Source organism: Streptomyces specialis (assembly GCF_001493375.1).
Lineage (GTDB): Bacteria > Actinomycetota > Actinomycetes > Streptomycetales > Streptomycetaceae > Streptomyces > Streptomyces specialis.
In genome coordinates this window covers 200299-255546 of record NZ_LN929896.1, presented here as the reverse complement: position 1 = coordinate 255546, position 55248 = coordinate 200299, and the positions used below count along the sequence as shown (strand labels likewise).

Sequence of the window (55248 nt, the reverse complement as noted above, 5' to 3'; positions counted from 1 at the left end):
CCTCTCCGGCTACCCCTCGCGCGCCGAGTCCGAGCACGACGTGATCGAGAACAGCCACGCCTCCACCGTCCTCGGCTGGGCCGACGGCCTCAGCAAGGCCATCGAGCTGCGCGGCGGCGACAGCCACGTGGTCGCCGTCACCGGCGACGGCGCGCTCACCGGCGGCATGGCCTGGGAGGCGATGAACAACATCGCCGCCGCCAAGGACCGCCCGCTTGTCATCGTCGTCAACGACAACGAGCGCTCCTACGCGCCGACCATCGGCGGCCTCGCCAACCACCTGGCCACCCTGCGCACCACCGACGGCTACGAGCGCTTCCTCGCCCGCGGCAAGCAGATGCTCAACCGCACCCCCGTCGTCGGCCGTCCCCTCTACGGCACCCTGCACGGCGCGAAGAAGGGCCTGAAGGACGTCATCGCCCCGCAGGGCATGTTCGAGGACCTGGGCCTGAAGTACCTCGGGCCCATCGACGGGCACGACATCCAGGCCCTGGAGTCGGCCCTGCTGCGCGCGAAGCGCTTCGGCGGCCCGGTCATCGTGCACTGCCTGACCGAGAAGGGCCGCGGCTACCAGCCGGCCCGCGACGACGAGGCCGACCAGTTCCACGCGGTGGGCGTCATCCACCCCGACACCGGCCTGCCGGTCTCCGCCTCCGGCGCCGACTGGACGTCCGTCTTCGGCGAGGAGATCGTCAAGATCGGCCGCGAGCGCGAGGACATCGTCGCCATCACCGCCGCCATGCTCCGGCCGGTGGGGCTCCAGGCGTTCGCCGAGGAGTTCCCCGAGCGGGTCCTCGACGTCGGCATCGCCGAGCAGCACGGCGCGGTCTCCGCCGCCGGTCTGGCCACCGGCGGCCTGCACCCCGTCTTCGCCGTCTACGCCACCTTCCTCAACCGCGCCTTCGACCAGCTCCTGATGGACTGCGCCCTGCACCGCTGCGGCGTCACCTTCGTCCTGGACCGGGCCGGTGTCACCGGCCCCGACGGCGCCTCGCACCACGGCATGTGGGACATGTCGATCCTCCAGTGCGTCCCCGGCCTGCGGATGGCCGCCCCGCGCGACGCCGAACAGCTCCGCGCCCAGCTCCGCGAGGCCGTCGCGGTCGAGGACGCGCCCACCGTCGTGCGGTACTCCAAGGGCAAGGTCGGCACCACCGTCCCGGCCGTGGACACCGTCGGCGGCATGGACCTGCTGCGCCGCCCCGGGACCGACCGCCCCGACGTGCTGATCGTGTCCGTGGGCGCGCTGGCCACCATGTGCCTGGAGGTCGCCGACCTGCTCGGCCGGCAGGGCATCACCGCGACCGTGGTCGACCCGCGCTGGGTGAAGCCGGTGGACGCCGCGCTGCCCGCCCTCGCCGCCGACCACCGGGTCGTCGTCACCGTCGAGGACAACAGCCGCGCCGGCGGCGTCGGTTCGGCCATCGCCCAGGCCCTGCGCGACGCCGACGTGGACGTCCCGCTGCGCGACTTCGGCATCCCGGAGCGCTTCCTCGGGCACGGCACCCGGGACGAGATCCTGGCCGAGGTGGGGCTGACCGCGCCCGCCGTCGCCCGCCAGGTCACCGGGCTCGTCGCCCGCCTCGACGGCCGCTACGACGCCGCCGAGGCACAGCTCGGACGCGACTGACCGGCCGGCGCGACCACCCCACCACCAGGACCGGCCCGGCGCGGGGCGCCTCAGCCCTGCACCGCGGCCGGGTCCATCCAGACGAACTCCCACTGGTGGCCGTCCGGGTCCAGGAAGCCCCGGCCGTACATGAACCCCTGGTCCTGGGTCTCCATCGCGGGCTGCCCCCCGGCGGCCAGGGCCCGGTCCACCATGTCGTCCACCTGCTCACGGCTCTCCGCGCTGAGCGCGACGATCGCCGACGTGGTCGCGGAGGTGTCCGCGATCTCCTTCTTGGTGAACGTCCTGAAGAACGGCTCGACCAGCAGCATCGCGAAGATGGTGTCGCTGATGACGAGACAGGCGGCGTTCTCGTCGCTGAACTGCGGGTTGAAGGAGTACCCCAGCTTCCCGAAGAACTCCTTCGAGCGCTCCAGGTCCTTCACCGGCAGGTTGACGAAGATCATCGTGGGCGTGGACATCAGGTCACTTCCTCTCGTGGCGCGTCCGCGTTCGCGGCCGTCACAGGGATAGACACGGGCCCCGCCCGGAACTCATCGGTCCCGCGGAGAAATCTTCTCCAGAAGTTCCCGCGGCCCCGACACCCCGGCGCCCAGCGCCGTCACCCGCTCCCGCAGCCCGCGGTCCGCCGTCACCACCACGCACGGCCGCCCGCCGCCCTCGTCCCGGACCAGCTCCACGATCCGGTCGTCCCCGCTGCCCGGCGCCGTCACCACCCGCACGCCCGGCACCGACGCGACACCGCGCGCCGCGCCCTCCACCACCAGCACCACCTCGGCCGGCCCCGGATGGCCCGTCAGCCGGTCGCGCAGCCGCTCCGCCGCGCCGCGCCGGTCCCGCCACCAGCCGTCCGGCACCGAGCCCACCACGTTGGCGCCGTCCACCACGACGAGCGGCGCCCGGCCCGCCACCGGCGAGCCGGGCGCCGCGCGCCCCGTACGGTCCGACGTCACTCGGGAACGCTGGCCGTGCCCACCGGCAGGAAACGCCGGCCGACGACCCGCTCGCTGATCCCCTCGCGGTCCAGGTAGGGGGTGATGCCGCCCAGGTGGAACGGCCAGCCCGCGCCGGTGATCAGGCACAGGTCGATGTCCTGCGCCTCGGCCACCACGCCCTCGTCCAGCATCAGGCCGATCTCCTCGGCGATCGCCGTCAGCGCCCGGTCACGGACCTGCTCCTCGGTGAGGACCGTGTCGCCCACCTTGAACAGCGCCGCCACCTCGGGGTCCAGCTCCGGCTTGCCCGAGTCGTACACGTAGAACGTGCGCTTCCCGGCCTCCACCACCCGGCCGAGGTTCTCCGAGGTGCGGAACCGGTCCGGGTACGCGCTGTGCAGCGTGCCCGCCACGTGGTGGGCGACCGCCGGGCCGACCAGGTCGAGCAGCACGACCGGGGACATCGGCAGCCCCAGCGGCGCCAGCGCCCGGTCCGCCACCTCGACCGGGGTGCCGTCGTCGATGGAGCCCAGCACCGCGCCCATGAAACGGGTCAGGATGCGGTTCACGACGAACGCCGGGGCGTCCTTCACCAGCACCGCCGACTTCTTCAGCGTCTTGGCCACCGAGAACGCCGTCGCCAGCGAGGCGTCGTCGGTCTGCTCGGCCCGCACGATCTCCAGCAGCGGCAGCACGGCCACCGGGTTGAAGAAGTGGAAACCGACGACCCGCTCCGGGTGCTTCAGCTTCGACGCCATCTCGGTCACCGACAGCGAGGAGGTGTTGGTCGCCAGGATCGCGTGCTCCGGGACGACGGCCTCCAGCTCGGCGAACACCTGCTGCTTGACGCCCATCTCCTCGAAGACGGCCTCGATCACGAAGTCCGCGTCGGAGAACGCCTCGGCCTTGTCCAGCGACCCGGTCACCGCGGCCTTGAGCCGGTTGGCCTTGTCCTGGTTGATCCGGCCCTTCAGGAGCTGCATGTCGATCTGCTCGTGGACCCAGCCCACGCCCTTGTCGACCCGCGCCTGGTCGATGTCGGTGAGCACCACCGGCACCTCAAGACGGCGCACGAACAGCAGCGCGAGCTGCGAGGCCATCAGGCCCGCGCCCACGATGCCGACCTTCGACACCTTCCGTGCCAGCGACTTGTCCGGGGCACCCGCCGGCCGCTTCGCCCGGCGCTGCACCAGGTTGAAGGCGTACAGGCCGCTGCGCAGCTCGTCACCCATGATCAGGTCGGCCAGCGCCTCGTCCTCGGCCGCGAAGCCCTCGCGCAGGTCGCCGTTGCGGACCTGGGAGATGATGTCCAGCGCCCGGTAGGCGGCCGGGGCCGCGCCGTGCACCTTCTCGTCCGCGATACTCCGGCCGCGCGCCACGGCCTGGTCCCACGCCTCGCCGCGGTCGGGGTCCTGCCGGGCGACCTCGATCTCGCCGCGCAGCACGGCCGACGTCCACAGCAGCGACTGCTCCAGGAAGTCGGCGCCCTCGAAGATCGCGTCGGCGATGCCGAACTCGTAGACCTTCTGCCCGGAGAGCATCCGGTTCTGGTTGAGCGCGTTCTCGATGATGACGGTGACCGCGCGGTCGGCGCCGATCAGGTTCGGCAGCAGCGTGCAGCCGCCCCAGCCCGGCACCAGCCCGAGGAACACCTCGGGCAGCGCGAACGCCGCGATCGACTGCGACACCGTGCGGTAGGTGCAGTGCAGGCCGACCTCGACCCCGCCGCCCATGGCCGCGCCGTTGTAGTAGGCGAACGTCGGCACGGGCAGCGCGGCCAGACGCTTGAACACCTCGTGGCCGCCGACGCCGATGGTCAGCGCGTCCTCGCGCTTCTTCAGCACCTCGACGCCCTTGAGGTCGGCGCCCACGGCGAAGATGAACGGCTTGCCGGTCAGGCCGACACCCACGATCTCGCCGGCCTCGGCCTCAGCGGCGACCTGATCGATGGCCGCGTCGAGGTTCGTCAGCGACTGCGGGCCGAAGGTGGTCGGCTTGGTGTGGTCGAACCCGTTGTCGAGCGTGATCAGCGCGAACCGCCCGGCACCCCCGGGCAGTTCGAGGTGACGGACGGCGGCGGTGGTGACCACCTCGTCCGGGAACACCTCCGCGGCACCCTTCAACAGCTCAGCGGTCGCGCTCACTGTGTCTCCCTGTCAGCTTCTCCGCCCACGCGGCGTGAGGTGGCGGGCATCGTGGTCTTGCGGGGGCCGGAGGCCGCGTGTGCGGCGCTCACTGTGTCTCCCTCATCTCCCCCAGGCTTCGCCCGGGGGTGCCCCCACCGCCCACGCGGCGTGAGGTGGCGGGCATCGTGGTCATGCTGGGGCCGGAGGCCGCGTGTGCGGCGCTCACTTGCCCTCCCAGTGCGGGTTTTCCCAGATCACCGTCGCGCCCATGCCGAAGCCGACGCACATGGTCGTCAGGCCGTACCTGACGTGCGGGCTGTCCTCGAACTGCCGGGCGAGCTGCGTCATCAGCCGGACACCGGAGGAGGCCAGCGGGTGGCCGAACGCGATCGCGCCGCCGTACTGGTTCACCCGCGGGTCGTCGTCGGCGATGCCGTACGCGTCCAGCAGCGCCAGCACCTGGACGGCGAACGCCTCGTTGATCTCCAGCAGACCGATGTCGTCCATCGTCAGCCCGGCCTTCTGGAGCGCCTTGCGCGTGGCCGGCACCGGGCCGAAGCCCATGACCTCGGGCTCGACACCCGCGAACGCGAACGACACCAGCCGCATCTTCACCGGCAGGCCCAGCTCGCGCGCGACCTCCTCGGCGGCGATGACCGACGCGGTCGCGCCGTCGTTGAGGCCCGCCGCGTTGCCCGCGGTGACCCGGCCGTGCGCCCGGAACGGGGTCTTCAGGCCGGTCAGCGCGTCCAGCGTGGTGCCCGGGCGCATCGGCTCGTCCACCGTGGCCAGGCCCCAGCCGACCTCGCCGGCCTCCTCGTTGGTGCGCCGGACGGCGATCGGCACCAGATCGGGCTGGATCTTCCCGTCGGCGTACGCCTTGGCGGCCTTCTCCTGGCTGCGCACCGCGTACTCGTCGGCGCGGGCCTTGGTCAGGTGGGGGAAGCGGTCGTGCAGGTTCTCCGCCGTCATGCCCATGAACAGGGCCGACTCGTCGACGAGCTTCTCGGCGACGAAACGGGGGTTGGGGTCGACGGACTCGCCCATCGGGTGCCGGCCCATGTGCTCGACACCGCCCGCGATGGCGATGTCGGCCGCGCCGAAGGCCACCGCGCCCGCGGTGGTGGTGACGGCCGTCAGCGCGCCCGCGCACATGCGGTCGATGGCGTAGCCGGGGACGCTCTTCGGCAGCCCCGCGAGGATCGCGGCGGTCCGGCCGATGGTGAGGCCCTGGTCACCGATCTGGGTGGTGGCGGCGACGGCGACGTCGTCGACACGCTCCGGCGGAAGCTGGGGATTGCGCCGCAGCAGCTCACGGATGCACTTGATCACGAGGTCATCGGCGCGGGTCTCGTGGTAGATCCCCTTGGGACCCGCCTTGCCGAACGGGGTACGGACGCCGTCGACAAAGACGACATCCCTGACGGTACGCGGCACGATGGCTTCTCCTCCACGCCGAAGATGAGCGTTCCACCGCCCATGCTACTTGCCAGTAACCCTGTGGCAAGGCCGGACGGAGGCCAGCGTCGTACGTCACATCGCGATCCGGGCCGATCCGGGCCGATACGGTCCCGGGCCGGGGCCCCGCCGGGTCGCCCGCGCCCTACGAGCCCGCCGTGAGGGCCTCGGCGAGCAGATCCGCGGTCTGGCCGATCTGCCACTCGCGCGCGCCGAGCATCCGCAGCGCCTGGGCGACGTGCTCCGGCGCGAGATCGGCCGGGGGCTCCCAGCACAGGCGGCGGACCACATCCGGCGCCAGCAGGTTCTCCTGCGGCAGGTTCAACGCCTCGGCGTGCGCCGTCACGGCGGCCCGCGCCGCCGTCAGCCGGGCCGCGGCGACCGGGTCCTTCTCGGCCCAGGCCCTCGGCGGCGGCGGCCCCGGGGTCGGCTGGCCCGGCTGCGGCAGCTCCGACTCCTCCAGCTCCCGGGCCCGGTCGATCGCCGCCTGCCACTGCTGGAGCTGGCGGCGGCCCATCCGGTGCCCGAAGCCCTGGAGCGCGGCCAGCGCCCGCACATCCGGGGGCATCGCCTGGGCGGCGGCGACGATCGCCGCGTCCGACAGCACCTTCCCCGGCGACAGATCCCGCCGCTGGGCGATCTGGTCCCGCGCCGTCCACAGCTCCCGGACCACGGCGAGCTGCCGTCGCCTGCGCACCTTGTGCACGCCGGAGGTGCGGCGCCACGGATCCTTGCGGGGCGGCGGCGGAGGAGCCGCGGCGATGGCGGCGAACTCCTCCAGCGCCCACTCCAGCTTCTCCTGCCGTGTCAGCTCCTCCTCCAGCGCGTCCCGCAGGTCGATCAGCAGCTCGACGTCGAGCGCCGCGTACCGCAGCCAGGGCTCGGGGAGCGGGCGGTTGGACCAGTCGACGGCGGAGTGGCCCTTCTCCAGGCTGTAGCCGAGGACGGTCTCCACCATCACGCCCAGGCCGACGCGGGCGAAGCCCGCCAGCCGGCCGGCCAGCTCGGTGTCGAACAGCCGGGCCGGCGCCATGCCTATGTCCCGCAGGCACGGCAGGTCCTGGGTGGCCGCGTGCAGCACCCACTCGCCGCCGAGCAGCACCGAGCCGAGCCCGGAGAGGTCGGGACAGGCGATGGGATCGATGAGCGCGGTGCCCGCGCCCTCTCGGCGCAACTGGACGAGATACGCCCGCTGGCCGTAGCGGTACCCGGAGGCCCGCTCGGCGTCGACGGCGACCGGGCCGGTGCCCGCCGCGAACGCGGCGACGGCCTCGGCGAGCGCGCTCTCGTCGGCGATGACCGGGGGAACGCCCTCGCGGGGGGCCAGCAGAGGGACCGGCGCCGGTCCCGAAGGCTCAGGGGTGGAGAGTCCGGAGGCTGCTTCGGCGGTCTGCTGGGCGTCGGTCACCTGTCAAGGGTAACTGTGTGCGCATGGTGCACGACGTCTCCGCGCGCCCCCGGCGCCCGCCCTGCGGCAAGGGGCCGGGGGTGACGGTTGCGTGCCTTGTCAGTGAATGATTCCGGTACGAAGGGCGACGGCCACCATCCCGGCACGGTCGCCCGTGCCGAGCTTGCGGGCGATACGGGCGAGGTGGCTCTTGACGGTCAGGGCGGAGAGCCCCATCGAGACACCGATGGCCTTGTTCGACTGGCCCTCCGCCACCAGCCGCAGGACCTCGACCTCGCGTCCGGAGAGCTCCCGGTACCCGCCCTGGTGGGCCGGGGCGCCGGGCTGGCGGCGGTGCATCCTGGCGGCGCCGCCCAGGTGGGCCGCCCCGTGCCGGGACGGCGGGCCGAGATTGTTGCGGGTGCCGGTGACGACGTAGCCCTTGACGCCACCGGCCAGGGCGTTGCGGACGGCGCCGATGTCGTCGGCGGCGGAGAGAGCCAGACCGTTGGGCCAGCCCGCGGCCCTGGTCTCGGACAGGAGGGTCAGCCCCGATCCGTCGGGGAGATGGACGTCGGCTACACAGATGTCGCGCGGATTGGCGACGCGCGGACGGGCCTCGGCGATGGACGACGCCTCGATCACGTCCCGGACGCCGAGAGCCCACAGGTGGCGGGTCACGGTCGAACGGACGCGAGGGTCGGCCACGACGACCATGGCCGTCGGCTTGTTGGGGCGGTAGGCGACGAGGCTTGTGGGGTGCTCAAGAAGAACAGACACCGGGCTCTTATAAACAACTGACGCTGCCGGCGAACAGGGAAGTGGGAGATATCGGGGAGCACACGTGGCGACGCGCCTTGGTACAGGTATCTGTTTTGTTTTTTTTGCAGCGCCCCGACGCCCCCCGCATTCTCCACTATCCTCTTCGTCGGAGGCGTCAGATGTGTATAAGGGACGGGATGGAAGGGTCACTGAACCTCTTCGGCACGAATCTCCGGCGGCTTTAGGGAATGATCACGAACCGGTGATTGATCGTTCCGGACGACCCGCCTCACCCGTTCCGGTCACACCGGTCGTGGTCCCCGGCGGCGGGGGAGTGCCGTCACCGCCGGGCCGGTCGCCTCCGGCGGCAGGCCCGCGCACTGCGCCAGCAGGCCGCACCACGCCAGCAGGTGTCCGGCGGCCTCCGCCGGGTCCGCGGGCGTCCACGACGCGCGCAACTCCAGCTCGGCGCGCGCGGGACGTTCGGCCAGGCCGCCGAAGTAGCTCGAACCGGCCCGCGTCACCGTCCCGTTGGCCGCCCGGTACGTCAGGGCGCGCAGGTCCAGCGACTCCGTCAGCCACGACCACGCCACCTCCGGGAGCAACGGGTCGGCCGCCAGCTCGAGTTCGAGATCGGCGCGGGCCAGCGTCACGACCCGGAACTCCCCCTGCCACGACTCCTCGCCGGCCGGGTCGTGCAGCAGGACGAAACGGCCGTCGGCCAGCTCCTCCCGGTCCGCGACCACCGCCGCCTCCAGCGCGTGGGCGAACGGCGCCAGCCGTCGCGGCGCCGGCAGCGGGGAGAGCCGCACCTCCGCCCTCGGCCTGGCCGCCTCCAGCGCGGCCACCGCCTCCCGGAACGCGAACGGACCCGCCACACCAGGGTCGTTCATATCTCCGGACTCCTCCGCCTGGTGGGTTCGAGACGCTGCCATGGCCGGTAACCCTAGGCGCCCACGCGTCGCCCCGGCGGTAGCCACACCCGTGCGCCCGGCCATTCCGCGGGACATGGGAGACTTCCTCCTGTGACAGTGACCGAGTCCGCGTTCCTGCGTGCGTGCCGCCGCGAGCCCGTGCCGCACACCCCCGTCTGGTTCATGCGTCAGGCCGGGCGTTCCCTCCCCGAGTACCGCAAGCTCCGCGAGGGCATCGCCATGCTCGACTCGTGCATGCGCCCGGACCTGGTCACCGAGATCACGCTCCAGCCGGTCCGCCGGCACGACGTGGACGCCGCGATCCTCTTCAGCGACATCGTCGTGCCGCTCAAGGCCATCGGCGTCGACCTCGACATCAGGCCCGGCGTCGGGCCGGTCGTCGCCCGGCCCATCCGCACCCGCGCCGACCTCGACCAGCTCAGGCCGCTGGAGCCGGACGACGTCAGGTATGTGACCGAGGCCGTGGGCATGCTCACCGGCGAGCTGGGCGACACCCCGCTCATCGGCTTCGCGGGCGCGCCCTTCACGCTCGCCAGCTACCTCGTCGAGGGCGGCCCCTCCCGCAACCACGAGCACACCAAGGCCCTGATGTACGGGGACCCCGCGCTGTGGGCCGAGCTGCTCGACCGGCTCGCCGGGATCACCGCCGCCTTCCTCACCGTGCAGATCGACGCCGGTGTCTCCGCCGTCCAGCTCTTCGACTCCTGGGCCGGCGCCCTCGCCCCGGCCGACTACCGCGCCTCGGTGCTGCCGGCCTCCCGGAAGGTCTTCGACGCCGTCGCCGGGCGCGGGGTGCCGCGTATCCACTTCGGCGTCGGCACCGGCGAGCTGCTCGGCCCGCTCGGCGAGGCGGGCGCGGACGTGGTCGGCGTGGACTGGCGGGTCCCGCTGGACGAGGCGGCCCGCCGGGTCGGGCCGGGCAAGGCCCTCCAGGGGAACCTGGACCCGGCCGTCCTCTTCGCGCCGCGCGAGGCCGTGGAGGCGCAGGCCAGGCGGGTGCTGGACAGCGCCGCCGGACTGCCGGGCCACATCTTCAACCTCGGCCACGGTGTGCTCCCCGACACCGACCCCGACGCCCTCACCCACCTGGTGGCCTACGTGCACGAGCAGACCGCCCGCTGACACGGCAACGCCGGGCGCCGCGCCTCACCCACCGAATCGCCGGACGAAGCGCGGCACCGGCCCCGGCACGGCCGCGCCCGACGGGCGGATACGGGCGGTTGTGTCCCGCTTGAGCCGTCGTCAACTCCCTGCGGTGGCAACGCTGTTGTCGCTCCCGGTGAGGTCTCGCGCCGGGTCCGCCCGCGCGTCTGCGACAGTGGAGCCATGCATGTGATCGTCGTCGGTGGCGGGATTTCCGGTCTCGCCGCCGCTCACCGGCTGCTCGGCGCCGGGGTCCGGGTCACCCTCCTGGAGTCCTCGGGGCACCTCGGCGGCAAGCTCCGCACCGGGCAGGTCGGCGGGGTCCGCGTGGACCTGGGCGCCGAATCGATTCTGGCCCGCCGCCCCGAGGGCGTGGACCTGGCCCGCGCCGTGGGTCTCGGCGACGCGCTGCGCCCGCCCTCCGTGACCAGCGCCGCGATCTGGACCAGAGGCGCCCTCCGCCCGATGCCGCAGGGACACGTGATGGGCGTCCCCGCGACCGCCGCGTCCCTGGCCGGAGTCCTCTCCGACGCCGGTCTCGCCCAGATCGCCCGCGACGCCGAGCTGCCCCCGCCCGACATCGGCGAGGACGTGGCCGTCGGCGCCCTGGTCGCCGAGCGGATGGGCAACGAGGTCGTGGACCGGCTCGTCGATCCCCACCCCGGCGGCGGGTACGCGGGCGACGCGTACCGCATCTCGCTGCGCTCCGCCATACCGCGCCTGTACGACGCCGCCCGGGAGCACGACTCGCTGCTCGCCGCCGTCCGTTCCGTCCAGCGCGAGGCGCCCGGGAGCGGGCCCGGCCGGCCGGTGTTCACCGGGATCGAGGGCGGCATCGGCACGCTCGCCGAGGCGGTCGCGCGGGCCTGCCGCGAGCAGGGCGCCGCGCTGGAGACCGGCGTCGCCGTCACCGGTCTGCGCCGCACCGCCCGGGGCTGGGCGGCGGCGCTGGACGACGGCCGCTCGCTCGCCGCCGACGGCGTGATCCTCGCCGTCCCGGCCGGGGCCGCCGCGCGGCTGCTGGCCGCCGAGGCGCCCGCCGCGGCCGGGGAGCTGGCCGCCGTCGAGTACGCGTCGATGGCCATCGTGACGCTCGCCTTCCGCCGCGCCGACCTGGCCCGGCTGCCGCGCGGCAGCGGCTTCCTGGTGCCCGCCGTGGACGGCCGCGTCATCAAGGCGGCCACGTTCACCAGCGGCAAGTGGGACTGGGCCGCCGCCGCCGACCCCGATCTGTTCCTGCTGCGCGTCTCCATCGGGCGGTACGGCGAGCAGGAGGTCCTCGGCCGGGACGACGGCGAGCTGGTGCGGGCCGCGCTGGAGGACCTGGGCGACGCCACGGGCCTGGGCGTCAAGCCGGTCGACTCCCTGGTGACCCGCTGGACCGACGGGCTGCCGCAGTACACGGTGGGCCACTTCGCCCGCGTCGCCCGCGTCCGCAGCTATCTCGACGCGCTGCCCGGGGTGCGGCTGTGCGGCGCCGCCTACGACGGCGTCGGCATCCCGGCGTGCGTGGCCGACGCCCACCGGGCCGCGGGCGACCTCCTGCGCACCGTGCCGCCGGGACCCCGGGACGAGCCGGGGGACGGGAAGGGGAGAATGGCCGTATGACTGCTGCACCCGACAGGCCCGTGGGCAAGCGCGCCAAGGAGCTCAACGACGTCATCCGCTACACCCTGTGGTCCGTCTTCCGGCTGCGCGAGGCGCTGCCCGCGGACCGCGCCGGCTTCGCGGACGAGGTGACCGAGCTGTTCGAGCAGCTCGCCGCCAAGGACGTGACCGTGCGCGGCACTTACGACGTGTCGGGGCTGCGCGCCGACGCGGACGTGCTGATCTGGTGGCACGCCGGGACGGCGGACGCCCTCCAGGAGGCGTACAACCTCTTCCGCCGGACGCGGCTGGGCCGGTCGCTGGAGCCGGTGTGGTCGAACATGGCGCTGCACCGCCCGGCCGAGTTCAACAAGTCGCACATCCCGGCGTTCCTCGCCGACGAGGAGCCCCGCGCCTACGTGAGCGTCTACCCGTTCGTCCGGTCCTACGAGTGGTACCTGCTGCCCGACGAGGACCGCCGCCGCATGCTGGCCGACCACGGCAAGATGGCGCGGGACTACCCCGACGTGCGGGCCAACACCGTCGCCTCCTTCTCGCTGGGCGACTACGAGTGGATCCTCGCCTTCGAGGCGGACGAGCTGCACCGCATCGTGGACCTGATGCGGCACCTGCGCGCTTCCGAGGCCAGGCGCCACGTCCGTGAGGAGATCCCCTTCTACACCGGCCGTCGCAAGCCGGTCGCCGAGCTGATCGCCGGCCTGGCCTGACGAGGGCCGGGCCGCACAACGCACGAGGAGAACGCCGTGACTCTGCTGGACACGCCCATCGCCCGGCTCGACGGGACCCCGGCCACCCTGGGCGAGCTGACCGGGGGCAAGGTGACCCTGGTGGTCAACGTCGCGTCCCGGTGCGGCCTGACGCCCCAGTACGCCGGGCTGGAAACCCTCCAGAAGGAGCTGGGGGACGCCGGCTTCACCGTTCTGGGCGTCCCCTGCAACCAGTTCGGCGGGCAGGAGCCCGGCACGGCCGGGGAGATCCAGGAGTTCTGCTCGGCGACCTACGGCGTGACCTTCCCGCTGACCGAGAAGGTCGAGGTCAACGGCGACGGCCGGCACCCGCTGTACCGGGAGCTGACCGCCGTTCCCGACCCGGCCGGGCAGGCGGGGGACATCCAGTGGAACTTCGAGAAGTTCCTCCTCGGCCGGGACGGCGCGGTCGTCGCCCGTTTCCGCCCGGCGACCGCCCCCGCCCACCCGGCCCCGCGCCCGCCTCTTATACACATCTGACGCCGCCGACGAAGAGGATAGGATGAGGTTCCGGCGTTGCTGTGTGACTGTAAAAACACATCAGACGGCAGCCACGCCGCCACAGCCGCTGGAGCTTCCGCCGCCGCAGCTCGAACCGCCCCCGCAGCTCGAACCGCCGCTGCCGCCGCAGCCCGACCAGGCGCTGTTCGAGGAGCTGCCGCTGCCTCCGCCGGTGGTGGCGCCGGGGCGGGCGGCGGCGGTGAGCTGCGTGCGCAGGGCGTGGTCGGTCAGCGCTCGGGGGCCGGAGACGGCCAGCAGCGCGTGGCGGCCCAGCGGCGCGAACCAGTTGGCGCGTCGCAGGTCCCGCAGGGCGATCTTCCCCGGGCCGGTGAGGCGGCTGCGGCCCGGCCCCAGGACGAGCCCGGCGACCAGGCCGGCCACCGCCACCCCGGCGAGCACCGGCGTCCCGGCGATGACGGCCGGCGGCAACAGGCAGAGTGCCAGCAGGATGGTGAGCTGCCGCACGAGCCGGCGGCGCGCGTACCGTCCCGGGCTGGACAGCAGGCCGCGGGCCATGAGCCCGTCGCCGATCTCCTGCACCGGGGCGCTGCCCGCCAGATCCGCGCGGATCCGGCGCAGGGACTCCTCCCAACTCGGGCAGCGGGCCAGCAGTTCCCGTTCCAGATCGTCGTACGGGACGGGGCTGACGACGCGGACCCGGCCTCCTTCGATGCCCAGCCGGCCGCTGTCGTGCATCGCGCACAGGACGGTGTCGGCGACCCGGCCCGGGCCACCGCTGAGGAACGCCGCCTCGTACACGGTGGCGACCGTGTTGCCGGTGGCGTGGGCGGCCTCGCGGCGGGCCCGGGCGTCGGAGACGGCGAGCCGGACCAGGCAGAGCGCGAGCGCGCAGGTGACCAGGACGATGAACACGGTCATGGCCGTCACCTCTCCTTCCGCGGGACGCGGATCGTTCGTACGGTCCGGGTGATCCGGCCGGGGGCCCGGCCGGTTCCGGTGGTTCGCAGCCACTCGGCCAGGCGGTGGCGGGCGGGTCCTTCGGGGACCGCGCCGGTCGTCAGGGCGTGCCGGGCCAGGGCGGCGGCGTCCTCGCGGTATCCGCCGGTCATCGGGCGGGAGCGGGCCCAGGCCAGCGCGGCGGGCCGGTACCCTGCGCCCAGCGCGCGCGGCAGCTCGGGCGCCACCTTCGCGAGGACATCGGCCCGCTTGGCGGCCAGCGCCTCCCGCTGGATCCGCAGCCGGGCCCGGTCGAAGCCCTCCGGCACCGGACCGCCCGCGACGAGCGCGGACAGCAGCGCGGACTGCGCGATGGCGAGCCGGTGGCGGGCCGCCTCGGTGGGGTCAGCCACGGCGCGCCCCCTCGGCCACCGCGCGGATCGCCGCCAGCTCGGCGGCCAGCTCGTCGCGCGGCGGGAACGCGTCGTCCCGTTCGAGCAGCACCCCGGGCGGGGTCGTCCGCGCGCACAGCTCGTCCAGGACCGCCAGCACCCGTGGCGGAACGGGATGGGCGTGGCTGTCGTGCCAGACGCCGTCCCGTTCGACGCCGCCCGCGACGTGCACGTAGGCGATGGCGTCCAGCGGCAGCGCGTCGAGCGCGGCGGCCGGGTCCTCGCCCCGGTTGACGTGGTTGGTGTGCAGGTTCGCGACGTCGATCAGCAGTCCGACGCCGGTCCGTTCCACCAGCTCGGTGAGGAACTGCCCCTCCGTCAGCTCCTCTTCCGGCCAGGAGAACAGCGCCGCGATGTTCTCCAGGGCCAGCGGAACGGGCAGCGCCGCCTGGGCGATCCGCACGTTCGCGCACAGGACGTCCAGGGCGTCCCAGGTGCGCGGCACGGGCAGCAGGCGCCCGGCCTCCAGACACGGGGTGCCGGTCAGCGGCCCGCCCGCCCGGACGAACGCGATGTGCTCCGTCACCGGCGGCGCGCCGGGCGCCTCCGCCGCCCCGGCCGGCGCCATCAGCCCGCCGGGCGAGGGCCGTTCGGCCCCGCCGAGCCCCAGGGACACGCCGTGCGGCACCACCGTGGTGCCGCGTCGGCGCAACTCCGCCGGGGACTCGGGCAGATGGCCGGAGCAAACGTTCTCCGCGACCACCTCGACCCAGTCGATCCCCGGCAGCCCGGCTATCTCGTCGGCGATGTCGGGTCTCCACCCGATCCCCATCCCCAGCCGCCTCATGTCCGCCTCCCCGAATGGACAAGCCCCACCGGCACCGTGTGTGCGTGAAGGACGTGTGCGTGAGGGAGTTGTCTCCCGCGCCGCGCGCCCGGAATCCTGGACGGGGAGTTTCAGAGCCAGACTTGAGGTTTCGCGGGAGCGAACTACTGCCCGGCCTGCTCGGCCAGCAGCCGTTCGCGGATCGCGGCCACGTCGAAGTCGCCGCGCGGGTACTGGGGATCGAGCGCGCGCAGGTGCTCCAGGAGCAGCCGGCTGACCGCCCAGTTGCGGTACCACTTGCGGTCGGCGGGGACGACGTACCAGGGCGCGGCGTCGGTGGAGCAGCGCTCCAGGACGGTGGCGTAGGCCCGCTGGTAGTCCGGCCACCGCTCGCGTTCCGCGATGTCGTTCGCGTCGAACTTCCAGTGCTTGTGCGGCGTGTCGAGGCGGGCCAGCAGCCGTTCGCGCTGCTCCGCGTGGCCGATGTGCAGGAAGACCTTGACGAACGTGACGCCGTCGTCGGCCAGCGCCCGTTCCCAGTCGTTGATCTCGTCGTAGCGCCGCGTCCAGACCCGCTCGGGGACCAGGCCGTGGACCCGGGGCACCAGCACGTCCTCGTAGTGGGAGCGGTCGAAGATACCGATCTCGCCCGCCCTGGGCAGGACGCCGGTGACCCGCCACAGGAAGTGGTGGGCGCGTTCCTCCTCGGTGGGTGCCTTGAAGGCGCGGATGCGGCAGCCGGACGGGTTGAAGTGCCCGACGACGTGCTTGACCGTGCCGCCCTTGCCGGAGGTGTCCATGCCCTGGAGGACCAGCAGCATCCTGCGCCGGTCGCCGCCCACCGCCGCCGCGTACAACCGCTCCTGGAGAACGGCCAGTTCCTCGCCCATGGCGGTGGTCTCCGCGCGGCCGGCGGCCTTGTCCCCGGTGAAGCCGGGGGTGGCGTCCGAGGGGATGGCGGCCAGGTCGGCGGGCCCGCCGGGCGGGACGCGCGTCAGCGCGCGCAGGGACGTCGCGGCGTCCGTTCCCGTGTCTGTCGCCCGTGCCGTTTCGCCGGTCTCGTCACCGGACTTCTGGTGAGATGCCATGAAGACGATGATCTCAGCGGTGCGCGGAATCCGCTCCCGCGTCGCGGGCCAGCGCGGTCAGGCGGGAGATCGCCCGGAAGTACTTCTTGCGGTAGCCGCCGTCGAGCATCTCCGCGCTGAACAGCGCGTCGAACGGGACGCCCGAGGCGAGCACCGGTATCTCGCGGTCGTAGAGCCGGTCGGCGAGGACGACCAGCCGCAGCGCCGTCGCCTGGTCGGGGACGGGCCGCACACCGGTCAGGCAGACCAGCGTCACCCCGTCGCACAGGGCGCCGTAACGGCTGGGGTGCACGCGGGCGAGGTGGTCGAGCAGGGCGCCGAAGTCGTCCAGCGAGGCGCCGGGCACGGACCGCGCCGCCGAGGCGACCTCGTCGTCCGGGCGGGGCGCGGGGGCGGCGGGCAGGCCGCGGTGACGGTAGTCCTCGCCGTCGATGCGCAGCGCCCGGAAGTGCGCGGCCAGGCCCTGGATCTCGCGCAGGAAGTCGGCGGCGGCGAACCGGCCCTCACCCAGCTTCCCGGGCAGGGTGTTGGAGGTGGCGGCCAGCGCGACGCCCTCCGCGACCAGCCGGGCCAGCAGGGACGAGACGAGCACGGTGTCGCCCGGGTCGTCCAGCTCGAACTCGTCGATGCACAGCAGCCGGTGGCCGGACAGCGTGCGGACGGTCTCCTGGAAGCCCAGGGCACCGACCAGGTTGGTCAGCTCGACGAACGTGCCGAACGCCTTGAACTCCGGCGCGGCCGGGGTGGCGTGCCACAACGAGGCCAGCAGGTGGGTCTTGCCGACGCCGAACCCGCCGTCGAGGTAGATCCCGCGCGGCTCCGGCTCGGCCGGCCGCCGCGCGCGCCGGGGCCACAGCCCGCGCCGGCCGGCGCCCGACGCGTGCGCGCCGCCGAGCCCGGCGGCGAAGTCGGCCAGCGCCTTGACGGCCGCGCTCTGGCTGGGCTGCCGGGCGTCGGGGATGTAGGTGTCGAACCGGACCGCGTCGAAGCGCGGCGGCGGAACCATCTCGGCGACGAGCCGCTCGGCGGGGACCCGCGGCTCGCGGGTGCTGAGGGCCGTGGGAGCCGCTGGGGACGCGGCGGGGCTCGTGCTGCTGCTGTCCGACACAATCTCCCACTCTACGTGGGGGAAGGAGGCGAACGCCGTGCGCCCCGGGAGAGGCCGGGCCGCCGCCGGGGCGGGTGTGCCACACTGCCGCCCATGCGACGCTTGTTCCCCCCGCCCGCCGGCGGCGACGATCACGAATGGGACCTGTCCGAGCTGGCCGCCGCCTACGCGGACCCGGAAGGCCCCCTGCCCGGGGACGGCTGGCTGCGCGCGAACATGGTCTCCACGGCGGACGGCGCCGCCTACCACGGCGGGCGGACACAGCCGATCTCCAACGCCGTGGACATGCGGATCTTCGGGGTGCTGCGCGCGCTGGCGGACGTGGTGATCGTCGGCGCTGAGACGGTCCGCGAGGAGCGCTACCGGCCCGCGCGCCGGCGCGAAGAGTTCGTCGCGCGCCGGATCGCCGCCGGGCAGACGCCCGTTCCGGCCATCGCCGTCATCAGCGCCGGGCTGCACCTGGACTTCTCGCTGCCGCTGTTCACCGAGGCGGAGGTGCCGACGATGATCATCACGGGCGCCAAGGCACCCCGCACCGCCCTGGCCGCCGCCGAGGAGGCGGGCGTCGAGGTGATCACGGCGGGTGACGAGGCGCGGGTCGATCCGCTGCGCGTCAAGCCGGAGCTGGTCAGGCGCGGTCACACCCGGCTGCTCACCGAGGGCGGCCCCCGGCTGCTCGGGCAGTTCGCGGCGGCGGCGGCGTTCGACGAGCTGTGCCTGACGATCTCGCCCCGGTTCACGGCCGGGACCGCCCCGCGCGTGATGAGCGGGCCCGAGCTGACCGAGCCCGCGGAGCTGGAACTGACCGATCTGCTGGAGGACGCCGGCTTCCTCTTCAGCCGCTACCGCAGGGTCTGACAATCTGCGGAACGGCACGTTCCGCTTATCCTGGTCCGGGCAGGAGGAAAAGCGCGCTGTCCCGTGCGGTGGTGGTGAAGGATGGTTTCTGCCGGGATGCTCGGGACCCGGCCCGACGAAGGGCGCTTACCGTGATCACGACCGTTCTGATGATCGAGAAGCCCATGGTGCCCACCGACGTCGAGCTGGTCACCACCCTGCATACCGACGAGGACCAGTCCTTCGTCGTGCTGATGCAGCCGCGCGGCGACCAGGACCGGCTGCTCCGCGCGCTGGACGACGTGGCGCTCGGCGAGTTCGGCGACGCGGTGCGCGAGAACGAGGAGCCGGAGGGCCCCGACGCGCTCCCGGCGGCCGAGCGGGGGCTGCGCCACTCGCTGGACGCGCTGCGGGCGGCGGGCGCCGAGGCCGTCGGCCAGGTCATCGAGGACCATCCGCTGGATCTGCTGTCCTCCGTGGTCCGGCAGACCCACGCCGACGAGGTGGTCGTGCTGACCGCGCCGCACTACGTCGAGGAGCTGTTCCACCGGGACTGGGCCTCCCGCGCCCGGCACAAGGTCGGGGTCCCGGTCCTGCGGCTGTTCGCGCACGGAGAATGAGCCCGGCTCCCGCCCGGGTGCGACAATCGTGGGGCACGCCTCGACCAGGGACGACAGCCAGGGACACCAGGGAGACACACGCATGACACCGGCGATCCCGCCCGCCATGGAACAGCCCCACTTCATCGGCATCGGCGGCGCGGGCATGTCGGGCATCGCCAAGATCCTCGCCCGGCGCGGCGCCCGGGTCGCGGGCAGCGACGCGCGCGACTCGGAGACCGCCGCCGCCCTGCGCGCCCTCGGCGTGACCGTGAGCATCGGCCACGACGCGGCGCACCTGGCGCCCGGCGCGACCTGTGTCGTCGTCTCCAGCGCCATCCGGCAGGACAACCCCGAGCTGGCCGAGGCGGCGCGGCGCGGCATCCCGGCCGTCCACCGTTCGGAGGCGCTCGCCGGGCTGATGGCGGGGCGGCGGGCCATCGCCGTGGCCGGCACGCACGGCAAGACGACCACCACCTCGATGCTCGCGGTCGCCCTCACCGCCCTGGGCCTCGGCCCGTCCTACGCCATCGGCGGCGACCTCGACGCCCCCGGGTCGAACGCGGAGCACGGCGAGGGCGAGCTGTTCGTCGCCGAGGCCGACGAGAGCGACCGCAGCTTCCACCGGTACCGGCCCGAGGTCGCGATCATCCTCAACGTGGAGCTGGACCACCACGCCAACTACGCCTCCATGGACGAGATCCATGAGTCGTTCGCGACGTTCGCCGACCGGATCGTCCCCGGCGGCACCCTGGTCGTCAACGCCGACCAGGAGGGGGCGCGCGAGCTGACCGCCCGCCTCGCCGGGCGCGCGGACCCGCGGATCGTCACCTACGGCGAGTCGCCCGACGCCGACGTGCGGGTCATCGACGTCCGGCAGGCCCGGCTGACCAGCGAGGTCACCGTCGTCCTCGGCGGCGAGGAGCTGACGTTCGGCGTCTCCGTGCCGGGCCGCCACTACGCGCACAACGCCGTCGCCGCGCTCGCCGCGGGCGTGGCCGCCGGCGTGCCGGCGCCCGAGCTGGCGCGCGCCCTGGGGACGTACACCGGCGTGCGCCGCCGCCTCCAGCTCAAGGGCGAGGCGCGCGGCGTCCAGATCATCGACTCCTACGCCCACCACCCCACGGAGATGGCCGCCGACCTGGACGCGATCCGCGGCGGCGGCGACGGCCGGGTGTTCGTCGTCTTCCAGCCGCACCTGTTCAGCCGGACCAGGGAGCTGGCCGCCGAGATGGGCGAGGCCCTGGCCGCGGCCGACGGCTGCGTGGTGCTGGACATCTATCCCGCCCGGGAGGACCCCATCCCCGGCGTGACCAGCGCGCTGATCGTCGACGCGGCCCGCGCGCATGGCGCGGACGTCCGCGCGGGGTACGGCAAGGACGCCGTGCCCGACGTGGTCGCCGGAATGGCCGGCCCCGGTGATGTGGTTCTCACCATGGGAGCCGGCGACGTCACCGAGCTGGGACCGAAGATCCTCGCCCGGCTCTCCGGCTGAGAATCAGGAGGCATCCCATGGGTTACCGGGTGAACAAGACCGACGAGGAGTGGCGCGGCGAGCTGACCGCCGAGGAGTACCGGGTGCTGCGCCAGGCCGGCACCGAGGCGCCGTTCGTCGGTGAGTACACCGACACCAAGACGGTCGGCGTCTACCACTGCCGGGCCTGCGGTGCCGAGCTGTTCCGCTCGGAGACCAAGTTCGACTCGCACTGCGGCTGGCCGTCGTTCTACGACCCGGCCGACTCCGACGCCGTCGAGACCCTGCCCGACCACTCGCTGCCCGGCCGGCCCCGCACCGAGGTCCGGTGCGCCACCTGCGGCTCGCACCTCGGGCACGTCTTCGAGGGCGAGGGCTACGGCACGCCGACCGACCTGCGGTACTGCATCAACTCCATCTCCATCCGGCTCGATCCGCAGGATCAGGAGTCCTGAGCGCGCGCACCGCCGCGGCCAGCTCCGCGGCGGTGATGTGCCGTTCGTGCGTGCCGTGCACGGTGCAGGCGAACGCGCCGGACACCAGGCCGGCCAGCACGGACCGGTCGAGGAGGTCGGGGCCGCCCCCGAGCCAGGTGTGCAGGAAGGCCGTGACGAACGCGTCGCCCGCGCCGTTGCTGTCCACCACCGGGTCGGGCGGCGTCACGGCCCGGTAGCGCCGCACTCCCGCCTCGTCGCCGCGCGCCAGCACGTGGCAGCCGTCCGCGCCGTCGGTGGCCACGGCCAGCCGTGCCCTGCCACCGGCCAGGATCGTCCGCAGCACCTCGTCCACCCGGCCCCGGACGGCCGCGGCGCTGAGGAACACGTAGTCCGCGCCGAACGCCCACGGCCGCGTGTCGGGGTTCTCGCCGTCCCAGGCGTGCAGATCGGTGGACACGGGTACGTCGCGCCGGGCCAGCTCGGCGAGGAGCGCGCGGTTGACGCGGGCGCGGGAGACGTGGACGTGGCGGGCCCGCGCGGCGCGCGGCGGCGCGAAGTCGGGCGGCATCAGCAGCCCGTCCGGGTGCCGTCCGTCGTAGAACGAGAACCGCCGCCCCTCGGCGTCCACCAGATTGACGCTGCGCGGCGTCCCGTTGGGGGCCGGGAGCGTCTCGAAGTCCAGCCCCGCGCCCCGGAACCGCGCCCGGACCACGTCGCCCTGCGGGTCGTCGCCGAGGAAGTCGATGAACTTCACGCGCCGCCCCAGCGCGTGGAACCCGAGCGCCGCCCCGGTGCCGGTGTGGGCCGCGTAGTCCCGGATGGGCGGCACGTGCAGCACGTCCAGGTCCGGCACCTCCAGCCGCTCGACACGGACGATGGTGTCCACGCCCGCCCCGCCGACCACCAGCACGTCGTAGTCCATGCCCGCCATCGTAGGGGCGGCGAAGCCGCGTGGGACGGCGGTGAAAAGCAGTGGAGCGCGGGGGCGCGCACGCCCCAGGATGACCGCATGTGGAGCACTCTCCCGGCGTTTCTCGGCGCCTGCCTGCTCATCGCCGCTTCCCCCGGGCCGAGTTCGGTGCTGATCATCCGCAACTCCCTGCGCGGTCGCCGGGCGGGGATGATGACCGTGCTGGGCAACGAGAGCGGCGTCTTCCTGTGGGGCGTCTTCGCCGCCCTCGGTCTCACCGCGGTGCTGGACGCCTCCGAGGTCGCCTACGACGTGATGCGCCTGGCCGGCGGGGTCATCCTGGTCGGCTTCGGCGTCCAGGCCCTGCGCGCCGCGCGCCGGACGGGCGACACGGGTCTGGAGGCGGCCCCGGAGAACCTGTCGGACCTGCGCAGCTACCGGTCGGGCCTGCTGCTGAACCTCGCCAACCCCAAGGCGGGCATCTTCGCGATGGCGTTCCTGCCGCAGTTCGTGCCCTCCGGCGCCCCGCACCTGGCGACGATGCTGCTGCTGGCCGCGATCTGGTCGCTGTTCGAGGTGGGCTACTACACCTGCTACGTGTGGGGCGTCCACCGGATGCGCCGCTTCCTGTCCCGCGCCGGGGCCCGCCGCCGCCTGGAGCAGGTCTCCGGCGGCGTGATGATCGCCCTCGGCATCCGCCTGGCCGTGGAGAGCTAGCGCCTGCCCCCCCGGGGTGGGGTCAGAGTTCCTCCAGGAGCGTGCCGTACCGGTCGTGCAGTTCGTCCCAGCCGTGGGCGCGGGCGGCGTCGCCGGTGACCTTGGGGAGTTCCAGGCCGGCGAGCGTGCCGTCGAGGGCGGCCAGGCACAGGTGCCAGCCCGCCGCGTAGGCGGGTGCCCGCGAGCGGTCGGTGAAGGTGTGGGTGAGGCGGAGCAGGGTCCCGGTCACGTCCGGGGTCAGCTCGAAGCGCAGCTCGTCGCGGTCCCGGGTGAGGACCAGCAGGCGGTCGCGGTCCGCGCGGCGGACCTCCGCCGGGGCGCCCGGCTCGGCGTCGGGCGTCTCGGGCAGCCCGACGGGGCCCGGGGAGTCGAGGTCGCGGGTGGGCGCGAACGGGGCCCACGCCGGGACCTGCTCGGCGCGGGTGAGCGCGGCCCACACCGCCTCGACGGGGTGGGGGAGCACGCGGTCCAGCGACAGCGCCCAGCGGTCGTCGGTGGTCACCAGCTCGGCCTGCTCGTCGTGCAGCGGCAGTGCGTCGGTCATGGGCTGATCCTCCCTCCCGGCCGGTCCCCGGACCGACGTCACCGCGCCGACGTCACCGCGCCGACGTCACGCCGCGGGCGCGTGCCGCAGCAGGACCGCGGCCGACTCCGGCGGCAGGGACACGCGGCCCTCGCCGGGCGGGGGGCAGCGGTGGGTCGTGGCCAGGGCCTCGAACCGGCCGGGAGGCGGCGGCGCGGTGGCCGCGGCGGCGGGGGAGAGGTTCGCCGCGACCGTCAGGGGCCCGCTGGTCAGCACCAGCCAGCTCGCCGCCTCGTCGTGGTCGGCCGTCACGTCCGCCAGGCGCAGGTCGGTCGGCATGTGGTCGCGGCGGATCGCGATCAGCCGGCGGTGCCAGTCCCAGCGCGGGTCCGCCGCCGGGTCGTCCGGCCAGCGCAGGCAGGAACGGTCCCGCGTCGCCGGGTCCTGCGGGTCGGGGATCTCCTCCGCCGCCCAGCCGTGCGCCGCGAACTCCCGGCGGCGGCCCACCCGTACGGCCTCGGCGAGGTCGGGGTCCGGGTGGTCGGTGAAGTACTGCCAGGGCGTGGTGGCGCCCCACTCCTCGCCCATGAAGAGCATCGGCGTGAACGGCCCGCACAGCACCAGCGCGGCGGCCACCGCCGCCCGGCGCTCCCCGGCCAGGGCGGTCAGCCGGTCGCCCAGGGCGCGGTTGCCGATCTGGTCGTGGGTCTGGGCGTACCCGACGAGCCGGTGGGCCAAGGTCGCCTCCCGGTCCAGCGGGCGGCCGTGGCGGCGACCGCGGAACGACGAGTACCCGCCGTCGTGGAAGAAGCCGCGGGTCGTGGTCCTGGCCAGGGCGGCGAGCGGGGCCCGTGCGAAGTCCGCGTAGTAGCCCCGCGACTCGCCGGTCAGCGCGGTGTGCAGGGCGTGGTGGAAGTCGTCGTTCCACTGGCCGTGCAGCCCGTGGCCGTTCGCCTCGCGGGGGGCCGTGGTGCGCGGGTCGTTCCGGTCGGACTCGGCGATCAGGAACAGCGGCCGGCCGGTCTCCTCCGCCAGCGCGTCCACGGCCGCCGACAGTTCGGCCAGCATGTGCTCGGCCCGGTCGTCGGCCAGCGCGTGCACCGCGTCCAGCCGCAGCCCGTCCAGCCGGTAGTCGCGCAGGAACGCCACCGCGCTGCCCACGAAGTACGCCCGGACCTCGTCGGAGCCGGGGGCGTCGAGGTTGACCGCCGCGCCCCAGGGGGTGTGGTGCCGGTCGGTGAAGTACGGGCCGAACTCGGGCAGCCGGTTGCCCGAGGGGCCCAGGTGGTTGTGGACGACGTCCAGCACGACGCCCAGGCCGTGCCCGTGGGCCGCGTCCACGAAGCGCAGCAGCCCGTCGGGCCCGCCGTACGGCTCGTGCACCGCCCACGGCGCCACCCCGTCGTACCCCCAGCCGTGGCGGCCGGGGAAGGAGCAGACCGGCATCAGCTCCACATGGGTGATGCCCAGCGCGGCCAGGTGCCCCAGCCGTGTGGCCGCCGCGTCGAAGGTGCCCTCGTGGGTGAACGTGCCGACGTGCAGCTCGTACAGCACCGCGCCCGGCAGTCCGCGTCCCGGCCACGGGTGCCGCCACGCGTGGGCCGCGAGGTCCACGACCGCGCCCGGCGCCTCCGGCCCGTCCGGCAGGCGGCGGGCGCGCGGGTCGGGCAGGACGGGTCCGTCGTCGAGCGCGAAGCCGTACCGGGTGCCGGGCGCGGCGTCGGCCTGGGCCCGCCACCACCCGTCCCGCCCGGGATCCGGCTCCATGGCGGAGCTGTCGTCGGACAGGTGCAGTGTGACGCGCCGGGCGTGTGGTGCCCATACCTCGAAGAGCATGGGACCCATGCTCCGTGCCGGGGCGGTCATATGGCCAGCCCGCCGCCCCGGCACGGATCACGCACGGGTCATGCCGGGGGCGGCGGGGTCATGCAGAACCGGTGCTGGGTCACCGGGTAGCCCGCGCGGGCGAAGGCCGCCGCCATCGGCGCGTTCTTCAGGTCGGTGGCCGCCGCGATCTCCGTGGCGCCCCCGTCCGCGAGGTGCCGCGTGCACTCGACCAGCAGGTCGTAGCCGTAGCCGTGGCCGCGCTGTTCGGGCAGCACGCCGATGAACCCGACGACCGGCTTGGCGTGGTTGCGGGCGGGGACGTGGAGGCCGACCGGCTCGCCGCCGGGGGTGAAGGCGAGCTGCCACCAGGAGCGTGGCGACGGGCACCAGCGGAAGAAGTCCAGCTCCTCCCGGGCCGCCAGCTCGACGCCGCCCGTCTCGATCGCCCGCCGGGCGTGCGAGTCGAGGGTCGCGGTGTGCACGCGGCGCAGCACGTCGAGGATGACGTCGTCGTCCGGCTCGGGCCGGAACACCAGGCGTCCCGGCCGTTCGGGCAGCCCGGCCGCGGGCGTCCACAGGTAGCGGAACCGCTCGACCAGCGGCCGGTACCCGGCCTCGGCCGCCGCCTCGACGCGGCGCTCGGCCGCCGCGCGGACGGCCGGATCGTCCCGCCAGGCGGGCGGCAGGATCAGCTCGTACTCGGCGCGCAGCGGGGTGGTGCGGAGCAGTGCGACGGCGGCGGCACGGTCGGTGTAGTCGAACCAGTCGAGCGCGACGGGCTGCTCGTCGTCGGGGCCGCCCCAGAAGGCGGCCCTGGCCACGACCGTGTCGCCGCGCAGGGCGACCCAGGTCCACTCGGGCCGGTACTGGCCGCCGGCGGCGACCGTCTCGTAGCCGTCGAGCGGCGGGTCGAGCAGCGCCCGGCCGAGCAGGGTGGCGTCGGACAGGCCGGGCATGGAGGTGAACAGCTCGCGCGCCTCGCCCTCGGCGAGCGCGCGGATGACCAGTCGGTCGGTCATGAAGGTCCTTCCGGAAAGCGGTGGCGCTTCCGGTCAGCCCGGGGAACGCCCGGTGGAGGGGCGGCGGAAGCGCGCGTCGGTGATGGTCCCGATCTCGGACATGGCGCGCCTCCTTCCCTCGACTCGTGGGCGTATCCGCACAGTAGTGGAGCGTTCCGGGACCGTCCAGCCCTCGCCGCACCTGGACAGGCCCGCTCGCCGTCGCGGACAATTCCCGTATGACGTCGGTCGAGTTCAGCGCCTATCCGTCCCGCGTGTCGGACGCGGACCGGGAGCGCGCGCTCGACGTGCTCCGCGAGGGCGTGGTGGAGGGCCGGGTCTCGCAGGACACGTTCCTGCGCCGTGTCGAGCTGGTCATGACCGCGCGGCTGTCCGACGAACTGTTCGCGGTGCTGTACGACCTGCCGGGGCGGCGGCCGTCGCCGCCGCCGAGCCCCGGCTGGGTGGTCGGGTCGGTCACCCGGTTCGCCGCGTTCCGCCGGCGGGTGGGCGCGGCCTGGCGGGCGGAGCGGCTGCCGCAGCTCCTGCTGCCCGCGCCGGCCCGGGAGGCGCTGTCCATCGGTCGCGCGCCGGGCTGCGGGCTGCGGCTGAGCGACGCCAGCGTGTCGCGCCACCACGCCAGGCTGCGCGGCACGGGCACCGGCTGGCTGCTGAGCGACCTCGGCTCGGCGAACGGCACCTGGGTCAACGGGCGGCGGATCGTGGGCACCGTGCCGGTCGGGCCCGGTGACCAGATCCGGTTCGGCGGGGTGGCGTTCCGGCTGGCCGTGGCCGGTGCCGGGGAGCGCTGAGCCCGTCGTCCCGCGCGGCGTTCAGTCCGGCGTGCCGTCGTCCCGGACCAGCAGGGCCACCGGGCTCCCGGCGAGGAGCCGGTCCAGGCGCGCCTTCCCGGTCGCGGTCCGCCCGCTCAGCAGGTCCCGCCAGGTGCCCGGCGGCAGCGGCAGGAGCGTCCCGTCCCAGCCGCCGTTCCTGGCCAGGCGGCGGCCGAGGCGGGTGACGGCGGTGACGACCCGGCCGCTGCGGGCGAACGCCAGGCAGTGGTCGGCGGCCGGGCCCTCGGCGGCCAGCGGCTCGTAGGTGGCCGCCTCGCCGAACCAGTCGGGATGCGCGCGGCGCAGCCGCAGCGCGGCGGCGGTCAGCCGCAGCTTCTCGGTGGCGAGGACGTAGCCGGGGGCCAGGGCGTCGTCCAGGGCGGCGAGTTGCGCGATGGGGAGCTGCGGCAGACGGCGGTTGTCCGGGTCCACCAGGGCCAGGTAGTGGCGCTCGCTGCCCCGGTAGACGTCGGGGACGCCCGGCATCGTCAGGTGCAGCAGGGCGGTGCCCAGGATGGTGGCCCGGATCTGCGGGGCCAGCTCGCGGGCGAACTCGGCCAGCGCGTAGTGCGGCGGCCCGCACGGTCCGGCCAGCACGAACCGTTCCAGCGCCGCCTCGTACGCCGGCTCCTGCTCGGTCCAGCTCGTGTGCAGCCCGGCCTCCCGCACCGTCTTCAGCATCGTCGCCAGCAGCCGCTCCTTGTCCGGGAAGCCCAGGGCGAACGCGGTCTGCCACGTCGTCCACGCCACGTGCGGATCGGGTGCCCGTACCCCGTCGCGGGCCGTCTCGGCGGTCAGCCGGGCGACCAGATCCGCCCAGCCGCGCGGGTGTTCGCTCAGGGTGGCGATGGTGGCCCGGACGTCGGCGCTGCGCTTGGTGTCGTGGGTGGACAGCACCGTGCCGGTCAGCGGCCAGTCGCGCTGGAGGCGGGCGCAGAACGTGTGGAACGCCTCCGGCGGCAGCGCCGGCCGGCCCGGGTCACCGCCCACCTCGGCGGCGGACAGCAGTGGCGAGAACCGGTAACCGGCGGTGTCCTCCACCGACTTGGCCCGCAGCGCGGACGACACCTGGGCGAACCGCACGCGGAACGCGGTGAGGTCGGTGCCCTCCCCGAACCGGCCGAGCGCCAGCTCCCGCACGGTGTCCACCGCCGCCGCCTCGGCCGGCACGGCGAACGCGGTACGGGCCGCGTCGGCGGCCGTCACCAGCATCGCCTCGTCCACCGGGGACGGCGGCGCGTCGCCCGTGACGTACGGCCGGTACACCGGCAGCCGCACCAGGAGTTCGACCAGCGCCGTGCGCAGCGCCCACGCCGCGTGGTCGCGCAGCCGCAACTCCGGTACGGCGGCGCAGATCCGGCCGGCCAGCCGGGTCAGCGTGTCCCGCTCGGCCGCCAGTTCCTGGTTGATCATGCGGTACGCCGCGCGTCGCACCGTGGCCGCCCACTCGCCGCCCTGGTCCGGCGGGGCGCCTGTGAACACCCGGTAGTGCTCGGTGAGTTCGGCGCAGCCCTCGGGGTCGGTGAACATCGCGTCGATGTGCCGCAGCGCGTCGTACCCCGTGGTGCCCGCGATGGGCCAGCTCACCGGGAGCTGCTCGTCGGCGCCGAGGATCTTCTCCGCCACGATCCAGGCGCCGCCCGTGCGCTGGTACAGGCGTTGCAGGTAGCCGCCCGGGTCGGCCAGGCCGTCCGGGTGGTCGACGCGGAGCCCGTCGATCAGCCCCTCCGCCATCAGCCGGAAGATCACCGCGTGCGTCGCCTCGAAGACCGCCGGGTCCTCCACCCGGACCCCGATCAGCTCGGAAACGGTGAAGAAGCGGCGGTAGTTGAGGTCGGTGCGGCCCAGCCGCCACCACGCCAGCCGGTAGTGCTGGGCGTCCAGCACCTCCGGCAGCGGCAGGTGCTCGGTGCCGGGCCGCAGCGGGAGGCGGCGGTCCCCGTACCGCAGTTCGCCGCCGGCCTGCGTCAGCGCGTCCAGCTCCTCGCCCAGCGGCCCGCCCAGCACCGGCAGCAGCACCCGGCCGCCGCCCGCCTCCCAGTCGATGTCGAACCAGCCCGCGCGCTCCGCCTCCGGGCCGTCCCGCAGCACCTCCCACAGCGGCGCGTTGACACCGGTGTCGGACGGCACGGCCATGTGGTTGGGCACGATGTCCACCACGATGCCGAGGCCGTGCGCGTGGGCGGTCGCCGCCAGCTCGCGCAGCCCCTCCTCACCGCCGAGTTCGGCCCTGATCCGGCCGTGGTCGGTGACGTCGTAGCCGTGCTGGGAACCGGGAACGGCCTCCAGCACGGGGGACAGGTGGAGATGGGAGACGCCGAGGGAAGCGACATAGGGGACAATTCCGGCGGCGGCGGCGAACGGGAAGTCCGGCTGGAGCTGCACCCGGTAGGTTGACGTGGGCGTACGTCGCGCTGGCGTCATGGGAACCCTCTGCCCCGACGGCCCCGGGGGCAAGCGCAGTTGATTCCGGACTGTGCTGCACGGGCGGGGGCTGCCGCAGTAGGCTTCCTTGATCCATCGGCAGGGCGGAAGGCGGTGCAGGCGGTGAGCTCCTCCGGGCTGGAACTGCCCTCGGGAAACGGGGGCGATACCGCGGAGGCCCAGGCCGGGGCGGCGCCCGTGCCGCGCCCGATGGAGATCGGCGGCGCCGACCTGGAGTGGTCCGCCGAGGACTGGTCCGAGGTGCGCGTCCGCGTGGAACGAGCCGGCCGCGCGTACGTCTGGCTCAACCTGGTCGAGCAGCGGCTGCGGTCCGTGGTGGCCGCCGTGCTGCGCCCGGTGTACGAGCCGGTGCACGGCGCCGAGTGGGAGACGGCCGCCGCGGGGCCGACCGGGCAGGAGTGGGTGCAGCGGGCGGCGGCCCTCCGCGAGGTCAGCCGCCGCAAGGGGCATCTGATCGATCCTGCCGATGACACGGTGCTCGCCTTCCTGACCCTTCCGCAACTGCGTGAACTCATGGTGCAGCACTGGCCCTGCTTCGCGCCGTATTTGGAGAACCGGCGCGAGGTGGAGCTGACGCTCGACGAGCTGGAGGTGGCCCGCAGCGCCGTCAGCCGTAATCGTGGCATGAGCCGGGCCGTGCTGGAGCAGGCGGAGCGCGGTTGCGCCCGGCTGCTGCGCCTGCTGGACTCCGGGGCGCCGCCGACCGCCGGACGGCTGCCGGCCGACGCCGTGGAACGGCTGGTGGGGGACCGGTTCACCGATGTGGCGGGCGTCCACCCGGACCGGGTCCGCCTCCAGCGGCAGCTTCCCGCCGAGGAACTGTTCGCGGGCGCCGGGCGGCTGGACGCGATCGGCATAGGTCTCGGCCTCCTCGTGCAGAACTACCCGGGCCGGCGGCTGGTCCGGCTCGCCGAGACCGGCTGCCGGGTGCGGCTGCTCTTCCTCAACCCGGCCAGCGGCGCGATGCGGCGCCGGGAACGGGAACTCGGCCTGAAACGCGGCGAGCTGGGCCGGTCCGTGGAGACGAGCATCCTGCACGTGCGCCGGGTCCGCGGCCGGGTCCGCGACCCGGAGGCGTTCGAGATCCACGTCTTCGACGAGACGCCGCGCTTCAGCGCCTACTTCGTGGACGCCGACGCCCCCGACGGGGTCGCCGTCGTCCAGTCCTACCGGCGGCGCGCCCGCGGCATGGAGACGCCCGCGCTCGTGCTGCGCCGCGGCGGGCGGGAGATCGTGGCGCGCGACGACCCGGCGGCCGACGGCGAGCTGAGCCTGTTCGAGACGTACCGCGAGGAGTTCGAGTGGACGTGGGAGCAGTCGCGCCCCGTCTCGTGACGTAAGGGCCGGTGACCGGCCGCGGTCGCGTTCGCTCCGCGCGATTCTGCCGAGAGCAGGGGCGCCTTCCCCGGGGCGCGTCCGGCGGTCAGGCTGGCGGCATGAGACTGCTGGTGCTCGGAGGGACGGCCTTCGTCGGCCGCGCGATCGTCGCAGAGGGCCTGGCCAGGGGCTGGTCGGTCACCACGTTCAACCGGGGCAGCGTTCCGGCGCCGCCGGGCGTGACCGCGCTGCGCGGTGACCGCCTGGCGGACGGCGGCCCGGTGGCCCTCGCGGCGGCCGGGGACACGTGGGATCTCGTCGTGGACACCTGGAGCCACGCGCCGACCGCCGTCCGCGACGCGGCGGCGCTGCTGGCCGGGCGGGCCCGCCACTACACGTACATCTCCAGCCGCTCGGTGTACGCGTGGCCGATGCCCGCCGGCCTGGCCGAGGACGGACCGGTCGTGGACGGGTCGCCCGACGCGGGAGCCACGGAGTACGCCCGCGACAAGCGCGGCGGCGAACTGGCCGCCGTCGCGGCCTTCGGCGAGGACCGCGCGCTGCTGGTCCGCTGCGGCCTCATCCTCGGCCCGCACGAGGACGTCGGGCGGCTGCCGTGGTGGCTGGCCCGGATCGCGCGCGGCGGCCCCGTCCTGGCGCCCGGCCCGCGCGGACTGCCGCTCCAGTACATCGACGTCCGCGACCTGGCGGCCTGGACCCTCGACGCGGCCGGACGCGGCCTGGCCGGGCCGTACGACCTGGTCAGCCCGTCGGGCCACACCACGATGGGCGAACTCCTCGACCTCTGCGTCCGGGTGACCGGCTCCGGCGCCGAACTCCGCTGGGCGGCGCCGGAGGAGGTCCTCGCGGCGGGCATCGAGCCCTGGACCGAGCTGCCCGTCTGGATGCCGCCGGGCGAACCCCACGACGCGATGTACCGGTCCGACGTCTCCCGGGCCGTGGCGGCGGGACTGCGGTGCCGCCCGGCGGCCGGGACGGTCGCCGACACCTGGGCCTGGGTGAAGTCGTCCGGAACGCCGATCCCGGCCCGCCCGACGCGCTCCCCGGTGGGCCTGCCCCCGGGGAAGGAGGCGGCGCTGCTGACGCGCCTGGCCTGACGGCGCCGGAACCGTCAGACGGGCAGCCAGTCGCCGCCGGGGATCGCCGTCCCCGAGGCGCGCAGGCGGGCGGCGAGCGGCTCGGCGGCCAGGGACACCCAGGCGCGGGCCGTGGAGCCGGCCGCCCGCAGCACCTCGACGGCCACGCGCTCGTAGACGTTGTCCGGCGCGCCCGGCGCGTACTCCCCCAGCCGGTCCAGCACCGCCAGCACCTCGTCGTAGTGCTCCGGCAGCGGATGGATCAGCTCACCGCTGACCGCGGGCATCCCGGTGGTCCCGGCGTCCCGGGGCGCGGGGATCGCGTACGGGTAGCCGGGGCCGTCGTAGAGGACGGCGCCCGGCAGCCGGGCCGGCTCCTCCGCCGCCGTCCGGCCGCGCAGGGCCCAGGCGTGGTTGACCTGCCCGGGGCGCAGGGTGCCGTAGACGAAGAACGGCAGGCGTTCCGCTCCCATGGCAGGAGCGTAGAGCCCCCGGTGTCAGGCGCCGGACGGCGGGGTCACCGGCAGTCCGGCGCGGCGCCACGCCTGGAAGCCGCCGTCCAGATCCGTCGCGCGGGGCAGGCCGATGGCCCGCAGCGAGGCGGCGGCCAGGGAGGAGGCGTACCCCTCGTCGCAGAACACGATCCACCGCACGTCCCGGCCGGTCGCCTCGGGGACCGAGGCGCCGCTGGCCGGGTCGCAGCGCCACTCCAGGTGGTTGCGCTCGATGATCAGCGCGCCGGGGACGGTGCCGGAGGCGTCGCGCTGGAACGCGGGCCGGGTGTCCACGAGAACGGCTCCCTCCCGCACGGCGGCGTGCGCCTCCCGCGGGCCGAGCCGTTCGAACGTCTCGCGGACGGCGGCCAGATGGGCGTCGATGGTCATGGCGGGATCCTCCCCTGCCGGTGGGCTGTCAGTGGGTGATGGGCTCGGTGCGGTCGAGGGTCAGCACCCCGTCCGCGTCCCGGCGGTAGAACGACTGGCTGCTGAGGGCCGGGCCGTAGACGTGGATGCTGACGGCCGGCCGCGTGCCCTCGTTGCGCACCTCGTGGATGTACCGGGGGCCGAACGAGCGCAGCCCGCCCATGTCCAACTGCCGGACGGGTTCGGTCCCCCGCCGCCCGGGGGCGGGGAACGCGCGCTCGGTCAGCGTGCCGTCGACGACGAGGAACGCCCCCGACGAGCCGCCGTGGTCATGGATCTCGGTGCCCTGCCCCGGCAGCCAGGACAGCAGCCACACCTCGTGGTCGGCGGCCAGCTCCAGCCGCCGGTACCAGCGGTCCGGCCGGGTGAAGCGCACATGGGGCCGCCAGGAGCGCGGGTGCGCGGCGAACCGGCGTGCCGTTTCGGCGAGTCGGGAGGGTGTCGCGACAACGGAGGCCGCGAAGGGCGCGGGGAGCGCGGAGGAAAGCGCGGACATGATTCCTCGGAAACGGTGTGAGACGCGGAAGTGGGGAACGCGAAAGACCCGCACCCGCGGCGAACACCGGGCGCGGCCGTCTAGGAACGACGACCGCTGCGACACAGCGCGCTGGCCACGCGGACGAGGTCCACGTGCCATCGTGAAAAGAAGCGCTTGCTGGTCGGCATGGCGCAACAGTGACAGCGCCGCCCGGCCGAGGTCAAATTCACGCCGGACCACTCAGCGGAAATACCTTGACGCGCCCAGGTCTTCGCTGGCATGCTCACCTATCGTGAGTCAGGCTGCCTTTCTTGTAGCGCGGCTGCACGTCGATCTTCGGCGGCAGGCCAGCGCCATCTGTGCCACCGGTCGCTGAGCACCGCGCCCGCGCCCAGCCGACGTTCTCTCCCTCCCCTCCCACCGGTTCACCCGGTCATCGCGCGTGATTCCGGCATTGTTCCGGCCGCGTTATGCCATGCCCATGCCGTGAGGGACGAATTCGGCTACCTCCGTTGCGATAACGGCCCCCGCACAGAAGACAGTTTTTGCGAAAGGCATCCTCCGCATGGCCACCACCGGCTTCGACATCCGCAGGACGGGCGGCCGTATCGGCGCCGAGATCCTCGGTGTCGATCTCGCCCGCGATCTCGATTCCGCCGTCGTCTCCGAGATCAACGCGGCGCTGCTCGACCACAAGGCGCTCTTCTTCCGAGGCCAGACACTCGACGACGCCGCCCAGCTCCGTTTCGCCTCGCTCTTCGGCCAGTTGACCACCGCCCACCCCACCGTCCCGTCGGCCGAGGGCAAGCCCCACGTCCTGCCCGTCGACGGCGAGGAGGGCATCCGCGCCAACCACTGGCACACCGACGTCACCTTCGTCCGCACCCCGCCGAAGGCGACCACGCTGCGCAGCCTGGTCGTCCCGCCCTACGGCGGCAACACCCTGATCGCCAACGCCGGTTCCGCCTACCGCGACCTGCCCGAGCCGCTGCGCGCGCTGGCCGACCGGCTGTGGGCCGTGCACACCAACGACCACGACTACGCCGAGCCGCGGAACGCCAAGGCGGCCGAGCACCGCGGGCAGTCCGTCTCCCGGACGTACCGCACCGCCCACCCGGTGGTGCGCGTGCACCCGGAGACCGGCGAACGCGGCCTGTTCATCGGCGGGTTCGCCCAGCGCCTGATCGGCCTCGGCGCCGACGAGTCCCGCGATCTGCTGCGCATCCTCCAGGGATACGTGACCCGCCCGGAGAACGTCGTGCGGTGGCACTGGGCCCCGGGCGACCTGGTCCTCTTCGACAACCGCATCACCCAGCACTACGCCCCCGACGACTACGGCGACCTGCCGCGACTGCTGCACCGCGTGACCGTCGCCGGAGACGCGCCCGTCGGCGTCGACGGCAACCACAGCCGTGTCGTCGAGGGCGACGAAGCCGAGCACTACACCCCCGCCGCGGCGGCCTGACCCCTACCCCGAGGAAGGAAGCCGATCATGCGGCATCTCACCGCTCTCCCCGATCTGAGCGAACTCTCCGATGTGACCGTCACGGTCGTCCCGGACTCCCCCGCGGCGGGGGGTCAGGACAGCCCGGTGCCGCTCGTCGGCTACCTGGTGCTCGCCCCGGCCGGGACCCGGCCCGACCGGCTCACCGAGCTGCTCGCGGCGGCCGGTCCCGCCCCGGTCCCGGTCCCGGTCCCGGCCGCCCCGGAGCCCGGCATCGTCGTGGACACCGACAAACGGTCCGCCGTCGTGGACGGCGAGCCGCTGAGCCTGACCTACCTGGAGTTCGAGCTGCTGGCCCACCTGGTGCGGCACCCGCACCGCGTCTACAGCCGGGAACAACTCGTCGCCACCATCTGGGGTTACGGCCCCGTCGGCGACCAGCGCACGGTGGACGTCCACATCGCGCGGCTGCGCCGCAAGCTGGGGGAGCGCTACCGCGAGCGAATCGTGACCGTGCGCCGCGTCGGGTACAAGTACGTGCCGCAGGCCGGCTGATCACCCCGGGCCCCGCGCCGGCCGGTCAGCCCGCGAGCAGGGCCGGCCGGTGCCCCCGGGCCTGGGCCCAGCGCTGGAGCAGGAGCCGCGCCAGCTCCGGGGCGTCACCGAGGACCGGGGCGACGACATCGGCCCGCGCCTCCTCGGCGCCCGCCAGGATGCGGTCCGGCAGGCGGCCGGGCGCGATCACACAGGGCGCGACCGCCACCCTCCGGACGCCGTCCGCGCGCAGCGCGCGGACGGCGTCCGCCGTCGTGGGCGAGGCGGCCGAGGCGAACGCGGGCCGCACCGCGCACCAGCCCGCCGACCGCCGCCACGCCCGCGCGAGATCCGTGAACGCGGCGACCGCCCGCGGGTCGCCGGAACCGGCCGACGCCAGCACGACGCCGGTCCGGGCCCGGTCGCCCGGCGCGACCCCCGCGCCGGCCAGCCGCCGTTCCAGCGCGGCCGTCACCAGCGGCGAGGGGCCCAGCCCATCGGCCTGCCGGACACGCAGGCCCGGCAGCCGCGCCGCGCTCTCCGCCAGGGCGGCGGGGATGTCCGTCCTGGCGTGGAAGGCGCGGCTCAGCAGCAGCGGCACGGCCACCACCTCGCGGGTGCCGCGCGCGTGGAGCCCCGCGAGGACCTGGTCCACGCGGGGCACGGTGAAATCGAGAAATCCCGTCACCACGCGCAGCCCCGGCGCGAGCGACCGCACCCGCGTGGTCAGCGCGGACACGGTCGCCGCGTGCCGCGGATCGCGGCTGCCGTGGGCGACGACGAGCAGGACGGGCGCGGAGCCCGGTGGGACCCGGATCATGAGCGGCGGACCACGGCCCTTGTCACGAGACCCGGGACAGCAGGCCGCGGCTGCGCAGCACGCGCCGCTCCAGCGGGGAGAAGAACAGCAGGTCGATGGCGACGCCCACGATCAGGATCAGGATGATCGTGCCGAGCACACCGGCCATGTTCTGGAGCGTCCGGTAGGTCTCCATCAACTGCCCGAGCCCGGTGCCCAGACTCGGCGACTGGACGATCAGCTCGGCCGCCATCAGCGACCGCCAGGAGAACGCCCAGCCCTGCTTCAGACCCGCCAGGTAGCCCGGCAGCGCGGCCGGGAGCAGCACGTGCCGCACACTGGTCAGCCCCCGGGCACCGAGCATCCGCCCGGCCCGCAGGTACAGCGGCGGGATCTGGTCCACGCCCGCCACGATCCCGTTGGCGATGGACGGCACCGCGCCCAGCAGCACCACGGCGTAGATCGCGCTGTTGTTCAGCCCGAACCAGATGATGGCCGCCGGCACCCACGCGATGGACGGCAGCGACTGGAGGCCGGTCAGGATCGGCCCGATCGCGGCCCGTACCAGCTTCACCCGGGCCACCAGCAGGCCCAGTGGCGTGCCGATGGCGACGGCGATCATGAAGCCGAGGATGCCGCGCGAGACGCTGGTCCAGATGAACTCGAAAAGCGTCCCCTCCCGCCACATCTCCTCGTACTCGGCCCAGACGTCCCCGGGGCTGGGCAGCAGGTAGTCCTTCTGGAGGTCGGCCCAGTACGCGAGCTGCCAGACCAGCAGCACCAGCGCCACCGCGACCAGCGGCGGCAGGACCTTGGTCAGCAGGACCCGGCCGGCGTTCGGCCGCTCGTCGCCGCCGCCGGACTCCAGCGCGTCGAGCCCGGCCTCCAGACCCGCGAGATCGGGCTGCTCGTCCTTCGTCGTCGTCTCACTGCTGCCCATGGCGGCGGATCTCCTCCCGGAGGCGTTCGGTGATCTCCACGGAGAGCGCGGAGACGGCGGCGTCCTCGATACGGCGCGGCTGCTCGATGTCGACGCGCCACTCGTGCGCGATCCGGCCCGGCCGGGACGACAGCAGGATGACGCGCTGCGCCAGGCGCACCGCCTCGCGCACGTTGTGCGTGACGAACAGGACGGAGACGCCGGTCTCCGTCCAGATCCGCGTCAGCTCCTCGTGCAGCACGTCCCGGGTGATGGCGTCGAGCGCGGCGAACGGCTCGTCCATCAGCAGGAGCTGGCTGGCCTGGGCGAGCGCCCGGGCCAGCGCCACGCGCTGCCGCATACCGCCGGACAGCTCGTGGACGCGCTTGTCGTACGAGCCCTGGAGCCGGACCAGGCTGAGCAGCCGCTCCGCCTCGGGACGGCGCTGCGCCTTGGGGACCCCGCGCAGCCGCAGGGCCAGTTCGACGTTCTTGCCCGCGGTCAGCCACGGGAACAGCGCGTGCTCCTGGAACATCAGGGCGGGGCGCCCGCCGGGAACCGAGATGGTCCCGGCGGACGCCGCGTCGAGCCCCGCGGTCAGGTTGAGCAGCGTGGACTTGCCGCAGCCCGACGCGCCGAGCAGGGTGACGAACTCCCCGGGCGCGACGTCGAGGCTGATGTCGTCCAGCACGAGCTGCTGCTTGCCGGCACGGCCGAAGGACTTCGACACGTGGTCGAAGCGGACCGCGTATCCGGCGGTGTCGGTGGTGCCTTCACGTTCCGGCTTGTCGAGGGCGATGGCCATCGGTGTCACCTCCTGGGGAGTGGGGTCGTCCGGTGCGGTGCTACTCGACGCCCAGGCCGGCGTCGTCGGTGATCTCCGGCAGACCCTCGTCGGCCAGCACCCGGTTGAGGATCGACAGGTCGTAGATACCGGTCAGATCCGTCTCCTCCAGCAGCCCCGCGTTCACGGCGTTCTCGGCGCCCGTCGCCAGGGTCGACGCCAGCGGGTCGTTGGTGAACTCGACGTGCTCCCACGCCGGGTCGAGCACCTCGGCGGGCAGCTCGCTGCCGCCGGGGAGACGGCCCAGCTCCGCGTTGAACGTGTTCTTGGCCTCGTCCGGGTTCTCGCCGATCCAGCCGTTGGTGCCCACGACGCCGCGGATGATCGCCTCGACGACGTCCTCGTGCTCGGACAGGAACTCCTGGGAGGCGATGACGTGGGTCGTCACGTACTGCCCGTTCTCCCACAGCTCGCCCTCGTCCAGCAGCGTCTCCGCGCCGCCGGCGACCAGCTTGGAGGCGGTGGGCTCGGGGACCCAGGCGCCGTCGATGTCGCCGCCGTCGAACGCGGCGGGGATGTCCGCGTTGGCGATGCGCAGCACGGACACGTCGCCGGTGCCGGCCTCGGCGTCCACCTCGTAGCCGTTGTCGGCCAGGTAGCTGAGCAGGGCCACGTCCTGCGTGTTGCCGAGCTGCGGGGTCGCGATGTCCTTGCCGGCGAGGTCGTCGAGGCTCTGGATCTCGTCCGGGTTCACCACCAGGGACGCGCCGCCCGACGCCGCGCCGGAGACGATGCGCAAGCTCTCGCCGCCGGACTGGGCGAAGCCGTTGATGGCCGGGTTGGGGCCGATGAACGCCACGTCGATCGAGCCGGCGTTGAGCGCCTCGATCACCGCGGGGCCCGCGTTGAACGTCTGGATCGCCGGCTCGGTGCCGTGCGACTCCAGCTCCTGCCGGATCAGCCCGCCGTCCTCCCGGAGACCGACGACGGCGGTGGCGTGCGTGATGTTGGCGAAGTACCCGATCGCCACCTCGTCGGTGGAGAGGCTCTCACCGCTCACAGGCGTGTCGGCCGACGCGGACGAGCCGTCGTCGTCGGCGTCGGAGCCGTAGCCGCAGGCGGCCAGGGAACCGATCAGCAGGGGCAGCGCCGCCGCGGCTGCGATCAGGCGGCGGGCAGGTCTTATGGCATGCGGACGAGCGGCGTTCATGAAGGATGCGTTCCTCTCGGAAAGGCTGAGTCGGTGCGGGCAGGGGACGTCGGTGAGCGCTGTCGGGTCAGCGCACCGCACAGGGGCCCATGCCGCCCTCGCCACTGCCGAGGGCACCGCTGCCTATCCGTCCGCCTTCCTTGGCGAACGTCGAGAAGACGTCTTCCGTCATGGTCAGAAGTCCCACCCATCCGTTTCGTCGTCGGGTGCCTGCGCGGCGGCGCCCCCGAAGGCGTCGCCGGCCATGCCTGCCGTCAGGGTCGTGCCGTCGGCCGGGTCGATCAGCAGGAACGAACCGGTCGTCCGGGAGTCCGCGTAGGCGTCCATCGCCAGCGGCTCCGAGGTGCGGATCACCACGCGGCCGATGTCGTTGGGCAGCAACTCGCCCGGCTCGGCGTGGTGGGAGAGGTCGTCCAGCGTCAGGCGGGACGGGATCTCCTTGACGATGGCCTTGACCGTGCGGGTGGCGTGCTTCAGCAGCACCCGGGCACCCGGGGTCAGCGGCCGGTCGTGCAGGTGGCAGACGGTGGCGGTGATGTCCTGGGACGGGGTCGCGGCGCCGTCGGCGGGCGCGATCAGGTCGCCGCGGGAGATGTCCAGGTCGTCGGTGAGGGTGAGGGTGACCGACTGCGGCGCCCAGGCCGTGTCCACGGACTGGCCCAGCGCGTCGATGCGCTCGATCACACTGGTCCGGCCCGAGGGCTGGACGACCACGCGCTGACCGACGCGCAGCACACCGGAGGCGATCTGCCCGGCGTAGCCGCGGAAGTCGGGGTGCTCGGCGGTCTGGGGACGGATGACGTACTGGACCGGGAACCGGGCGGGGTCCGCGGTCGGGTCGTGCGTGACGGGCACGGTCTCCAGGTGCTCCAGCACCGTCGGGCCGCCGTACCAGTCCATGGCGGCGGAGGGGCTCACCACGTTGTCACCGGCGAGCGCCGAGATCGGGATCGCGGTGATGTCCGGGACGCCGAGGGACGCCGCGTACGCCGTGAACTCCCCGGCGATGCGGGCGAACGCGTCCTCCGCGTAGCCGACGAGGTCCATCTTGTTGACGGCGAGCACCACGTGCGGGACGCGCAGCAGCGCGGCGACGGCGGCGTGGCGGCGGGTCTGCTCGACCACGCCGTTGCGGGCGTCGACCAGGATGATGGCCAGCTCGGCGGTGGAGGCGCCGGTCACCATGTTCCGCGTGTACTGCACGTGCCCGGGGGTGTCGGCCAGGATGAACCGGCGGCGGGGCGTCGCGAAGTACCGGTAGGCGACGTCGATGGTGATGCCCTGCTCCCGCTCGGCGCGCAGGCCGTCGGTGAGCAGCGCCAGGTCCGGGGTGTCCTGACCGCGGCTGAGGGAGGCGTGGGTGACGGCCTCCAACTGGTCGGCCAGCACCGACTTCGAGTCGTGCAGCAGCCGCCCGACGAGCGTCGACTTGCCGTCGTCGACGGAGCCGGCGGTCGCGAACCGCAGCAGCGCGGTGCCGGTGACGTCGGCGGGGGTGGCGGCCTCGGTGGCGCGGGTGCTCATCAGAAATATCCCTCGCGCTTGCGGTCCTCCATGGCGGCCTCCGACAGCTTGTCGTCGGCGCGGGTCGCGCCCCGCTCGGTCAGCCGCGAGGCGGCGATCTCCGTGATGATCTGCTCGATGGTCTCGGCGTCGGAGTCCACGGCGCCCGTGCAGGACATGTCCCCGACCGTGCGGTAACGGACGAGACGCCGCTCGATCACCTCTCCGTCACGCGGGCCGCCCCACTCGCCGGGAGCCAGCCACATGCCGTCCCGGAGGAAGACCTCGCGCTCGTGGGCGTAGTAGATCTCCGGGATCTCGATCTTCTCCCGGGCGATGTACTGCCACACGTCCAGCTCGGTCCAGTTGGACAGCGGGAAGACGCGGACGTGCTCGCCGGGGGCGTGCCGCCCGTTGTAGAGCTGCCACAGCTCGGGGCGCTGGCGGCGCGGGTCCCAGCCGCCGAACTCGTCGCGCAGCGAGAACACCCGCTCCTTGGCGCGGGCCTTCTCCTCGTCGCGCCGCCCGCCGCCGAAGACGGCGTCGAAGCGGTTCTTGTCGATGGCGTCGAGCAGCGGCACGGTCTGGAGGGGGTTCCGGGTGCCGTCGGGGCGCTCGCGCAGTTCCCCGCGGTCGATGAAGTCCTGGACGGAGGCGACGTGCAGACGCAGCCCCTGCTGGGCGACGACACGGTCCCGGTAGGCGATCACCTCGGGGAAGTTGTGCCCGGTGTCGACGTGCAGCAGTGAGAACGGCAGGGGCGCGGGGGCGAACGCCTTCAGCGCCAGGTGGAGCATGACGATGGAGTCCTTGCCGCCCGAGAAGAGGATCACCGGGCGCTCGAACTCGCCGGCCACCTCACGGAAGATGTGGACGGCCTCGGACTCCAGCACGTCCAGATGCGACAGGGCGTAGGCGCTGCCGGCGCTCTCGCCCGACCTGCGCACGGTGACGGTCATGCGGCATTCCTTTCGCTCGCTTCTCCGCCCACCCGGCGAATGCTCAGGGGGCGGTTCTGCTGAGTCCCGGCGGCCGGTTGGGCGTCGCTCGCCGGTTTCCTCTCGCTCGCTTCTCCGCCCGCCCGGCGAGTGCGCGGGGGGCGGTTCTGCTGAGTCCCCGCGGCCGGTTGGGCGTCGGTCGCCGGGGTGTGTCGTGCGGTGTTCACAGCAGGCCCCGGGCGCCCAGCAGGGCGTGCAGCGCGGCGGCCGACTCCTCGACGGACTGCTCGTGGGCGGCGATCCGCAGGTCGGGGTCGACCGGCTCCTCGTACGGGTCGTCCACACCGGTGAGCCCGGACAGCTCACCGGCGGCCTGGCGGGCGTACAGGCCCTTGACGTCCCGGACCGAGCACACCTCGACGGGTGTGGCCACGTGGACCTCCACGTAGCCGGTGCCCGCCGTCTGGTGGCGCTTGCGGACCGCCTCCCGGCTGTCCGCGTAGGGGGCGATGACCGGGACCAGCACCTTCACGCCGTGGGAGGCCAGCAGTTCGGCGACGAAACCGATGCGCTGGACGTTGACGTGGCGGTCCTCGCGGGAGAAGCCGAGGCCGGCGGAGAGGAACTCCCGGATCTCGTCGCCGTCCAGCACCTCGACGCGGTGCCCCTCGCTCTCCAGCCGGTCGGCCAGCGCGCGGGCGATGGTGGTCTTGCCCGCGCTGGGCAGACCGGTGAGCCAGATGGTGGCGCCCTGCCTGTTCTCGCTCATCTCCCGCTCGCTCCCTCGTCGTTCTCGGTGGTGTGTGGGGTGGTGCCGTGTTCCGTGGTGAAGGTGTGCGTCGCGGATGTCAGGCGTGCAGTCCGCATTCGGTCTTGCCGAGCCCGGCCCAGCGTCCGGCCCGCGCGTCCTCGCCCTCGGCTATGCGCCGCGTGCAGGGGGCGCACCCTATGGAGGCGTAGCCGTCCTGGAGGAGCGGGTTGGTGAGCACCCCGTGCTCCGCCACGTAGGCTTCCACATCCGCCTGCGTCCAACGGGCAATTGGGGAAATCTTCACCTTTTCCCGCCTCGCGTCCCACCCGACGACCGGAGTATTCGCACGTGTGTAGGACTCGTCGCGGCGCAGGCCCGTCGCCCAGGCGTCGTAGGAGGCCAGGCCCGCTTCCAGCGCCTTCACCTTCCGCATGGCGCAGCACAGGTCGGGGTCGCGCTCGTACAGGCGCGGACCGTACCGGGCGTCCTGCTCGGCCACGGTCAGCTCGGGGGTGAGGGTGATGACGTTCACGTCCATCACGGCCTCGACGGCGTCGCGGGTGCCGATGGTCTCGACGAAGTGGTAGCCCGTGTCGAGGAACAGCACGTCCACGCCGGGCAGGGCGCGGGACGCGAGGTGGGCGACGACGGCGTCCTCCATCGAGGAGGTCACGCACAGCCGGGAGCCGAACGTGTCGGCCGCCCAGCGCAGGATGTCGAGCGCCGAGGCGTCCTCCAGCTCGCGGCCCGCCCGCTCGGCGAGCGCGCGCAGCTCCTGGGCTCTATGGGACTCCCTGGTCGTGGCGGTGGTCATGATGCCCCTTTTCTTCACGCTTCTTCAGCGGGCTTCGTCGCCGCGTCGGCGGCGACGGGGCGCGCGAGCCCCTTGGCGAGGAGACCGAGGAACGACAGCCGGAAGGCGCGGTTGCAGGCCGCGCACTCCCAGGCGCCGTGCCCCTCCTCGCTCGGACGGAGGTCCTCGTCCCCGCAGTACGGGCAGTAGAACGGGGCGGCCCGCTCACTCATGACGCTCACTCATGACAGAGACCCTTCGTCGGCACGCGCGGCCCACTGAGCGAAGCGCTCGCCGTCCGCTCGTTGTTCCTGGAAGGCGCGGAGAACTCGCTCGACATAGTCGGCGAGGCCCGTCGCGGTGACCTTCAGGCCGCGGACCTTGCGGCCGAAGCCGGGCTCCAGGCCGAGGGAACCGCCGAGGTGGACCTGGAAACCCTCCACCTGCTCGCCGTTGTCGTCCGTGACGAGCTGGCCCTTGAGACCGATGTCCGCGGTCTGGATACGGGCGCAGGAGTTGGGGCAGCCGTTGATGTTGATGGTGATCGGCTCGTCGAAGTCCGGCAGCCGGCGCTCCATCTCCTCGATGAGCCAGGTGCCCCGGCCCTTCGTCTCGACGATGGCGAGCTTGCAGAACTCGATGCCGGTGCAGGCCATCGTGCCGCGCCGGAACGTCGAGGGCGTGACCGTGAGGTCCAGCGCCTCCAGGCCCTCGGTGAGGCGCGCGACCTGCTCCTCCGGCACGTCCAGGATGATCATCTTCTGGTGGACGGTGGTGCGCACCCGCCGGGAGCCATGGGCCTCGGCCAGGTCCGCGATCTTGGTCAGGGTCGTGCCGTCCACCCGGCCGACGCGCGGGGCGAAGCCCACGTAGAACCGGCCGTCCTTCTGCCGGTGCACGCCCACGTGGTCGCGCCACTGGCCGACCGGCTGCGCGGGGGCGGGGCCGTCGGCCATCTTCCGCAGCAGGTACTCGTCCTCCAGGATCTGGCGGAACTTCTCCGCGCCCCAGTCCGCGACGAGGAACTTGATCCTGGCGCGGGTCCGCAGCCGCCGGTAGCCGTAGTCGCGGAAGAGGGCGACGACGCCCTCGTGGACGTCGGCCACCTCGTCCACCGGCACCCAGGCGCCGAGCCGGACGCCGAGCCTCGGGTTCGTGGACAGGCCGCCGCCGACCCAGACGTCGAAGCCCGGGCCGTGCTCGGGGTGGTCGACACCGACGAACGAGACGTCGTTGATCTCGTGCACCACGTCCAGCAGCGGCGATCCCGAGACGGCCGTCTTGAACTTGCGGGGGAGGTTCGAGTACGCCTTGTTCCCCACCACCCGGCGGTGGATCGCCTCGATGGCCGGGGTGCCGTCGATGATCTCGTCCTCGGCGATGCCCGCGACCGGGGAGCCGATGATGACGCGGGGGGTGTCGCCGCACGCCTCGGTGGTGGACAGGCCCACACCCTCCAGGCGCCGCCAGATCTCCGGCATGTCCTCGATACGGATCCAGTGGTACTGGACGTTCTGCCGGTCGGTGATGTCGGCGGTGCCGCGCGCGAACTCCTGGGAGATCTCGCCGATGACCCGCAACTGCTCGGTGGTGAGCTGTCCGCCGTCGATGCGGACCCGGAGCATGAAGAACTCGTCGTCCAGCTCCTCCGGCTCCAGGACGGCCGTCTTGCCGCCGTCGATGCCCGGCTTGCGCTGGGTGTACAGACCCCACCAGCGCATCCGGCCGCGCAGGTCGCCGCCGTCGATGGCGTCGAAGCCGCGGTGGGCGTAGACGGTCTCGATGCGCGTGCGCACGTTGAGACCGTCGTCGTCCTTCTTGACCTGCTCGTTGCCGTTGAGCGGCGTGAAGTGCCCGGCCGCCCACTGGCCTTCGCCGCGGTGGCGGCCGGCCTTGCGGCGGGTCGGGGCGGGCTTCTTCGCGGAGTCGGACATCGTCACAGATTCTTTCTGCGGGCAGCAGGACGGAAGTCGTGCGGGACGGGGGCGTTGACGCCCGCCCGCGCGGGGTGAGGCGGGGACATGAGGGGTCGGCGGTCTGCGGCTCTTCAGTGCGCCGGACAGATGGCGCTGGACATGCGGCCGAAGTCGACATCGCGCCGACTCACCAGGGCAATTCCAGCTCGCTGCATGACGGCAGCGTGGCACGCGGTGACGCGCGAGTCCACCGTTGTCCACAATGTGGACGAAGCTGTCCCATTCTGTGGGACTCGTGAGACCTCCGTCACATTCCGTTCCCGGCTCCCGGCCAGGGTCCGGGAGTGGCCAGGAGCGGCTCGTCCTCGACGGTGGTCCGGTACCCGCGGAAGCCGCGCCGCCGGTAGTTCTCCAACGCGAACGGCCCGTCCTTGCTGCACGTGTGCACCCACACCCGGCGCGTCGGCGCCCGGCCGGGCCAGCGTTCCGCCAGGTCCCAGGCGCGCGCGGTGCCGAACGACAGGAGCGGGCCGCCGATGCCCCGGCCGCGGAAGGCCGGGAGCAAACCGAAGTAACTGATCTCGACGCCGCCCTCGGCGTCCGGGTCCAGCTCCACGTAGCCCGCGGGCGTCCCGCGGTCGTAGGCGACCCAGGTCTCGACGCCTGGCCGGTCGAGAAATGTCCGCCACCGTCCGTAGTTCCAGCCGAGCCGGTCCGTCCAGTGGATGTCGCCGCCGACGGCCGTATACAGAAAGCGGCTGAACTCCGGGCTGGGCACCTCGGCCCTGACCGTTCTGACCGTTCCGTCGTCGTCGCCGGGAGCGGGGCCCGCGACCGGTGGGGCGTCGGCGGGGGAGGTCTGCTCCAGCCACCAGGTGGTCACGCTGACGGTGCCGGAGGCGGCGTCGGGGGAGATGCCGGCGGATATGACGGGAGAGCTGTCGGGAGAGGCGTTGTCCACCCGGACATTGTCGCCCACACGCCGCGGACGGCCCCGGGCGAGTCGCCCGGGGCCGTCCGGTGATGGGGGGACGCTGGTCTGTCCTCTTGCTCTCTCTCCGCTCTTCCCGCTTCTTTCCGTTTCTTTCCGTTTCTTTCCGCTTCTTCCCGCCGCTCCCGACGGCTCTCCCACCGTGCCGGGTCAGGCGCTGAGCAGCCGCTGCATCAGCTCCCGGTACTCCAGCAGGAGGGTCCGGTGCTCCTCGGTGCCGGTCGAGGCGTCGCCCTGCCAGCTCTCGCGCAGCCGGCCCCGCTGTTCGGCGAGCCGGTCGGCGAGGCAGGTCATCGCCTCGTCCAGCAGCGCGTCGGCCTGGGCGACGGCCCGGCCGGGGCTGTCGACAAATCCGACGACCGCGTTCTGGAGCCCGGTCCGCAGCCGGTCGGCGTCCTCCGGCGGGAAGAGCGCGGTCTCGAAGGCGTCGTACCCGATGCCCTCGTCCGCCGTCAGACCGCCCGGCGGGATCGGCCCGAGGCCCGGCTCGGCCGGGTCCCCGGCGGCCGGCGGCACCGTCTCGTGGTTCCTGTCCAGCTTCTGCGGCTTCTCCAACTGCTGTGCCATCACACGCCACCCTTCGTCGTGGTGCCCGAGTGCCGCGGGGCGCCCGGGACGCGCAGGCGCAGGGTGCGCCCGTTCGCCCGGGACCGCTCCGGCCGCTCGCCGTCCGCCCGGGGGCCGGTCGTCAGCAGAGCGCGGAACAGGTCACGTGCCCGCAGCACGGCTTCGCGCAGTTCCTCGGTGTCCCCGCCGGCCGCGTTCCCGGTCCCGTTCGCGTGGACCGTGTCGCGCGGCCCGGCCAGGGCGTGCACCCGCCGGTATCCGTCGACCAGGCGGGGGTGGTGCACCGACAGCGCGGCGATCTGTTCGTCGTGCGAGTCGGGCGGGAAGCCCCGGTCGTGGAGGAGACGGGTCAGCAGGTGGTCGGCCTCGACCACCGCCGCGCCGGGCGAGTCCACGAAACGCTCCTGGACCCGCGTCCACTTGGTCTCGTACTGTTCGCGCTCGCCGGCCGCCAGCGGGCGCTCGCGGAGCCCGCCGTGCCGGCGGAGCCGCTCGGCCAGGTCCTTCTTCGTCGCCTTGGCGTCCCCGCCGTGGTGCGCCAGGGCCCGGTCGTACTCCGGCCCGAAGCGGCGCTGGAGCCGCCCGTTGCCCACGCCGACGCGCGGCATGGCCACCAGGAGACCGACAACGGCCAGGACCGCCACGACCAGGATGATGATCGCTATCGTCATGACTTCCCTTTCGCAGAGATCCCTCGTGCGAGGTATGTCACGACATCGCGTAACCCGAGGACGCGGGGCCAAACCCCAGAGGGTTACCCGCCGTTAACGGGTGTGGCCCGCTCCACGACGGCCGCCAGGCCGGCGCGGTGCGACAGCGTTCCGAAGGCGCCGCCCCAGTCCCCGCCCAGCCGCGAGGCGCAGAACGCGTCCGCGACCGCGGGCGGCGCGAACCGCACCAGCAGCGCGCCCTGGAGCACCAGCGCCAGCCGCTCCACCAGGCGGCGGGCCCGCGTCTCCATCCCCTCCAGATCCGACAGCGCGCCCAGCAGTCCCTTGATCGCGGCGTCCAGCCGGTCGTCCCCGCCGGCCGCCTGCCCGACCTCGGTGAAGAACGCGTTCAGCGCGCCCGGTTCGCGCCGCAGCGCCCGCAGCACGTCCAGCGCCTGGACGTTGCCCGAGCCTTCCCAGATCGAGTTCACCGGCGCCTCGCGCAGCAGCCGGGGCATGCCGGACTCCTCCACGTACCCGTTGCCGCCCAGGCACTCCAGCGCCTCGGCCGCCAGCCAGGCGCAGCGCTTGGTCACCCAGTACTTCGCGGCGGGCAGCGCCAGCCGCAGCAACTGCCGCTCCGCCGCGCTGCCTTCCGCGGCCCCGTCGCTCGCCGCCGCCAGTCGCATCGCGAGCACGGTCGCCGCCTCCGACTCCAGCGCCATGTCCGCCAGCACGTTCCGCATGAGCGGCTTGTCGATCAGCCGCCCGCCGAACGCCTCGCGGGGCGCGGCGTGGTGCGTCGCCTGCGCCACGGCCTGCCGCATGATCGCGGCGGAGCCCGCCACGCAGTCCAGCCGGGTGGCGCCGACCATCTCCAGGATCGTGGCGACGCCCCGACCCTCCTCGCCCACCCGCCAGACCGTCGTCGTGCCGTCGAACTCGATCTCGGCCGACGCGTTCGACCGGTTCCCCAGCTTGTCCTTGAGCCGCTGGATCCGGAACCCGTTCCGGGCGCCGTCCGGCAGGACCCGGGGCAGCAGGAAGCAGGTGAGCCCGCCCGGCGCCTGGGCCAGCACCAGGAACACGTCCGACATCGGCGCCGAGCAGAACCACTTGTGGCCGGTCAGCGCGTACGTGCCGGGCTCCGCCAGCGGCTCGGCGCGCGTGGTGTTCGTCCGGACGTCCGAACCGCCCTGTTTCTCCGTCATCCCCATCCCGGCCAGCACGCCCGCCTTGCCGGCCGGCGGGCGCAGCCCCGGCTCGTAGATCCGCGAGGTCAGCAGCGGCTCCCACTGCCGGGCCAGCTCCGGCTGGTGGCGCAGCGCGGGCACCGCCGCGTGCGTCATCGACACCGGGCAGCCGTGCCCGGCCTCGGCCTGGCTCCACACCAGGAACCCGGCGGCCCGCCTGAGCTGCCCGTGCGGGCGCGACCAGGCGTCCGTCAGTCCGGCCGTGACGGCCCGGTCCAGCAGGTGGTGCCAGGCGGGATGGAACTCGACCTCGTCGATCCGGTGGCCGTAACGGTCGTGGGTGCGCAGCATCGGAGGGTTGGCGTTCGCCAGCGCGCCCCACTCCTGGACCCGCGCCGAGCCCGCCGCCCGGCCCAGCGCGCTCAGCTCGGCCGTCGCCTCCTCGGCGACCGCGGGCCCGATGTGCCGGGCGAACGCCTCGGAGAGGGCGGCGTCCTGGGCGAAGACGTCGTAATCGGCCAGGGGCGGGACCTGGTTGGACACCGAGTGGGTGCTGACGGTCATACGGCTACCGTAGGAGCGCGGGCGCCAGGTGACCAGCCCCGGCTCAACGGGTGTTGTCCAACCGGTTGCAGAGGGAAAGGGATCTAGTACAGTTGGGCGGTCTCAGTGGAGGCAGGGGAGCACACATGGGCCTGAATCTGAGCGTGAGCGATGCCGTCGGTTCCGGGACCAGAACCACGGGCGACATCGACCTCCAGCAGAGCGGGCCGACCGTCCCGCGCATGATCCTCGGCGCACGGCTCCGCCGGCTGCGCGAGGCGCGCGGCATCACCGGCGCCGAGGCCGGGCACCGCATCCGTGCCTCGCACTCCAAGATCAGCCGCCTCGAAATGGGCCGCACCGGCTTCAAGACCAGGGATGTCGCCGACCTCCTCACGCTGTACGGCGTCACCGACGAGTCCGAGCGCGCCACGCTCCTCGCCCTGGCCCGGCAGTCCAACACGCCCGGCTGGTGGCACGTCTACCACGACGTGGTGCCGAGCTGGCTCAACGTCTACCTGGGCCTGGAGCAGACGGCGGTCGTCATCCGGGGCTACGAGTTGCAGTTCGTCCCGGGCCTGCTCCAGACCGAGGAGTACGCCCGCGCCCTGCTGACGTTCGGCCCCGACGACACGCGCGACCGGATCGAACGCCGCGTCGCCCTGCGGATGGCGCGGCAGCGCATCCTGCACCGGCCGCAGCCGCCGCACCTGTGGGTCGTGATCGACGAGGCGGCGCTGCGGCGTTCGATGGGCGACGCGGGGCTGATGCGGCGCCAGCTCGACCACCTGCTGAACGTGTCGGAGATGCCGCACGTGACGATCCAGGTCGTGCCGTTCACGGTCGGCGGCCACGCGGCGATCTGCGGCCCGATCACGGTCCTGCGCCCGCCGGGCGGCGAGCTGCCCGACGTGGTGTACCTGGAGCAGCTCACCGGCGGCGTGTACCCGGACAAGCCGTCGGAGATCGAGCAGTACCGCCACACGATGAACCGCCTGGTCGTCGAGGCGGAGGCGCCCGCGGCCACCCGCGACTTCCTGTACCGCCTGCGCCGCGACACATAGGCCTTCCCCGGCCGCGCCCACTCCCTCCTACCCCGCCGAAGCGGGGCGCTTCGGGCTGCCCGCGACCGGGCGGGGCGCGGATTAATCGCCTCCTCCCGTGCGCTGTAGGGGGTGGGACGGTACCTGATCGCTCTGAGCGAACAGGGAAAGAGCCCGGGAACATCGGCGGCCTCTCCAGCATTGAGTCGGCATAGCTCAAGATGCCTGCCAAGGGAGAGGTCATGACTTCATCGTTCGATGTGCTCACCCTGCCGGTGCTGCCTCTCGACGGCGAGGTGGTGCTGCCGGGGATGGTGGTCCCGCTGGAACTGTCCGACTCCGAGGTGCGGGCCGCGGTCGAGGCCGCGCAGTCCGCCGCGCCCCGGGGCGAGAAGCCGCGCGTGCTGCTGGTGCCGCGGGTGGACGGGACGTACGCGGGCTTCGGCGTGGTGGGCCGCGTCGAACAGGTCGGGCGGCTGGCCGCCGGTGACCCGGGCGCTCTCGTCCGTGGTCTGCGGCGTGTCCGTATCGGCTCGGGGACCACCGGGCCCGGCGCCGCGCTGTGGGTGGAGGGGACGCCGGTCGAGGAGACCGTGCCCACCCCCCTGCCCGGCGTCGTCGCCGAGCTGGCCAAGGAGTACAAGGCCCTCACCACGAGCTGGCTCCGCAAGCGCGGCGCCTGGCAGGTCGTGGACCGGGTGCAGCAGATAGAGGAAGTCGGCGCGCTGGCGGACAACGCGGGGTACCTCCCGTTCCTGACCGCCGAGCAGCGCCTGACGCTGCTGGAGACCACGGACCCCGTGGCACGGCTGAGGTTCGCGGTGAAGCTGCTCAGCGACCACCTCGCGGAGGAGGACGTCGCCGAGACCATCGCCAAGGACGTGCAGGACGGTGTCGACAAGCAGCAGCGCGAGTTCCTGCTGCGGCGGCAGCTCGACGCCGTGCGCAAGGAGCTGGCCGAGCTGAACGGCGACGCCGCCGACGAGGGCCAGGACTACCGGGCCCGCGTCGAGGCCGCGGATCTGCCGGAGAAGGTCCGCGAGGCGGCCCTGAAGGAGGTCGACAAGCTGGAGCGGGCCTCCGACTCCGCCCCCGAGGCGAGCTGGATCCGCACCTGGCTGGACACCGTGCTCGAACTGCCGTGGAACGTCCGCACCGAGGACTCCTACGACATCCCCGGCGCCAAGGCCGTGCTGGACGGCGACCACGCCGGTCTGGAGGACGTGAAGGCCCGCATCACCGAGTACCTGGCGGTCCGCAAGCGGCGCGGCGACCGCGGTCTCGGCGTCATCGGCGGGCGGCGCGGCGGCGCCGTGCTGGCCCTCGTCGGACCGCCCGGCGTCGGCAAGACGAGCCTCGGGGAGAGCGTGGCGCGGGCCATGGGCCGCAACTTCGTGCGCGTCGCCCTCGGCGGCGTCCGGGACGAGGCCGAGATCCGCGGCCACCGGCGCACCTACGTCGGGGCGCTGCCCGGCCGTATCGTGCGGGCCGTCAAGGAGGCCGGTTCGATGAACCCGGTCGTGCTGCTGGACGAGATCGACAAGGTCGGCAGCGACTACCGGGGCGACCCGGCCGCCGCCCTCCTCGAAGTCCTGGACCCGGCGCAGAACCACACCTTCCGCGACCACTACCTGGAGGTCGAACTCGACCTGTCGGACGTGGTGTTCCTGGCCACGGCGAACGTCCTGGAGGCCATCCCGCAGCCGCTGCTGGACCGCATGGAGCTGGTGCGGCTCGACGGGTACACGGAGGACGAGAAGGTCACCATCGCGCGCGACCACCTCGTTCCCCGGCAGCTCGACCGCGCGGGTCTGAGCGGCGAGGAGGTCACGATCGAGGACGGCGTGCTGCGCAAGCTCGCCGGTGAGTACACCAGGGAGGCGGGCGTCCGGAGCCTGGAGCGGACCGTCGCGCGGCTCCTGCGGAAGGTCGCGGCGCGTGCCGAGCTGGACGAGATCACGCTGCCGTTCACGGTCACCACGGAACACCTGCGGGACCTGATCGGCCGTCCGCACCACACACCCGAGGCGGCGCACGACCCGGCCGAGCGGCGCACGGCGGTGCCGGGCGTGGCGACCGGCCTGGCGGTCACCGGCACCGGCGGCGACGTGCTGTACATCGAGGCGTCGCTCGCCGACCCGGAGACCGGCGGCGCGGGCCTGACCCTGACCGGCCAGCTCGGGGACGTGATGAAGGAGTCCGGCCAGATCGCCCTGTCCTACCTGCGCTCGCGCGGCGCGGAGCTGGAGCTGCCGGTGGGCGACCTGAAGGAGCGCGGCGTGCACCTGCACGTCCCGGCGGGCGCGGTGCCCAAGGACGGCCCGAGCGCGGGCATCACCATGACGACCGCGCTGGCGTCGCTGCTCAGCGGCCGGCAGGTCCGGCCCGACGTGGCGATGACGGGCGAGGTGTCGCTGACCGGGCGGGTCCTGCCGATCGGCGGCGTGAAGCAGAAGCTGCTCGCCGCGCACCGGGCGGGGCTGACGACCGTGATCATCCCCAAGCGGAACGAGCCCGACCTGGACGACGTCCCCAAGGAGATCCTGGACACGCTCGACGTCCACCCGGTCACCGATGTCCGGCAGGTGCTGGAGCTGGCCCTGGCCCCGGCTGTCACGGAAGCCGTCGTCGCGGCGGCCTGATCCGCGGCCGGTGAGGGCAGGCGCGGTGGCGTGACGCCACCGCGCCTGCCCTCGTCGCGCCCCACCGGGTGCCGGGCGCGCGGCGGGAGCGTAGGGTGCTGCGCCATGAGTCCTTCGATCGCGAGGACGACGGCCGTCGACCTGGACCGTCTGCTCGACTTCGTCCGCCCGCGCCACCGGGCGATCCTCCTCACCCGCCGTGCCGACGGCTCCCCGCAGGGGTCGCCCGTGACCTGCGGCGTCGACGACGCGGGACGGCTGGTCATCGCGACCTACCCGGAGCGGGCCAAGAGCCACAACGCCCGGCGCGACGCGGCGGTCAGCGTGCTCGTCCTGTCCGACGACTGGGACGGCCCGTGGGTGCGGATCGACGGTACGGCGGAGGTGCTCGACGTGCCGGACGCGCTGGAACCGCTCGTGGACTACTACCGGACGATCGCGGGTGAGCACCCGGACTGGGGCGAGTACCGGGCGGCGATGCTCCGGCAGGGCAAGTCCCTGATCCGCGTGACCCCCGTGCACTGGGGGCCCATCGCCACCGGCGGCTTCCCCGCGCGGCTCGCCGGCAAGTAGCCCGCCGGCCCGCCGCCGCCAGCGAACCGTCGCGTCCGATTTCCGCCAGTCGCCGGTCCCTCCGCCCGGCACACTGGGCAGGGTGATGGACGATGACAGCAGGTATGAGGCGGTGCGCAGCCGTGACGAACGCTTCGACGGAGTGTTCTTCACGGCCGTGGTGACCACCGGCATCTACTGCCGCCCGAGCTGCCCGGCGACCACGCCGAAACGGTCGAACGTCCGGTTCCATCCCTCGGCCGCGGCGGCCCAGGCGGCGGGTTTCCGCGCCTGCCGCCGCTGCCGCCCGGACGCGGTGCCCGGGTCGGCCGAGTGGAACACGCGGGCCGACGCCGTGGGACGGGCGATGCGGATGATCGCCGACGGGGTCGTGGACCGGGAGGGCGTCGCGGGGCTGGCCCGGCGGCTGGGCTACAGCGCCCGGCAGGTGCAGCGGCAGCTCACCGCGGAGCTGGGCGCCGGACCGGTGGCCCTGGCCCGGGCCCAGCGGACGCACACGGCCCGGATCCTGCTCCAGACGACCGACATGCCGGTGACGGAGGTCGCGTTCGCGTCCGGCTTCTCCAGCGTCCGGCAGTTCAACGACACGGTCCGGACCGGGTACGACCTGACCCCGACCGAGCTGCGGGCCGCCGCCCCGGGCCGCCGCGCCCCGGTCCCCGCGCCCGCGGGCGTTCCGCTGCGGCTCGCGTACCGGGGGCCGTACGCGGCGCGTGAGGTGTTCGACTTCCTCCAGCGCCGCGCGATCACCGGGATCGAGGAGGTGCTCGGCGCGCCGGGCGCCCGGACGTACCGCCGCTCGCTGGCCCTGCCGCACGGCACCGGCGTGGCCGAGGTGGACGAGTCCGCCGCGCCGCCCGGCGCCCGCTGGCTCGGCTGCCGGCTGGTGCTGACGGACCCGCGCGCCCTGACGACCGCCGTGCAGCGGACGCGGCGGCTGTTCGACCTGGACGCCGACCCGTGGGCGGTGGCGGAACGGCTCGGCGCCGACCCGTATCTCGGCCCGCTGGTCGCGGCCCGCCCGGGGCTGCGTTCGCCGGGCGCGGCCGACCCGGAGGAACTGGCGGTGCGGGCGGTGCTCGGCCAGCAGGTCACCGTCGCCGCCGCCCGCACCCTCGCCGGGGCGCTGGTGGCGGCGTACGGGAAGCCGCTGCCCGCGCCCGACGGCGCCCTCACCCACGTCTTTCCCGAGCCGGGCGCGCTGGCCCAGGCGCCGCTGACCGAGCTGGGCATGCCGGAGAGCCGGCGCCGGACGATCCGCGCGGTGGGCGCCGCGCTGGCCGACGGCGCCGTATCCCTCGGTCCTGGCGTGGACCGGGACGAGGCGGAGCGGGCGCTGCTGGCCCTGCGCGGTGTCGGCCCGTGGACCGCCGGCTACATCCGGATGCGGGCCCTGGGCGATCCGGACGTCTTCCTGACGGGCGACGTGGGCGTCCGGCAGGGCCTGGCCGCCGTCGGCGCCCCCGCCGACGCGGCGGAGGCGTGGCGCCCGTGGCGCTCCTACGCGCTGCACCACCTGTGGAACGCGGCAGCGCCCCCGTTGCCCCCGACGACTTCGACGACTTCGACGACCTTGGAGAGCGACTGATGCTGTACACCACGCACCCGAGTCCGCTCGGCGACCTGCTGGTCGCCGGACCCGAGCCCGGTGTCCTGTCCTATGTGACCGTTCCCGGCCAGAAGGGCGGCGTCACGGCCGGCATCGACTGGCGGCGCGACGACCGCGCCTTCGCCGTGGCGACGGGCCAGCTCGACGCGTACTTCGCGGGCGAGCTGAGGGAGTTCGACCTCGTACTGGCCCCGCGCGGCTCGGCGTTCCGCGAGCGGATCTGGGCGGCGCTGGACCACATCGCCTACGGCTCGACCGTCACCTACGGCCGGCTCGCCGCGCTGGCCGGGGTCTCCCCGAGCGCCGTCCGCGCGGTCGGCGGCGCGGTGGGGGCCAACCCGCTGACGGTGATCCGCCCCTGCCACCGCGTCATCGGCGCCGACGGCTCCCTGACGGGCTACGCGGGCGGCCTGCCGCGCAAGCGGCACCTGCTCACGCTGGAAGGCGTCCTGACCGCCTGAACGGCACCTTCCGGCCCGGCGCGAACTGACCCCGGCCCCGGGGCAGGCCGCCCGGGTTCGTGTGCGGGATTCTTCCGGGCATCGGCCGTGCGCGGGCCGTGGCCTACGGGGAACGCCCAGGCCCTCGGGGGCCTGGGCGTTCAGGGGTGTCTTTCGGGCGATGCTCCGGCGGGGGCGGTGAGGGAGCGGTCAGCCGAAGGAGCGTTCTATCCGGGCCAGCTTCTCCTCCAGGGAGTCCAGGCGGGGCGCGGCCTGGGACATGGAGGTCGGGTCCAGGGAATCCTCGCCGCGCGGGGTGCGGCCCCTGGCTCTTATACACATATGACGCTGCCGACGAAGAGGGTAGGGTAGGGAGCGGGGGGGGCGGAATCGTTGGAAAAAGAGAAGGAAGGGAGGAAGGGGAGAGAGGAGATGGACAGGCGCAGAAA

At 73.7% G+C, this 55248-nt stretch carries 55 protein-coding genes and 1 pseudogene (1 of these 56 only partly in view); 21 read left to right on the top strand and 35 right to left on the bottom strand.

The genetic code is table 11. The features are described 5' to 3' along the window. A protein-coding gene (gene dxs, locus BN2279_RS19390) for a 1-deoxy-D-xylulose-5-phosphate synthase (RefSeq protein WP_059011385.1) crosses the window boundary here: on the top strand, positions 1-1630 show its 3' portion. It extends 284 nt beyond the left edge of the window; the window shows 1630 of its 1914 coding nt (coding positions 285-1914); its start codon lies beyond the left edge, outside the window; it ends in the stop codon at positions 1628-1630. 50 nt (positions 1631-1680) lie between these two features. Here dxs and BN2279_RS19385 read toward each other — a convergent pair whose 3' ends face one another. The 7 genes from BN2279_RS19385 to BN2279_RS19355 all read right to left on the bottom strand — a co-directional run bounded on the left by BN2279_RS19385 (position 1681) and on the right by BN2279_RS19355 (position 9191). After that, on the bottom strand, positions 1681-2091 hold the full coding sequence (locus BN2279_RS19385) for a VOC family protein (RefSeq protein WP_059011383.1): 411 nt from the start codon (positions 2089-2091) through the stop codon (positions 1681-1683). A 72-nt stretch (positions 2092-2163) separates the two neighbouring features. Continuing rightward, a complete protein-coding gene (locus BN2279_RS19380; protein ID WP_234348010.1) occupies positions 2164-2583 on the bottom strand; it encodes an NYN domain-containing protein in 420 nt (139 codons plus the stop codon). After that, on the bottom strand, positions 2580-4709 hold the full coding sequence (locus tag BN2279_RS19375) for a 3-hydroxyacyl-CoA dehydrogenase NAD-binding domain-containing protein (RefSeq protein ID WP_059011381.1): 2130 nt from the start codon (positions 4707-4709) through the stop codon (positions 2580-2582). The genes BN2279_RS19380 and BN2279_RS19375 overlap by 4 nt, the downstream gene beginning before the upstream one ends. 204 nt (positions 4710-4913) lie before the next feature. Next, a complete protein-coding gene (locus BN2279_RS19370) occupies positions 4914-6128 on the bottom strand; it encodes a thiolase family protein (RefSeq protein ID WP_059011379.1) in 1215 nt (404 codons plus the stop codon). Positions 6129-6294: 166 nt separating this feature from the next. Beyond that, complete coding sequence (locus tag BN2279_RS19365; RefSeq protein ID WP_059011376.1) at positions 6295-7557, bottom strand: HRDC domain-containing protein; 1263 nt, start codon at positions 7555-7557, stop codon at positions 6295-6297. 99 nt (positions 7558-7656) lie between these two features. Next, positions 7657-8316, bottom strand: a complete 660-nt coding sequence (locus BN2279_RS19360; RefSeq protein WP_059011374.1) for a response regulator transcription factor — start codon at positions 8314-8316, stop codon at positions 7657-7659. Positions 8317-8600: 284 nt separating this feature from the next. Then, positions 8601-9191, bottom strand: coding sequence for a DUF3000 domain-containing protein (locus BN2279_RS19355; RefSeq protein WP_104531071.1), 591 nt, complete (start codon positions 9189-9191; stop codon positions 8601-8603). Positions 9192-9323: 132 nt separating this feature from the next. On the opposite strand from BN2279_RS19355, the gene hemE reads away from it, so the two are divergent. The 4 genes from hemE to BN2279_RS19335 all read left to right on the top strand — a co-directional run bounded on the left by hemE (position 9324) and on the right by BN2279_RS19335 (position 13210). After that, positions 9324-10355 carry a uroporphyrinogen decarboxylase gene (gene hemE / locus BN2279_RS19350; protein ID WP_059011370.1) on the top strand — a complete coding sequence of 344 codons (1032 nt, stop codon included), beginning with the start codon at positions 9324-9326 and terminating at the stop codon, positions 10353-10355. 204 nt (positions 10356-10559) lie between these two features. Then, complete coding sequence (gene hemG, locus BN2279_RS19345) at positions 10560-11984, top strand: protoporphyrinogen oxidase (protein WP_059011368.1); 1425 nt, start codon at positions 10560-10562, stop codon at positions 11982-11984. Beyond that, positions 11981-12691: a hydrogen peroxide-dependent heme synthase gene (gene hemQ, locus BN2279_RS19340; RefSeq protein WP_059011366.1), complete on the top strand. Its 711-nt coding sequence runs from the start codon at positions 11981-11983 to the stop codon at positions 12689-12691. The genes hemG and hemQ overlap by 4 nt, the downstream gene beginning before the upstream one ends. A gap of 36 nt (positions 12692-12727) precedes the next feature. Further along, on the top strand, positions 12728-13210 hold the full coding sequence (locus BN2279_RS19335; protein WP_059011364.1) for a glutathione peroxidase: 483 nt from the start codon (positions 12728-12730) through the stop codon (positions 13208-13210). Between the two features lie 60 nt (positions 13211-13270). On the opposite strand, the gene BN2279_RS19330 is transcribed toward BN2279_RS19335, so the two are convergent. From BN2279_RS19330 to zapE, 4 genes and pseudogenes are all read right to left on the bottom strand, one after another. Next, positions 13271-14110, bottom strand: a complete 840-nt coding sequence (locus tag BN2279_RS19330) for a TIGR04222 domain-containing membrane protein (protein ID WP_059011362.1) — start codon at positions 14108-14110, stop codon at positions 13271-13273. Positions 14111-14115: 5 nt separating this feature from the next. After that, positions 14116-15367 (bottom strand): annotated as a pseudogene (locus BN2279_RS19325) (DUF692 domain-containing protein). 143 nt (positions 15368-15510) lie between these two features. Continuing rightward, positions 15511-16434, bottom strand: a complete 924-nt coding sequence (locus BN2279_RS19320; protein ID WP_079032317.1) for a polyphosphate kinase 2 family protein — start codon at positions 16432-16434, stop codon at positions 15511-15513. A 13-nt stretch (positions 16435-16447) separates the two neighbouring features. After that, on the bottom strand, positions 16448-17542 hold the full coding sequence (gene zapE, locus BN2279_RS19315; RefSeq protein WP_059011361.1) for a cell division protein ZapE: 1095 nt from the start codon (positions 17540-17542) through the stop codon (positions 16448-16450). Positions 17543-17635: 93 nt separating this feature from the next. On the opposite strand from zapE, the gene BN2279_RS19310 reads away from it, so the two are divergent. The 4 genes from BN2279_RS19310 (at position 17636) to msrB (ending at position 20907) form a co-directional block, all read left to right on the top strand. Then, a complete protein-coding gene (locus BN2279_RS19310) occupies positions 17636-18400 on the top strand; it encodes a pyrimidine reductase family protein (RefSeq protein ID WP_059011359.1) in 765 nt (254 codons plus the stop codon). Positions 18401-18531: 131 nt separating this feature from the next. Beyond that, complete coding sequence (locus BN2279_RS19305; RefSeq protein WP_059011357.1) at positions 18532-18999, top strand: hypothetical protein; 468 nt, start codon at positions 18532-18534, stop codon at positions 18997-18999. A gap of 82 nt (positions 19000-19081) precedes the next feature. After that, positions 19082-20473, top strand: coding sequence for a UDP-N-acetylmuramate--L-alanine ligase (gene murC, locus BN2279_RS19300; protein WP_059011355.1), 1392 nt, complete (start codon positions 19082-19084; stop codon positions 20471-20473). A gap of 17 nt (positions 20474-20490) precedes the next feature. Next, on the top strand, positions 20491-20907 hold the full coding sequence (msrB, locus tag BN2279_RS19295) for a peptide-methionine (R)-S-oxide reductase MsrB (protein WP_059011353.1): 417 nt from the start codon (positions 20491-20493) through the stop codon (positions 20905-20907). Here the strand turns inward: msrB and BN2279_RS19290 are convergent. Next, positions 20861-21811 (bottom strand): carbohydrate kinase family protein, encoded by a 951-nt coding sequence (locus BN2279_RS19290; protein ID WP_324612853.1) that lies wholly within the window; start codon positions 21809-21811, stop codon positions 20861-20863. The two genes, msrB and BN2279_RS19290, sit on opposite strands and share 47 nt — an antisense overlap. Positions 21812-21898: 87 nt before the next feature. Here BN2279_RS19290 and BN2279_RS19285 point away from each other — a divergent pair, with 87 nt between their 5' ends. Further along, on the top strand, positions 21899-22516 hold the full coding sequence (locus BN2279_RS19285; protein WP_059011349.1) for a LysE family translocator: 618 nt from the start codon (positions 21899-21901) through the stop codon (positions 22514-22516). A 22-nt stretch (positions 22517-22538) separates the two neighbouring features. Here BN2279_RS19285 and BN2279_RS19280 read toward each other — a convergent pair whose 3' ends face one another. From BN2279_RS19280 to BN2279_RS19270, 3 genes are all read right to left on the bottom strand, one after another. Beyond that, positions 22539-23060: an SRPBCC domain-containing protein gene (locus BN2279_RS19280; protein ID WP_059011348.1), complete on the bottom strand. Its 522-nt coding sequence runs from the start codon at positions 23058-23060 to the stop codon at positions 22539-22541. A 66-nt stretch (positions 23061-23126) separates the two neighbouring features. Then, positions 23127-24875, bottom strand: coding sequence for a malto-oligosyltrehalose trehalohydrolase (gene treZ, locus BN2279_RS19275; protein WP_059011346.1), 1749 nt, complete (start codon positions 24873-24875; stop codon positions 23127-23129). Positions 24876-24943: 68 nt separating this feature from the next. Continuing rightward, the gene (locus BN2279_RS19270; protein WP_059011344.1) at positions 24944-25885 is read right to left on the bottom strand and encodes a GNAT family N-acetyltransferase; all 942 of its coding nucleotides are present in this window, start codon (positions 25883-25885) and stop codon (positions 24944-24946) included. 218 nt (positions 25886-26103) lie between these two features. Here BN2279_RS19270 and BN2279_RS19265 point away from each other — a divergent pair, with 218 nt between their 5' ends. After that, the gene (locus BN2279_RS19265; RefSeq protein WP_059011342.1) at positions 26104-26676 is read left to right on the top strand and encodes a DUF1707 and FHA domain-containing protein; all 573 of its coding nucleotides are present in this window, start codon (positions 26104-26106) and stop codon (positions 26674-26676) included. 21 nt (positions 26677-26697) lie between these two features. Here BN2279_RS19265 and treY read toward each other — a convergent pair whose 3' ends face one another. Continuing rightward, a complete protein-coding gene (gene treY / locus BN2279_RS19260) occupies positions 26698-29121 on the bottom strand; it encodes a malto-oligosyltrehalose synthase (protein WP_059011340.1) in 2424 nt (807 codons plus the stop codon). 123 nt (positions 29122-29244) lie between these two features. Between treY and BN2279_RS19255 the strand changes: the two genes are divergently transcribed. Then, positions 29245-30477 (top strand): SAV2148 family HEPN domain-containing protein, encoded by a 1233-nt coding sequence (locus BN2279_RS19255; protein ID WP_059012562.1) that lies wholly within the window; start codon positions 29245-29247, stop codon positions 30475-30477. A gap of 101 nt (positions 30478-30578) precedes the next feature. Next, complete coding sequence (locus BN2279_RS19250) at positions 30579-31577, top strand: NAD-dependent epimerase/dehydratase family protein (protein ID WP_059011338.1); 999 nt, start codon at positions 30579-30581, stop codon at positions 31575-31577. Between the two features lie 14 nt (positions 31578-31591). Here the strand turns inward: BN2279_RS19250 and BN2279_RS19245 are convergent, their stop codons facing one another. From BN2279_RS19245 to BN2279_RS31540, 4 genes are all read right to left on the bottom strand, one after another. Beyond that, on the bottom strand, positions 31592-32029 hold the full coding sequence (locus BN2279_RS19245; RefSeq protein ID WP_059011336.1) for a gamma-glutamylcyclotransferase family protein: 438 nt from the start codon (positions 32027-32029) through the stop codon (positions 31592-31594). A gap of 24 nt (positions 32030-32053) precedes the next feature. Continuing rightward, positions 32054-32440: a rhodanese-like domain-containing protein gene (locus BN2279_RS19240; RefSeq protein WP_059011334.1), complete on the bottom strand. Its 387-nt coding sequence runs from the start codon at positions 32438-32440 to the stop codon at positions 32054-32056. Positions 32441-32468: 28 nt separating this feature from the next. Beyond that, positions 32469-32975 (bottom strand): cysteine dioxygenase, encoded by a 507-nt coding sequence (locus BN2279_RS19235; RefSeq protein ID WP_059011332.1) that lies wholly within the window; start codon positions 32973-32975, stop codon positions 32469-32471. Positions 32976-33055: 80 nt separating this feature from the next. Continuing rightward, positions 33056-33145 carry a putative leader peptide gene (locus BN2279_RS31540; protein WP_407702271.1) on the bottom strand — a complete coding sequence of 30 codons (90 nt, stop codon included), beginning with the start codon at positions 33143-33145 and terminating at the stop codon, positions 33056-33058. Here BN2279_RS31540 and BN2279_RS31535 point away from each other — a divergent pair. The 3 genes from BN2279_RS31535 (at position 33118) to BN2279_RS19225 (ending at position 34956) form a co-directional block, all read left to right on the top strand. After that, positions 33118-33333 (top strand): putative leader peptide, encoded by a 216-nt coding sequence (locus BN2279_RS31535; RefSeq protein ID WP_407702270.1) that lies wholly within the window; start codon positions 33118-33120, stop codon positions 33331-33333. The two genes, BN2279_RS31540 and BN2279_RS31535, sit on opposite strands and share 28 nt — an antisense overlap. 189 nt (positions 33334-33522) lie before the next feature. Then, a complete protein-coding gene (locus BN2279_RS19230; protein ID WP_059011330.1) occupies positions 33523-34422 on the top strand; it encodes a TauD/TfdA dioxygenase family protein in 900 nt (299 codons plus the stop codon). 27 nt (positions 34423-34449) lie between these two features. Then, entirely contained in the window at positions 34450-34956 is a 507-nt protein-coding gene (locus BN2279_RS19225) for a winged helix-turn-helix domain-containing protein (protein WP_079032316.1), read from the top strand. A 25-nt stretch (positions 34957-34981) separates the two neighbouring features. Here the strand turns inward: BN2279_RS19225 and BN2279_RS19220 are convergent, their stop codons facing one another. The 14 genes from BN2279_RS19220 to BN2279_RS19155 form a co-directional block, all read right to left on the bottom strand. Continuing rightward, a complete protein-coding gene (locus tag BN2279_RS19220; protein ID WP_059011326.1) occupies positions 34982-35755 on the bottom strand; it encodes a sirohydrochlorin chelatase in 774 nt (257 codons plus the stop codon). Positions 35756-35777: 22 nt separating this feature from the next. Next, positions 35778-36674, bottom strand: a complete 897-nt coding sequence (locus BN2279_RS19215; RefSeq protein ID WP_059011324.1) for an ABC transporter permease — start codon at positions 36672-36674, stop codon at positions 35778-35780. Beyond that, positions 36661-37458 (bottom strand): ABC transporter ATP-binding protein, encoded by a 798-nt coding sequence (locus tag BN2279_RS19210; protein ID WP_079032315.1) that lies wholly within the window; start codon positions 37456-37458, stop codon positions 36661-36663. The genes BN2279_RS19215 and BN2279_RS19210 overlap by 14 nt, the downstream gene beginning before the upstream one ends. A gap of 40 nt (positions 37459-37498) precedes the next feature. Beyond that, positions 37499-38647 (bottom strand): ABC transporter substrate-binding protein, encoded by a 1149-nt coding sequence (locus BN2279_RS19205; protein WP_059011320.1) that lies wholly within the window; start codon positions 38645-38647, stop codon positions 37499-37501. Between the two features lie 174 nt (positions 38648-38821). Next, entirely contained in the window at positions 38822-40171 is a 1350-nt protein-coding gene (locus BN2279_RS19200) for a sulfate adenylyltransferase subunit 1 (RefSeq protein WP_059011318.1), read from the bottom strand. After that, positions 40171-41109 carry a sulfate adenylyltransferase subunit CysD gene (gene cysD / locus BN2279_RS19195; RefSeq protein WP_059011317.1) on the bottom strand — a complete coding sequence of 313 codons (939 nt, stop codon included), beginning with the start codon at positions 41107-41109 and terminating at the stop codon, positions 40171-40173. The genes BN2279_RS19200 and cysD overlap by 1 nt, the downstream gene beginning before the upstream one ends. Positions 41110-41311: 202 nt before the next feature. Next, positions 41312-41935 carry an adenylyl-sulfate kinase gene (gene cysC, locus BN2279_RS19190; RefSeq protein ID WP_407702286.1) on the bottom strand — a complete coding sequence of 208 codons (624 nt, stop codon included), beginning with the start codon at positions 41933-41935 and terminating at the stop codon, positions 41312-41314. Position 41936: 1 nt separating this feature from the next. Next, on the bottom strand, positions 41937-42653 hold the full coding sequence (locus BN2279_RS19185; protein WP_059011313.1) for a phosphoadenylyl-sulfate reductase: 717 nt from the start codon (positions 42651-42653) through the stop codon (positions 41937-41939). Between the two features lie 14 nt (positions 42654-42667). Continuing rightward, complete coding sequence (locus BN2279_RS19180; protein WP_059012561.1) at positions 42668-42865, bottom strand: hypothetical protein; 198 nt, start codon at positions 42863-42865, stop codon at positions 42668-42670. Positions 42866-42874: 9 nt separating this feature from the next. Continuing rightward, a complete protein-coding gene (locus BN2279_RS19175) occupies positions 42875-44566 on the bottom strand; it encodes a nitrite/sulfite reductase (protein WP_059011311.1) in 1692 nt (563 codons plus the stop codon). Positions 44567-44855: 289 nt separating this feature from the next. Next, positions 44856-45464 (bottom strand): GNAT family N-acetyltransferase, encoded by a 609-nt coding sequence (locus BN2279_RS19170; RefSeq protein ID WP_059012559.1) that lies wholly within the window; start codon positions 45462-45464, stop codon positions 44856-44858. A 225-nt stretch (positions 45465-45689) separates the two neighbouring features. Beyond that, complete coding sequence (locus tag BN2279_RS19165) at positions 45690-46106, bottom strand: hypothetical protein (protein WP_059011309.1); 417 nt, start codon at positions 46104-46106, stop codon at positions 45690-45692. Next, a complete protein-coding gene (locus tag BN2279_RS19160) occupies positions 46106-46777 on the bottom strand; it encodes a hypothetical protein (protein WP_059011307.1) in 672 nt (223 codons plus the stop codon). Before BN2279_RS19160 ends, BN2279_RS19165 begins: the two co-directional genes overlap by 1 nt. An 83-nt stretch (positions 46778-46860) precedes the next feature. Further along, complete coding sequence (locus tag BN2279_RS19155; RefSeq protein ID WP_059011306.1) at positions 46861-48513, bottom strand: acyl-CoA dehydrogenase family protein; 1653 nt, start codon at positions 48511-48513, stop codon at positions 46861-46863. A gap of 125 nt (positions 48514-48638) precedes the next feature. Between BN2279_RS19155 and BN2279_RS19150 the strand changes: the two genes are divergently transcribed. From BN2279_RS19150 to BN2279_RS19130, 5 genes are all read left to right on the top strand, one after another. Continuing rightward, entirely contained in the window at positions 48639-49556 is a 918-nt protein-coding gene (locus tag BN2279_RS19150; RefSeq protein WP_079032314.1) for a helix-turn-helix domain-containing protein, read from the top strand. Positions 49557-49777: 221 nt separating this feature from the next. Then, complete coding sequence (gene lon / locus BN2279_RS19145; RefSeq protein WP_059011304.1) at positions 49778-52177, top strand: endopeptidase La; 2400 nt, start codon at positions 49778-49780, stop codon at positions 52175-52177. 105 nt (positions 52178-52282) lie between these two features. Further along, positions 52283-52750 (top strand): PPOX class F420-dependent oxidoreductase, encoded by a 468-nt coding sequence (locus tag BN2279_RS19140; RefSeq protein ID WP_059011302.1) that lies wholly within the window; start codon positions 52283-52285, stop codon positions 52748-52750. A gap of 85 nt (positions 52751-52835) precedes the next feature. Further along, entirely contained in the window at positions 52836-54338 is a 1503-nt protein-coding gene (locus tag BN2279_RS19135) for an AlkA N-terminal domain-containing protein (RefSeq protein WP_059011300.1), read from the top strand. Continuing rightward, complete coding sequence (locus BN2279_RS19130) at positions 54338-54820, top strand: methylated-DNA--[protein]-cysteine S-methyltransferase (protein ID WP_059011297.1); 483 nt, start codon at positions 54338-54340, stop codon at positions 54818-54820. Before BN2279_RS19135 ends, BN2279_RS19130 begins: the two co-directional genes overlap by 1 nt. A 189-nt stretch (positions 54821-55009) precedes the next feature. Here BN2279_RS19130 and BN2279_RS31085 read toward each other — a convergent pair whose 3' ends face one another. After that, the gene (locus BN2279_RS31085; protein ID WP_267887137.1) at positions 55010-55141 is read right to left on the bottom strand and encodes a hypothetical protein; all 132 of its coding nucleotides are present in this window, start codon (positions 55139-55141) and stop codon (positions 55010-55012) included. Between the last annotated feature and the right edge of the window lie 107 nt (positions 55142-55248).

Excerpts from the sequence above, each read along its gene's own strand:
- BN2279_RS31085 (WP_267887137.1), bottom strand. The coding sequence starts at position 55,141 with ATGTGTATAAGAGCCAGGGGCCGCACCCCGCGCGGCGAGGATTCCCTG.
- BN2279_RS19175 (WP_059011311.1), bottom strand. The coding sequence starts at position 44,566 with ATGTCCGACTCCGCGAAGAAGCCCGCCCCGACCCGCCGCAAGGCCGGC.
- BN2279_RS19225 (WP_079032316.1), top strand. The coding sequence starts at position 34,450 with ATGCGGCATCTCACCGCTCTCCCCGATCTGAGCGAACTCTCCGATGTG.
- BN2279_RS19130 (WP_059011297.1), top strand. The coding sequence starts at position 54,338 with ATGCTGTACACCACGCACCCGAGTCCGCTCGGCGACCTGCTGGTCGCC.
- treZ (WP_059011346.1), bottom strand. The coding sequence starts at position 24,875 with ATGCTCTTCGAGGTATGGGCACCACACGCCCGGCGCGTCACACTGCAC.
- BN2279_RS19285 (WP_059011349.1), top strand. The coding sequence starts at position 21,899 with ATGTGGAGCACTCTCCCGGCGTTTCTCGGCGCCTGCCTGCTCATCGCC.
- BN2279_RS19355 (WP_104531071.1), bottom strand. The coding sequence starts at position 9,191 with ATGAACGACCCTGGTGTGGCGGGTCCGTTCGCGTTCCGGGAGGCGGTG.
- hemQ (WP_059011366.1), top strand. The coding sequence starts at position 11,981 with ATGACTGCTGCACCCGACAGGCCCGTGGGCAAGCGCGCCAAGGAGCTC.
- BN2279_RS19310 (WP_059011359.1), top strand. The coding sequence starts at position 17,636 with ATGCGACGCTTGTTCCCCCCGCCCGCCGGCGGCGACGATCACGAATGG.
- BN2279_RS19330 (WP_059011362.1), bottom strand. The coding sequence starts at position 14,110 with ATGACCGTGTTCATCGTCCTGGTCACCTGCGCGCTCGCGCTCTGCCTG.
- treY (WP_059011340.1), bottom strand. The coding sequence starts at position 29,121 with ATGACGCCAGCGCGACGTACGCCCACGTCAACCTACCGGGTGCAGCTC.
- BN2279_RS19245 (WP_059011336.1), bottom strand. The coding sequence starts at position 32,029 with ATGGGAGCGGAACGCCTGCCGTTCTTCGTCTACGGCACCCTGCGCCCC.
- BN2279_RS19210 (WP_079032315.1), bottom strand. The coding sequence starts at position 37,458 with ATGGCCATCGCCCTCGACAAGCCGGAACGTGAAGGCACCACCGACACC.
- BN2279_RS19290 (WP_324612853.1), bottom strand. The coding sequence starts at position 21,811 with ATGGACTACGACGTGCTGGTGGTCGGCGGGGCGGGCGTGGACACCATC.
- BN2279_RS19185 (WP_059011313.1), bottom strand. The coding sequence starts at position 42,653 with ATGACCACCGCCACGACCAGGGAGTCCCATAGAGCCCAGGAGCTGCGC.
- lon (WP_059011304.1), top strand. The coding sequence starts at position 49,778 with ATGACTTCATCGTTCGATGTGCTCACCCTGCCGGTGCTGCCTCTCGAC.
- BN2279_RS19270 (WP_059011344.1), bottom strand. The coding sequence starts at position 25,885 with ATGACCGACCGACTGGTCATCCGCGCGCTCGCCGAGGGCGAGGCGCGC.
- hemG (WP_059011368.1), top strand. The coding sequence starts at position 10,560 with ATGCATGTGATCGTCGTCGGTGGCGGGATTTCCGGTCTCGCCGCCGCT.
- BN2279_RS19215 (WP_059011324.1), bottom strand. The coding sequence starts at position 36,674 with ATGGGCAGCAGTGAGACGACGACGAAGGACGAGCAGCCCGATCTCGCG.
- cysD (WP_059011317.1), bottom strand. The coding sequence starts at position 41,109 with ATGACCGTCACCGTGCGCAGGTCGGGCGAGAGCGCCGGCAGCGCCTAC.
- BN2279_RS19205 (WP_059011320.1), bottom strand. The coding sequence starts at position 38,647 with ATGAACGCCGCTCGTCCGCATGCCATAAGACCTGCCCGCCGCCTGATC.
- BN2279_RS19150 (WP_079032314.1), top strand. The coding sequence starts at position 48,639 with ATGGGCCTGAATCTGAGCGTGAGCGATGCCGTCGGTTCCGGGACCAGA.
- BN2279_RS19280 (WP_059011348.1), bottom strand. The coding sequence starts at position 23,060 with ATGACCGACGCACTGCCGCTGCACGACGAGCAGGCCGAGCTGGTGACC.
- BN2279_RS19180 (WP_059012561.1), bottom strand. The coding sequence starts at position 42,865 with ATGAGTGAGCGGGCCGCCCCGTTCTACTGCCCGTACTGCGGGGACGAG.
- BN2279_RS19155 (WP_059011306.1), bottom strand. The coding sequence starts at position 48,513 with ATGACCGTCAGCACCCACTCGGTGTCCAACCAGGTCCCGCCCCTGGCC.
- BN2279_RS31540 (WP_407702271.1), bottom strand. The coding sequence starts at position 33,145 with ATGCCGACCAGCAAGCGCTTCTTTTCACGATGGCACGTGGACCTCGTC.
- BN2279_RS19240 (WP_059011334.1), bottom strand. The coding sequence starts at position 32,440 with ATGACCATCGACGCCCATCTGGCCGCCGTCCGCGAGACGTTCGAACGG.
- msrB (WP_059011353.1), top strand. The coding sequence starts at position 20,491 with ATGGGTTACCGGGTGAACAAGACCGACGAGGAGTGGCGCGGCGAGCTG.
- BN2279_RS19235 (WP_059011332.1), bottom strand. The coding sequence starts at position 32,975 with ATGTCCGCGCTTTCCTCCGCGCTCCCCGCGCCCTTCGCGGCCTCCGTT.
- BN2279_RS19250 (WP_059011338.1), top strand. The coding sequence starts at position 30,579 with ATGAGACTGCTGGTGCTCGGAGGGACGGCCTTCGTCGGCCGCGCGATC.
- BN2279_RS19220 (WP_059011326.1), bottom strand. The coding sequence starts at position 35,755 with ATGATCCGGGTCCCACCGGGCTCCGCGCCCGTCCTGCTCGTCGTCGCC.
- BN2279_RS19320 (WP_079032317.1), bottom strand. The coding sequence starts at position 16,434 with ATGGCATCTCACCAGAAGTCCGGTGACGAGACCGGCGAAACGGCACGG.
- BN2279_RS19230 (WP_059011330.1), top strand. The coding sequence starts at position 33,523 with ATGGCCACCACCGGCTTCGACATCCGCAGGACGGGCGGCCGTATCGGC.
- BN2279_RS19385 (WP_059011383.1), bottom strand. The coding sequence starts at position 2,091 with ATGTCCACGCCCACGATGATCTTCGTCAACCTGCCGGTGAAGGACCTG.
- BN2279_RS19160 (WP_059011307.1), bottom strand. The coding sequence starts at position 46,777 with ATGACGATAGCGATCATCATCCTGGTCGTGGCGGTCCTGGCCGTTGTC.
- murC (WP_059011355.1), top strand. The coding sequence starts at position 19,082 with ATGACACCGGCGATCCCGCCCGCCATGGAACAGCCCCACTTCATCGGC.
- BN2279_RS19135 (WP_059011300.1), top strand. The coding sequence starts at position 52,836 with ATGGACGATGACAGCAGGTATGAGGCGGTGCGCAGCCGTGACGAACGC.
- BN2279_RS19200 (WP_059011318.1), bottom strand. The coding sequence starts at position 40,171 with ATGAGCACCCGCGCCACCGAGGCCGCCACCCCCGCCGACGTCACCGGC.
- BN2279_RS19165 (WP_059011309.1), bottom strand. The coding sequence starts at position 46,106 with ATGGCACAGCAGTTGGAGAAGCCGCAGAAGCTGGACAGGAACCACGAG.
- BN2279_RS19265 (WP_059011342.1), top strand. The coding sequence starts at position 26,104 with ATGACGTCGGTCGAGTTCAGCGCCTATCCGTCCCGCGTGTCGGACGCG.
- BN2279_RS19140 (WP_059011302.1), top strand. The coding sequence starts at position 52,283 with ATGAGTCCTTCGATCGCGAGGACGACGGCCGTCGACCTGGACCGTCTG.